This window comes from Pseudarthrobacter kochi (assembly GCF_055412805.1).
Genome location: NZ_JBVAYV010000032.1, coordinates 1 through 43,229, shown reverse-complemented (window position 1 = coordinate 43,229; position 43,229 = coordinate 1). Strand labels below are relative to the sequence as shown.

The 43,229-nt window shown below is 63.1% G+C and carries 31 protein-coding genes and 1 pseudogene; 17 read left to right on the top strand and 15 right to left on the bottom strand.

What is annotated here, in order from left to right; all coding sequences use genetic code 11:
* Positions 1–261 precede the first annotated feature (261 nt).
* Complete coding sequence (locus tag ACZY0Y_RS14840) at positions 262–990, bottom strand: LysM peptidoglycan-binding domain-containing protein (RefSeq protein ID WP_463958824.1); 729 nt, start codon at positions 988–990, stop codon at positions 262–264.
* Positions 991–1,186: 196 nt separating this feature from the next.
* On the opposite strand from ACZY0Y_RS14840, the gene ACZY0Y_RS14835 reads away from it, so the two are divergent.
* Positions 1,187–1,771, top strand: a complete 585-nt coding sequence (locus ACZY0Y_RS14835; protein WP_463958823.1) for a hypothetical protein — start codon at positions 1,187–1,189, stop codon at positions 1,769–1,771.
* Positions 1,772–1,822: 51 nt separating this feature from the next.
* On the opposite strand, the gene ACZY0Y_RS14830 is transcribed toward ACZY0Y_RS14835, so the two are convergent.
* Positions 1,823–2,038 (bottom strand): helix-turn-helix domain-containing protein, encoded by a 216-nt coding sequence (locus ACZY0Y_RS14830; protein WP_024367836.1) that lies wholly within the window; start codon positions 2,036–2,038, stop codon positions 1,823–1,825.
* Positions 2,039–2,186: 148 nt separating this feature from the next.
* On the opposite strand from ACZY0Y_RS14830, the gene ACZY0Y_RS14825 reads away from it, so the two are divergent.
* The 4 genes from ACZY0Y_RS14825 to ACZY0Y_RS14810 are packed head-to-tail and all read left to right on the top strand — an operon-like array spanning position 2,187 to position 10,581.
* Positions 2,187–2,831, top strand: coding sequence for a CpaB family protein (locus tag ACZY0Y_RS14825; RefSeq protein WP_463958822.1), 645 nt, complete (start codon positions 2,187–2,189; stop codon positions 2,829–2,831).
* Positions 2,828–4,141 (top strand): CpaE/TadZ family protein, encoded by a 1,314-nt coding sequence (locus ACZY0Y_RS14820; RefSeq protein WP_463958820.1) that lies wholly within the window; start codon positions 2,828–2,830, stop codon positions 4,139–4,141. The genes ACZY0Y_RS14825 and ACZY0Y_RS14820 overlap by 4 nt, the downstream gene beginning before the upstream one ends.
* Positions 4,142–4,200: 59 nt before the next feature.
* Positions 4,201–9,075, top strand: coding sequence for an NAD-glutamate dehydrogenase (locus ACZY0Y_RS14815; RefSeq protein WP_463958819.1), 4,875 nt, complete (start codon positions 4,201–4,203; stop codon positions 9,073–9,075).
* Between the two features lie 36 nt (positions 9,076–9,111).
* A complete protein-coding gene (locus tag ACZY0Y_RS14810) occupies positions 9,112–10,581 on the top strand; it encodes a sensor histidine kinase (RefSeq protein WP_463884358.1) in 1,470 nt (489 codons plus the stop codon).
* A gap of 163 nt (positions 10,582–10,744) precedes the next feature.
* Here ACZY0Y_RS14810 and ACZY0Y_RS14805 read toward each other — a convergent pair whose 3' ends face one another.
* Positions 10,745–10,993, bottom strand: a complete 249-nt coding sequence (locus ACZY0Y_RS14805; RefSeq protein WP_003804966.1) for a WhiB family transcriptional regulator — start codon at positions 10,991–10,993, stop codon at positions 10,745–10,747.
* Positions 10,994–11,232: 239 nt separating this feature from the next.
* Between ACZY0Y_RS14805 and ACZY0Y_RS14800 the strand changes: the two genes are divergently transcribed.
* On the top strand, positions 11,233–11,718 hold the full coding sequence (locus ACZY0Y_RS14800) for a hypothetical protein (protein ID WP_463958817.1): 486 nt from the start codon (positions 11,233–11,235) through the stop codon (positions 11,716–11,718).
* A gap of 20 nt (positions 11,719–11,738) precedes the next feature.
* On the opposite strand, the gene ACZY0Y_RS14795 is transcribed toward ACZY0Y_RS14800, so the two are convergent.
* Positions 11,739–15,746, bottom strand: coding sequence for an FtsK/SpoIIIE domain-containing protein (locus ACZY0Y_RS14795; RefSeq protein WP_463958815.1), 4,008 nt, complete (start codon positions 15,744–15,746; stop codon positions 11,739–11,741).
* Between the two features lie 243 nt (positions 15,747–15,989).
* Here ACZY0Y_RS14795 and glf point away from each other — a divergent pair, with 243 nt between their 5' ends.
* The 4 genes from glf to ACZY0Y_RS14775 are packed head-to-tail and all read left to right on the top strand — an operon-like array spanning position 15,990 to position 20,788.
* The gene (gene glf / locus ACZY0Y_RS14790; protein WP_463958814.1) at positions 15,990–17,177 is read left to right on the top strand and encodes a UDP-galactopyranose mutase; all 1,188 of its coding nucleotides are present in this window, start codon (positions 15,990–15,992) and stop codon (positions 17,175–17,177) included.
* Complete coding sequence (locus ACZY0Y_RS14785) at positions 17,174–19,165, top strand: glycosyltransferase (protein ID WP_463958812.1); 1,992 nt, start codon at positions 17,174–17,176, stop codon at positions 19,163–19,165. The genes glf and ACZY0Y_RS14785 overlap by 4 nt, the downstream gene beginning before the upstream one ends.
* On the top strand, positions 19,166–20,035 hold the full coding sequence (locus ACZY0Y_RS14780; protein WP_463958811.1) for an ABC transporter permease: 870 nt from the start codon (positions 19,166–19,168) through the stop codon (positions 20,033–20,035).
* On the top strand, positions 20,036–20,788 hold the full coding sequence (locus ACZY0Y_RS14775; protein ID WP_463958809.1) for an ABC transporter ATP-binding protein: 753 nt from the start codon (positions 20,036–20,038) through the stop codon (positions 20,786–20,788).
* Positions 20,789–20,859: 71 nt separating this feature from the next.
* On the opposite strand, the gene ACZY0Y_RS14770 is transcribed toward ACZY0Y_RS14775, so the two are convergent.
* The 5 genes from ACZY0Y_RS14770 to rfbA all read right to left on the bottom strand — a co-directional run bounded on the left by ACZY0Y_RS14770 (position 20,860) and on the right by rfbA (position 28,533).
* On the bottom strand, positions 20,860–21,210 hold the full coding sequence (locus tag ACZY0Y_RS14770) for a hypothetical protein (protein ID WP_463958807.1): 351 nt from the start codon (positions 21,208–21,210) through the stop codon (positions 20,860–20,862).
* A 268-nt stretch (positions 21,211–21,478) separates the two neighbouring features.
* Positions 21,479–23,320, bottom strand: coding sequence for a L,D-transpeptidase family protein (locus ACZY0Y_RS14765; protein WP_463958827.1), 1,842 nt, complete (start codon positions 23,318–23,320; stop codon positions 21,479–21,481).
* Between the two features lie 268 nt (positions 23,321–23,588).
* On the bottom strand, positions 23,589–25,562 hold the full coding sequence (locus ACZY0Y_RS14760; RefSeq protein ID WP_463958805.1) for a DUF6541 family protein: 1,974 nt from the start codon (positions 25,560–25,562) through the stop codon (positions 23,589–23,591).
* Positions 25,563–25,593: 31 nt separating this feature from the next.
* Positions 25,594–27,567 (bottom strand): DUF6541 family protein, encoded by a 1,974-nt coding sequence (locus tag ACZY0Y_RS14755; RefSeq protein ID WP_463958803.1) that lies wholly within the window; start codon positions 27,565–27,567, stop codon positions 25,594–25,596.
* Between the two features lie 90 nt (positions 27,568–27,657).
* Positions 27,658–28,533, bottom strand: coding sequence for a glucose-1-phosphate thymidylyltransferase RfbA (gene rfbA / locus ACZY0Y_RS14750; protein WP_463958801.1), 876 nt, complete (start codon positions 28,531–28,533; stop codon positions 27,658–27,660).
* A 54-nt stretch (positions 28,534–28,587) separates the two neighbouring features.
* Between rfbA and rfbB the strand changes: the two genes are divergently transcribed.
* The 3 genes from rfbB (at position 28,588) to ACZY0Y_RS14735 (ending at position 32,071) form a co-directional block, all read left to right on the top strand.
* Positions 28,588–29,586, top strand: a complete 999-nt coding sequence (gene rfbB, locus ACZY0Y_RS14745; RefSeq protein ID WP_463958799.1) for a dTDP-glucose 4,6-dehydratase — start codon at positions 28,588–28,590, stop codon at positions 29,584–29,586.
* 3 nt (positions 29,587–29,589) lie between these two features.
* Positions 29,590–31,020, top strand: coding sequence for a sugar nucleotide-binding protein (locus ACZY0Y_RS14740; protein WP_463958797.1), 1,431 nt, complete (start codon positions 29,590–29,592; stop codon positions 31,018–31,020).
* Positions 31,021–31,159: 139 nt separating this feature from the next.
* Entirely contained in the window at positions 31,160–32,071 is a 912-nt protein-coding gene (locus ACZY0Y_RS14735) for a glycosyltransferase (protein WP_463958795.1), read from the top strand.
* Between the two features lie 22 nt (positions 32,072–32,093).
* Here ACZY0Y_RS14735 and ACZY0Y_RS14730 read toward each other — a convergent pair whose 3' ends face one another.
* From ACZY0Y_RS14730 to ACZY0Y_RS14710, 5 genes are all read right to left on the bottom strand, one after another.
* Entirely contained in the window at positions 32,094–33,281 is a 1,188-nt protein-coding gene (locus ACZY0Y_RS14730) for a hypothetical protein (protein WP_463958794.1), read from the bottom strand.
* Complete coding sequence (locus ACZY0Y_RS14725; RefSeq protein ID WP_463958792.1) at positions 33,278–34,411, bottom strand: glycosyltransferase family 4 protein; 1,134 nt, start codon at positions 34,409–34,411, stop codon at positions 33,278–33,280. The genes ACZY0Y_RS14730 and ACZY0Y_RS14725 overlap by 4 nt, the downstream gene beginning before the upstream one ends.
* 96 nt (positions 34,412–34,507) lie before the next feature.
* Positions 34,508–34,906, bottom strand: coding sequence for a DUF2304 domain-containing protein (locus ACZY0Y_RS14720; RefSeq protein WP_463958790.1), 399 nt, complete (start codon positions 34,904–34,906; stop codon positions 34,508–34,510).
* Between the two features lie 4 nt (positions 34,907–34,910).
* Positions 34,911–35,651 carry a glycosyltransferase family 2 protein gene (locus ACZY0Y_RS14715; RefSeq protein WP_463958826.1) on the bottom strand — a complete coding sequence of 247 codons (741 nt, stop codon included), beginning with the start codon at positions 35,649–35,651 and terminating at the stop codon, positions 34,911–34,913.
* 61 nt (positions 35,652–35,712) lie between these two features.
* A complete protein-coding gene (locus ACZY0Y_RS14710; RefSeq protein ID WP_463958788.1) occupies positions 35,713–37,854 on the bottom strand; it encodes a GH25 family lysozyme in 2,142 nt (713 codons plus the stop codon).
* Between the two features lie 463 nt (positions 37,855–38,317).
* Here ACZY0Y_RS14710 and galE point away from each other — a divergent pair, with 463 nt between their 5' ends.
* From galE to ACZY0Y_RS14690, 4 genes and pseudogenes are all read left to right on the top strand, one after another.
* Positions 38,318–39,337, top strand: a complete 1,020-nt coding sequence (galE, locus tag ACZY0Y_RS14705; RefSeq protein WP_463958787.1) for a UDP-glucose 4-epimerase GalE — start codon at positions 38,318–38,320, stop codon at positions 39,335–39,337.
* 188 nt (positions 39,338–39,525) lie between these two features.
* Complete coding sequence (locus ACZY0Y_RS14700; RefSeq protein ID WP_463958785.1) at positions 39,526–40,788, top strand: acyltransferase family protein; 1,263 nt, start codon at positions 39,526–39,528, stop codon at positions 40,786–40,788.
* Between the two features lie 183 nt (positions 40,789–40,971).
* Positions 40,972–41,391 (top strand): annotated as a pseudogene (locus ACZY0Y_RS14695) (CpaF family protein); the annotation flags it as partial.
* A gap of 275 nt (positions 41,392–41,666) precedes the next feature.
* Positions 41,667–42,119, top strand: coding sequence for a DUF488 domain-containing protein (locus ACZY0Y_RS14690; RefSeq protein ID WP_463958783.1), 453 nt, complete (start codon positions 41,667–41,669; stop codon positions 42,117–42,119).
* On the opposite strand, the gene ACZY0Y_RS14685 is transcribed toward ACZY0Y_RS14690, so the two are convergent.
* On the bottom strand, positions 42,116–42,952 hold the full coding sequence (locus ACZY0Y_RS14685) for a DUF8757 domain-containing protein (RefSeq protein ID WP_463958781.1): 837 nt from the start codon (positions 42,950–42,952) through the stop codon (positions 42,116–42,118). The genes ACZY0Y_RS14690 and ACZY0Y_RS14685 overlap by 4 nt on opposite strands.
* Positions 42,953–43,229: the final 277 nt, after the last annotated feature.

Below are 43,229 nucleotides of genomic sequence, written 5' to 3'. Positions count from 1 at the left end.
CGGCCCAGAATGTCCGCGAGCATGCTGATGGCTTCATTGATGAACGGGCCCTTGTTGAGCATGACGCACTCGGCGCGCTGGGCCATCGCGGCGTCGGTCACCTCCGCCCGGAACCAGCTGCAGAGGCGGGGGGATCGATGGGACGGCTTCCGCGGTGGCGCGGGGGCTGGTCATGGCGGTCATGGTGCTTCCTTTGCTGTTGGGGTGTGCGGTTGAACGTCTGCCATTTCGTCACGTCGTGCTGGTGTTCTCGTCTCCGATTCAGGGCCCGGGTGGCAGCTTGAGCACCTGGCCCGGCCGCAGGAGGTCCGGGTTGCCGCCGATGATGTCCCTGTTGGCCTGGTAGAGCCGCGGCCAGTCGAGGGCGATGTCGACGTCGGAGGCGAACGGCCCCAGACGGGCTGCCGAGAGGCTCCACAGCGAGTCCCCGGGGCGTACTGTCACCTCGCTTGCCTGGGCCGCGGGTTGCTGGTGCCGCAACGGGCGCCCCGCCAGCGGGCCGGGTTCGACGACCGGGCTCAGCGGCCGCCACTGGGGATTCGCGACGGCCGGGGCTTCCGCAGGGGTTCCGGCCGGGACCGCCGTCGGCGTCCATGCCGCGGATGCTGCGGATGCCGCGGGCGCGCCGGGGACGGGCGGTGCGGTGGAGGCTGCGGCCAGCGGTGCGGTGAGAAGTTCGAGTCCGACTGCCGCGAGGGCGAGCCGGCGCATAAAGGCCGGGGCGAACTTTCCGGCTGCCGAGGCTGCGCGGACGTTCCCGCTGCGCTCCAGGAAGGCTGCCGCGGCAGCAATGGCCAGGGACATGGCCCACCAGGCGATCACAATCAGGCCGGCCGTGTTCGCTGCGATACCGAGCTGGTCTTCGAACCCGGGGGACTGGTGACGTGGCGGGGAGGACCGCCAGCGCTGGACGAGGCTGCCTCCCGTTCCGGCGAGGAAGAGCCCCAGCAGCAAGACGACGGCGGCCATGGCGGCGTCGGCGATAAGCACGCGCCGTTGCCTGGATCGCGGAGATGCTGCTGCCCTCATGGTGGTCTGCCCTTTCATCGGAATATCGCCTGTTTGATGCTGTTTGATACTGTTTGATGTATTTAGATCAAGCTTGAACCCTGGGAGTCACGTTTGTCTACAGTTATTTCTCGAGGGTGCGGTTGACCCTTGAGCAGGCCGCGCCTACGCTTTCGCCATGCGCTGGGATGCCCTCTTTGACGACCTGGAGACACAAATGGCTGCCAGCGAGCGGCTGGATCTCGACGCGGAAGTGACGGAGCGGACGCGGGCGGAGGCGGCAGCGGTGGAGCTCGCGGACCGGCTGCGGGGTTCGCTGGGGCTGCTGATTGTGGTCCAGTTGGCGTCGGGATCCACGGTCGAGGGAACCTTAAGCCACGCGGGAAGCCAGGCGCTGGTGCTGGACGAACCACTGCACCAGGTGCTGGTTCCCTATGCCGCGGCGGTGCGGTACCGCGGGCTTTCGCGGCTGGCCGTACCCGAGCCGTCCAGGGTCCGGCAAAGGCTCGGCCTGGCCAGCGCCCTGCGTGGGCTGGCGCGGGACCGCGCGGCCCTGGCTGTCCTGCTGACCGGTGGCTCAGCGGGGGAAACGGTGCTCCACGGGGTGATTGACAGGGTGGGGCGCGACCACCTTGACCTGGCGGTCACCGGAGACGGCGAGGACCGGCGGACGGCCAACGTCCGGCAGGTGGCGACCATACCCTTTGGCGCGCTGGCCGGGATCAGGTCGGCCCGGATGCCAGGTTACGCGGCGCAGGACTAGGCCGCAGGATTTAGTAGGCCGAGGTGCCGTGCCGCGCACGGCAGGCCCCGCTCAGCGGGTCTTGGACTTGGCTTCTGCGATCATCCGGCTTGCCTCCGCGTACCGCTCCTCGATGTACTGCTCGAGCATCTTCTCCTCAACACGCCACTGGCCCCGTCCGCCCACCTGGATCGCCTTGAGTTCACCACTGCGCACGAGCGCGTAGGCAGCCGGGGCGTTGATCTGGAGCTGCTCTGCAACGTCGGCAAGGGTCAGGAATCGGGGCATGCTTCCATTTTGCCACCGATGACTCCATCTGAGGGCGTTATCCACAGTTTGCACTTCTTTGGTCCTGCATCTTCCCGTCAGGGCACGAAGGCGTAACAATGATGATGCCCGGCCAGTGCCAGGCGGCGACTACGGGGGGAGCGGACGCATGAGTGTGGGCACGGTAACCGGCGGGGCGCGGCTGAAGAAACCATCCTGGAAAGACCCCAGGCTACTCATAGGCGTCCTGCTCGTCCTTGCCTCCGTCGGGGGCGTCATCTCCCTGGTCGGTGCGGCCGACCAAACCGCCGAGGCCTACACCGCGCGGGAATCGATCGCCGTGGGTGAAAAGCTGACCGCGGACAAACTGAACCGCGTCAAGGTCCGTCTGGGCGACGTCGAACAGTACTACCTGACGCCCGCGACCGGTGTGCCTGACGGGCTCGTTGCCGTCCAGAGAATCGGCAAGGACCAGCTGGTGCCGCGCGGCAGTTTCGGCCAGCCCGATGGCCTGGACCGGAAGCCGGTGGCAGTCACCGTTGATGAGGCCTTGCCGGCGCAGGCAGTGGCCGGCTCCCGGGTGGATGTATGGGTGGCACTGCCCGATAGCCGGAACGGGTTCAGTCAGCCCACCCTGCTGCTGCCGGGCGCAGAAATCGCCCAGGTCACTCCGGGCAGCACCGCGCTGGGGTCTGCCCGGTCCACGGTCGTGATGGTGCTGGTGACGGACGCGCAGATGCCGAACCTGCTGGGCGCGCAGGCCAATAAGGCAAAGATTTCCGTGGTCTGGAACCCGGGGGGTGCTGGCTCGTGAGCATCCCGGTAGTCACCGTCGGGGACTCGCGCGAGGACCTGGTCGGCCGGCTGGAGCGCCTTCACGGCCCGGTGTCGGTCGTCCGGCGGTGCCACGAACTGGCGGAACTGCTGGCGGCGTGCCAGGGCGGCCTGGCCCGTGCCGCGGTCGTGGCCCAGGGCAGCGAGGAATTGACGGCGTCGCTGGTCGACCGGCTGTCCGCCGTCGGCGTCGCCGTCGTGGCCCTGACCGACAGCCCGGAGGAGAAGACCCGGCTGCGGGGGATCGGCGTGGCCGCCGAACTCACCGGGGTCGACGCCGCCACCCTTGCCGGCCGCATCACGGGGGCAGTCGCACAACTGGCCGGCGCCGACCCGCGGCTCCGGCCGGAGGGAAACCCCGGCTTTGCCGACGTCGGCCCGGCACCCCGTACCGCTGGCGGCACTCCCGCGGAGGGGCCCGATCGGGCCGGTGCGGGGCAGATCATTGCGGTGTGGGGGCCCGCGGGTTCGCCGGGCCGGACGATGCTCGCGGCCAACATGGCGGCGGAGCTCGCCGCCGAGGGAAGGTCCGTGCTGTTGGTGGACGCCGACAGCTACGGCGCCAGCGTCGCAGCAATGCTTGGACTGCTGGACGAGGCCGCCGGGCTCGCGCAGGCCTGCCGCCTGGCGGACCAGGGCCTCCTCGACCCGGAGGCGCTGCTCAGGATCGCAGCCCCGGTGGTGACGAAGGCCGGTACTTTCCATGTGCTGACCGGAATCACCCGCGCGGACCGCTGGACGGAACTCCGTGCGGCAGCACTGTCCCTGGTGCTGGCCAGGGCCAGGCAGGTGGCCGAGGTCATCGTGATCGATACGGGGTTCTGCCTGGAGTCCGACGAAGAACTGAGTTTTGACACGATGGCTCCACGCCGGAACGCCGCGACGCTGCGGAGCCTTGAACTTGCGGACACGGTGTTCGCGGTGGGGGCGGCTGACTCGATCGGTGTCCCGAGGCTGGTCCGTGGCCTGGCTGAACTTGACGCGGCTGTTCCCCATGTGACACCGCGCGTGGTGCTGAACAAGGTCCGCCAGTCCGCCGTCGGACGGTCCCCGGAGCGGCAGCTGCGCGAGGCATGGGAGCGGTACGGCCCCGCAGCACCGCTCTTGGCGTTCCTCCCGGCTGATCCGGTGTCGAGTGACGCGGCACTGCTCTCGGGATCGCTCCTGCTCGAGGCTGCGCCTGATTCCCCTCTTCGGAAGGGCATTGCCGCACTGGTTTGTGCACCCGTCCAGCGAAACAGCCGATCCTCTGTATTTTCTTCCACAGCGAGGCGTCGGGTAAAGGGTTAGGCTCGCTTTGAGGGCCGCAACGAAGCGGCCATGAACTTTTTTGATGGAGGCGTTTGTCGATGTCGTCTGGGTCCAGCGTGCAGGATCAACCCGTTTCGATCGGTGCCGGAGAAGGCTACCTGAGGGACTACTACGAGCACCTCGCCGAAGAAGACGCCCGGGCGTATCCCGAGGAGTTGCTCGCTGCACGGGCAGAGATGCACCGCCACACGGCGGTGAGCCGGTTCCCGGGGCGCGCCAGCATCACCATCTCCGACGAAGCCGACCGCAGTGTCGTCTACATCGTCACCGACGACATGCCCTTCCTCGTTGACTCGGTCAACGCGGAACTGGTCCGGCAGAAGTCCCCCATCCACCTGGTGATGCACCCGCTGTTCGTCGTGACCCGCAACCGTGAGAGCGGTGAACTTGTCAAGGTTTCGCGGGTCCCCTCGCATCTGGGCATCTCCAGCGGCGACACCGCGGCGATGCCAAACCTGTCGCACCTGATCGCCCAGGGTGACAACGCCTCCCACATGGAATCGTGGATCGCCGTCGAAATCGACCGTGTCGACGACGCGAAGCGCGCGGCGCTGACCGAGGGAATCGGGCGGGTGCTCGCCGACGTCCGGGCCGCCGTCGAGGACTGGCCGAAGATGCGGAACAAGGCCCTCCAGATCGCCGAGGGCCTGGACACGCTGGCCAATGCCGCGCAGATCGCCGAACTCCGCCAGGCCCAGGAGCTGCTGCGCTGGCTGGACGACGGGAACTTCACGTTCCTCGGGTACCGCGAATATGACCTTAAAGACGAATCCGGCGAGGACGTCCTGGAACCCCGCGAAGAAAGCGGCCTCGGGCTGCTGCGCGGCGGCGCCGACACCCCGCACCAGATCCAGCACCTCACCGAGACCGGCCGGAAGAAAGCACGCGAAAAGCGCGCCCTCGTCATCACCAAGGCCAACTCGCGCTCCACCGTCCACCGCTCCGCCTACCTGGACTACATCGGCGTCAAGAGCTTCGACGCGGCCGGCAACGTCAACGGCGAACGCCGCTTCATCGGACTCTTCGCCACCACGGCCTACGCCGGATCCGTGCGCGACATCCCGGTGGTCCGCGAAAAGGTTGCCGCGGTGCTCAACGATGCCGGCTTCCCGCCGGACTCGCACTCGGGCAAGGACCTCCTGGGCATCCTCGAAACCTACCCCCGCGACGAGCTCTTCCAGATCGAAATCCCCGATCTGGCGGCCATCGCCACGGGCATCCAGCGGCTTCAGGAACGGCGCCGGACCCGGCTGTTCCTCCGCCCCGACATTTACGGCCGCTTTATGTCCGCCCTCGTCTACCTTCCGCGTGACCGGTACACCACCAACGTGCGCCTGCGCATCGAGCAGGAACTCCGCGAAACCTTCGACGCCGTGTCCATCGACTACGAGGCGCGAATGACCGAATCCGCACTGGCGCGGCTCTTCTTCCGGATCAGGCTCCCGAAGAACGCCGATGTCAGCAACGTCAACAGCGACGACCTCGAAAGGCGGCTGGTCCGGGCGGCCCGCTCGTGGAGTGAAGGCATCGCCGAAGTCCTGCACGCCCGCGCCGACGGAGCCGGCGGCCTCAAGGATGACGGCGCCAAGGAGCTTGCCTCGGTCTGGGCCGAGGCCTTCCCGGCGAGCTACCGCGTGGACTACGAGGTGGAAGATGCCCTGGAGGACATCGCCCGCTTCGAAAAGTACGGCGCCCTGGCCGAACGCGCCGGGGAAGCCGTCAAGGAACAGCCCGGCGTGCATGTATACCTCCCCGACGGCGCCGGAGCAACGCTGGAAGAGGACGCCCGCGTCAAGCTCTACATGCTCGAGCCCAAGAGCCTGAGCCAGATCCTGCCCTACTTCCACAATCTGGGCCTGGAGGTCCTGGACGAGCGCCCGTTCGAGATCGAAACAGCGGACCACCGCGACTTCTTCCTTTACGACCTGGGCCTGAAGTACCCCGCCGGGGTGGACCCCCTCAAAACGGGGCAGCTGCTCGCCGACTCCTTCGGCGCCGCGGTCTCCGGCGCCGTGGAATCCGACAGCTTCGACCGGCTGGTGCTGCGCGAGGGGATGCACTGGCGCCAGGTCGTCGTGCTGCGCGCCTACGCCAAGTACATGCGGCAAATGGGCAACACGAACTCCTACGGATTCCTGGCAGACACCCTGCTGGCCAACCCCGACGTCAACCGCGGGCTCAGTGCCCTGTTCGAAGCCCGCTTCGATCCCGCACTGGGCGAGGACGCACGCCGCATCAGGCAGGACGAGGTCCTCGCCGGACTGGACGCAGCGATCGAACAGGTCGCAACCCTCGACGCCGACCGGGTGCTGCGGACCTTCAAGAACCTGATCCAGGCGACTCTGCGGACCAACTACTACCAGAACAAGGCGCACCTGAGTTTCAAGCTGAACCCGTCGGCCATTGAGGGCCTGCCGTTCCCGACTCCCATGTTCGAGATCTGGGTCTATTCGCCCCGGGTCGAGGGTGTGCACCTGCGTTTCGGCAAGGTGGCCCGCGGCGGGCTCCGCTGGTCGGACCGCCGCGAGGATTTCCGCACCGAAATCCTTGGCCTGGTCAAGGCCCAGACGGTCAAGAACGCCGTGATCGTGCCCACCGGCGCCAAGGGCGGGTTCTACGCCAAGCAGCTCCCGGACCCGGCCTCGGACCGCACCGCGTGGATGACGGAGGGCATCGAAAGCTACAAGACGTTCATCCGCGGTCTCCTGGACGTGACCGACAACCTCGTGACGATGCCGGAGGGTGAGCAGCTGGTGCCGCCGGCCGCCGTCGTCCGGCACGACGACGATGACTCCTACCTCGTGGTCGCGGCCGACAAGGGAACGGCGTCGTTCTCCGACATCGCCAACGGCCTTGCCGCGGAATACGGATTCTGGCTCGGCGACGCTTTCGCCTCCGGCGGCTCGGTCGGCTACGACCACAAGGCCATGGGCATCACGGCCCGTGGTGCCTGGGAATCCGTCAAGCGGCACTTCAGCGAGCTTGACCTGGACACCCAGTCCGAGCCGTTCACCGTTGTCGGGGTCGGCGACATGTCAGGCGACGTGTTCGGCAACGGGATGCTGCTCTCGAAGCACATCCGGCTGCTCGCGGCGTTTGACCACCGGCACATCTTCCTCGACCCCACCCCGGACGAGGCGGTCTCCTTCGCCGAACGCCAGCGGCTCTTCGAGCTGCCCCGGTCCTCCTGGGACGACTACAACAAGGCCCTGATCAGCGAAGGCGGCGGTGTTTTTGCCCGCCAGTCGAAGTCCATCCCGGTCTCGGACCAGGTCAGGTCCGCGCTGGGACTGCCCGACGGGACCACGAAGCTCAGCCCGCCCGAACTGCTGCGCGCGATCCTGCTGGCGCCGGCCGACCTCCTCTACAACGGCGGAATCGGTACCTACGTCAAGGCCAGCACGGAAACCCATTCCGAGGTCGGCGACAAGGCCAACGACTCCATCCGTGTCGACGGCCGCGACCTGCGCGTGAAGGTGGTCGGCGAGGGCGGCAACCTGGGCATGACACAGCGTGGCCGCATCGAAGCCGCCCTCCAGGGCGTCATCCTGAACACTGATGCAATCGACAACTCCGCCGGGGTGGACTGCTCCGACCACGAGGTCAACATCAAGATCTTCGTGGACCGGATGGTGGCCGCGGGGAAGCTCGATCCTGCGGAGCGATCGGAATTCCTGGCCTCGATGACCGACGAAGTCGGCCGGCTTGTGCTGGAGGACAACATCGACCAGAACATCCTGCTGCTCAATGACCGGATGCGGGTCTCCGAATGGAGCCCCAGCTACGAACGCCTCATGGACTGGCTGGAGAAGTCCGCCGACCTCAAGCGCGACCTGGAAGCGCTGCCGACGACGGCGACGCTGCGGGAGAGACTGGAGCAGGGCCAGGGTTTGACCTCGCCCGAGCTGTCCGTACTGGCGGCCTACGCCAAAATCGAACTCGCCTCGGCGCTCCGGGACAGCGACTTGTCCGAGGACCCGTGGTTCCGGGCGACCCTGCGGAACTACTTCCCGCAGCAGTTGCGGGACAGGTTCGATGCGGACCTCGACACCCATCCGCTGCGCCGCGAAATCATCGCGACGGTGGTGGCGAACGACATGATCAACATGGGCGGCATCACCTTCGCGTTCCGTGCCATGGAGGAAACCTCGGCCTCTGAGGCCGCCGTCGCCAAGGCCTTCGTGGCCCTCCGTGAAGTCTACGAACTGGACATCATGGTCGGGGAACTCAACGAGCTGCCCGCGTCCTTCCCGACGGAGCACTGGAGCACTGTCCACCTGGATATCCGCCGGCTTCTGGACCGGGCCGTGCGGTGGGTCCTGAGCCAAAGCAACGCCTCCCGGCCCATTGCCGAGACCGTTGCTGAGTTCAAGCCGCTGATGGATCCGATGCGGGCACGCCTGCTGGACTACCTGCGCGGCGACGACCGTGCCCGGGTGGCCGAATGGCTTGAGAAGGCGCGCGGCTGGGACCTGCCCGAGGATCTGGCGCACCGTTGGGCAGAACTGTTCGAAAGCTTCGTGCTGCTCGACATCGCCAAGATTGTCCACGTCAGCCCCGAACCCGTCGAGAACATCGCCCATGTGTACTACACCGTGTTCAACCGCTTCCACGCCGACTCCCTGCTCGAACGCATCACCAAGCTGCCCAGGAAGGACCGCTGGCAGGCCCTGGCCAGGGCGGCCCTCCGTGACGATCTCTATTCGACCGTTTCGGATATGACGACGGCGGTGCTGGAGACAACGCCTCCCCAGATGCCGGCGGAGGAACGGCTTGCGGCCTGGGAAAGCCAGAATGTTGAGCAGCTGGACCGGGCGAAGAGCATGTTTGAAGAGGTGAACGCCCTCGAGGCCGATGACATGGCCTCGCTGTCGGTAGCATTGAGGCTCTTGAGGTCAATCGTTCGACGCTAGGCAGCTGCCGCTCCCGGCGTCGCAAATGGAGGTGCTGTGGCAATCTTTACGGACCCTATCAGGGAGCATGCTGATTTCGGGCCGGGGGATGCCGAGTGGCTGCACCTCCTCGTCGGCGACTGGCAGATGGTCGCTGACCTGGCGTTCGCCGACCTGGCGCTGTGGTTTCCGCACCCTGAATTCGGCTACGTGGCGCTTGCCCACGTCCGCCCCTCCACCACGCATACGGTGTTCCACGCCGACTTCGTGGGGGAGGGGATCAGGTCGGACCTGTTGCCGCTCGTCAACAAGGCGTGGGAGAGCCGAACGATCGAGCGCTCCAACGAGACCAACTGGAGCAGCGACATGGCCCTCCGGGTCGAGGCCGTGCCGATGGTCCGGAACGGCCGGACGCTGGCCATCGTCACGACCCATATGGACCTCTCCAGCTCCCGCATGCCGTCGCGGCTGGAGCTGACCTACCGGCAGTGCGCCTACGACCTGCTGCGGATGGGGACGCTGGGGCTGTGGCCGGACTTCGCCTCGCCCACCGGTTCCCGCCGCGGCGCGCCCCGCGTCGGTGACGGCCTGATCAGGCTCGACGCCGAGGGCATCGTCCAGTACGCGAGCCCCAACGGCGTCTCGGCCTTCCGGCGGCTCGGTGACGGCGAGTCGCTCGAGGGCCGGAGCCTGGCCGAAGTAACGGCGGGCCTGCTCAAGGACCGCCGCCTGGTGGATGAGACCCTGCCGCTCGTGGTCACGGGACGCATGCCGTGGCGCAGTGAAATAGAGTCCCGCGGGGTCAGCCTGTCCCTGCGTGCCATTCCCCTGCGGGATGAACAGCAGCGCTTTGGTGCCCTGGTGCTCTGCCGCGACGTCAGCGAGCTGCGGCGCCGGGAGCTGGAACTCGTCACGAAGGACGCCACGATCCGGGAGATCCACCACCGGGTGAAGAACAACCTGCAGACCGTTGCCGCGCTGCTTCGGATGCAGTCACGGCGCATGGTCAGCGACGAGGCCAAACAGGGACTCGAGCAGGCCATGCGGCGGGTGGCCACGATCGCCCTCGTGCATGAGACGCTGTCGCAGGGCCTGACCCAGAGCGTGGACTTCGACGAGCTCATCGGCCGCCAGTTCCGGCTCTCAGCCGAGGTTGCGTCCCCGTCGCAGCAGGTTAAGACCGCACGTTCCGGACTCTTCGGCGAACTGCCGAGCGACTTCGCCACCCCGCTGGCCCTGGTGATCAACGAGCTGGTGACGAACGCCGTCGAACACGGCCTGGAGGGCCGCACCGGAACTGTCTGGCTGATCGCGGACCGCTCCGAAAGCGAGGACGGCGAGGAGCTGCTCACGGTGACGGTGGCGGATGACGGGGTCGGCATTCCCGCTAAACCCTATGTGGAGGGACTCGGCCTGCAGATTGTGCGCACCCTGGTGACCAGCGAGTTGGGCGGCAGTATTCAGTGGAAGGCCAGGGAGGGCGGCGGAACGGATGTCCAGATTGTCTTGAGCCTGGCCAAACCGTAGCTGACCGGCCGGCCGGCGGTCGGCCCGTGCCTGTTGCGGCGGTTAACCGGCGATGGCCGCAGACTGAGTCTGCGGCCATCGCTGTCCTGCCGGTGAAAGTGGGCCGCCGGTGTCGCCGGCGTCAGGATTCTTGTGTCAGGAACCTTGTGTCAGGAACCTTGTGTCAGGAGGCGCGGCGGGCGCGGGCTGCGCGGCGCTTCAGGGCGCGGCGCTCGTCTTCGCTCATGCCGCCCCACACGCCGGCGTCCTGTCCGGACTCAAGGGCCCACTGAAGGCAGGTGTCGACGACAGGGCATCGACGGCAAACACTTTTGGCTTCCTCGATCTGCAGGAGGGCAGGACCGGTGTTTCCTACGGGGAAGAAAAGCTCCGGGTCCTTGTCAAGGCACGCTGCGCGGTTACGCCAATCCATGCTGATCAGTCACTCCATTCCTGGGAACTCGTTAAATGCCTTTGTGAAATTATTCACTAGAGGCTTCATAAGAAAGGGGCCCTCTGGGGCCCCCTCGGTCATCTGGATTAAGCGTGTCATGTTAACGCTGTGTAAACAAGGGGTACTTGGCTGCAAAATACCTTGGGATCGTGAGCGATGCATCACATTGGCTGGCGGCTGCCTCACATCTAGACGACTATGTCCGGTACTGTGCCAGTGTGTCAAGAGCCTCTGAAAACCCCTCCGAACCTCCCCGCGACGGCGATACTGCGGGGTCCCCCGCAGGCGGGGCCGGCGCCGGCGCACCCGCCCGGCCCGCGGGAATCCTGGTGATTGCGGTCATCGTTGCACTGGAAGCGACGGCGCTGCTGGTGGCAGCCATCTGGTATGGAAGCCAGCTGCTGACCGGGGCCCCCGTGCTTTCGTTCTGGGGCGCGGTGTTCACGCTGGGGCTCCTCCTGGCCTTCTCCGCATGGCTCTTTGCAGTGTCGACCTTCCTGTTCCGCGGCTACCGGTGGCCGCGTGCCGGCGCGCTGGTGGCGCAGCTCTTCACGCTCACTATCGGCTTTCCCACGATGTCGGGCGGATACCCCGTGGCGGGCCTGGCCATGCTGGTGCCCGCGGTTCTCGCCATCATTTTGCTCTTCGACAAGCGTGTCATCGCGTTCGCGTCACGTGCCGGCGGGGCGCCGCCCGCACTTTAGGCCGCACTCTCGCCGGAGCCTCACGGACTGCAGCTGCCGTCTGCGGCAGGGTCGAACGCCAGCTGCACCGCCTCCGCCCGCCCGTCCGAAATCAGCACTGCGCGGCCCGGGGGAGGGCTCTGCTCGAGTTCGAACCTGACCCCGAAGAGGTCTCCGTCCATCAGCGTCCTCGGGGCGATCAGGACCCCCCGACCCTGGCCAACCGCAATCTGCGTCAGCGGTAGCCGCTGCCGAACAGCCGGGTTGAAGCCGGCGGTCAGGACCACGGGCCATCCGAGGCTGTTTAGCAGGAGCAGCCGGCTGTTCGTTTCGGGCGACTGCAGATCGAGGTCGTCCATCAGGAGAATCGCCGTGGGGTCCAGTGCCCCGGCGAGGGCGGCGTCATGGGTCCCTGACCAGTAACGCTCCGGATCGGTCGCCGCCGGGGGCCGGAGCCAGCTGGCTGCCGGATTGAGGCCAGGAAGGGCCGACAGCAGCGAGCTCTTCCCTGAAGCATGGCCACCGAGGACGGCAAGAACGGCGCCGGGAGGCAAATGGAGGCCCGCCGGGAGGAGTTCGTCGCCTCCGACCCCGAGCAACAGATGGTCAGGCAGGGGAGGAGGCTTCGAAGCCGGCGGGGTGCCGGCAGGGTCTATGGCGGCGCCGCCGCTGCCTCCAAGGCCTGGCCCCGCCCGGGAGCGGACGTCGGCGACCGTCACCCTTTGAGGCAGGGGTTCGATGCGGAACGGCCGGGTCCGCGCGGCCGGGATGGCCTCGCCCCGGATGGGCTCGTCCCGGATGGCCGGGGGAACAGGCTCGAAGAGCTGTCCCACGTGCCCGGACAGCGACGGCGCGATGGAGATTGGCCCAAAGGCGACAACCCGGCTCGCAGCCGCCTTGATGGCAGGCAGCCGGGGCCAGGCGAGCCGCCCCTCCTCCGTTGAGCCGGCGGGCAGGAAGACCCGGTTCGGAATGGCCGCGAAGAACCGTGACGTCACGAGCTCGCGTTCCCCCGCCACAAGTACCGTGATCCCTGCCCGTGCGCCGTCGCGAACGATGTCCAGGACCAGATCTTCGGCCCAAGCCAGCGGGCCGGATCTGAACGCCGATACCCAGGACCCCCAGCCGCACAGGGCGAGGACGAGGGCAGGCGGGTCTGCCGTACCGGTGGCGCTCAGGCGCCGGGCCATTTCTTCCGAGATGCGCTCCAGCACCCGCGCTGCCCGGCGGAGTTCGTGCAGCCCGGCAACTGCCCCGACCCTGGAGGCGCTGATTACGGCACTGAATGCACCGGCGGCGTCCAGGATGTATACGTGCGATTCGTCATCGCAGGTCACGAGCTGATCCACGATGAGCCGAAGGACGGCATCTGCACCTCCGTTGAGCCCCGGGATCAGACCCAGGTGGCCGTCTGTGCCCGGATGCCAGCCGAACTCGGCGACGCGTTGCTCCCCGGGAAGGTCCAGCAGCCCCAGCCTGATCCGGTTGCGGCGGCCGTCCGCGGGAAACGGCGCGTTCCCGGGGAGGGGCTCTGCGACGGGGCGGCCCGGTTTCCCCCGGCCGGTCGCCACCCACACGGCCGCCACTGCTTCCGTCAGCCGAGTCAACGCCGCCTGCGACGGTGGCGGGGTGGTGCCGTCCGCCTGGTCAGGGAACGGACCCGCCGGCGCGCCGTTGAGGAATTCCATCGCCTCCATCACAGTTGGGCTGCCAGGCATCTCTCGCAGGGGCGGCGTGACCGTGGCCGTCTGGAACTCCTCCGGCGCTTCGTTCCCGCGGACCAGGTAGGCGCGGCCCGGACGCGTAATCGGGATAGCTGCCGCCAGCCGGGAATTGATGATGTCGATGGATTCCAGCTCGGACTGGACCCTCAACGCGATGCAGCTGGTCACGTTCGCACGGATGTCCGCGGAAACGGCGCCCTGGGGTCGCTGGGTTGCCATGATGAGGTGTATCCCCAGGGAGCGGCCGATGGCAGCAATCCGCATGAGCTCGGCAAGCGCTTCCGGTGCCTCATCAACCAGCATCCGGAATTCGTCGATGATGATCACCAGATGGGGAAGTGGCTGCCCCATGGGATCAAGTGACTCGTAGCCCGGGAGATCCGCGGCCCCGTACGCGGCGAGGAGCTCCTCCCGGCGGCGGACTTCGGCCCGCAGGGATGCCAGGGTGCGGGTCACCTCATCAAGGTCGAGATCCGTGAGGAGTCCGACGCAGTGGGGAAGGCCAGCCAGCGGGCGCAGGCCCGAGCCGCCCTTGAAATCGATGAACAGCAGGTTGACGCGCTCGGGTGGATGGGCCGCCGCCAACCCCGCGGCCAGGGTCCGCAGCAATTCCGATTTGCCGGATCCTGTGGTGCCCGCCACCAGGAAATGGGGACCGTCCGTCGTGAGATCCAGCCGCAGCGGGCCGGAACGTCCGATGCCGATCGCGACTGGAAGGCCGCGCGCGATCGCGGATGCGGTCCAGCGCAAGGTGATGTCCGCCGCTGAGACCGGGATCAGTGCGCCCAGGGAGCAGGCACCGGGGAGCCCCGCCGGGGGAGTTGACTCGGGGGCTCGTGCCCCCAGACCGCGGCAGTTGCGGTCGAAGACGCCGGCGGGAACGAGATCGGGAATGAACTCCAGCGAGGAGTCGGCCGATGAAAGCCGCGCGGTGCGCTCATTGAGCACGATGGCAGTACCGGCTGCCGGAGCCGCCGCAGGATCGCCGGAACAATCGAGCACCTGCCAGCCGTGGCTTAGCGCTGCGGCGCATAGTCCGGCGGTTCCCCGGGCCGTGACGATGAGCAGCACGCCGCGCTCATAGCCCGGCCCTGGGCCTGCGGCAAGGGTTTCAAGCGTGGACCCCTCCGGTGCGGAGAGAATTACGGACGGCAGGAAGCGCGCGGCAAGCAGCGGTGGGGTGGGGCCGTGAATGAGGATCCTGGTTCGCCGGGCTGCGGTGTAGCCGGCAAGCTGCAGCACGATGGACCTGACCATTTCCGCCACAGCTGGCTCCGGGCCACGGAGAGTCGTCACCGATATTCCGGGATCAAGGGTTACCGGCATGAGTCCAAGCAGCGGAGGCCGAAAACCGGAATCCGGCGGCTCCACCCTGATATTCGCCCTTTGTTGTGCCTGTCCCAGCCGTAACCAGACGGGGCCCGTTGGCGTGGCAGACACCTTCGGAGAGCCGGGTTCGGCCGAAGAACCTGCAAGGGACAGTACACCGGCGGATGGTGCGGCCCGCCGTCGTCGGTCCTTGTCCGCACGCACGGCCGCGGCGACAGCCGCCCTCAGCTCGCCGCGCTGCCTTCGGCCCGCAACGACGGGCACCAGAACCGAAACCGCGGACACGGCGGTGAAGGCCAGGAAGATCCACATGCCCGTCAGGACGGCCAGGCCCACACCGATGGCCAGAGGCAGAACCGCAGCGAGCAGGAAGGCCGCCTTGTTGCTGTGAGCCGTGGGATTGCTGACCACCAGCGGTGCCGTGACATCGGACCCGGCATCGCCGGTGATGCCGGGAGTACCGCCGAAAACAAGGGACATTGACGAGCCGCCGCAGTGAATCATGGAGTCCGTGGAGATTGTCGCCGTCGGTACTTTCCTTCCGTCGACACGAATCCCGTTGGCACTCCCAAGATCGAGGAGGGTGACGGCGGCATCAGTGACGTCGAGCAGCGCATGTTCCCGGGACAGCTCGGCATCCGGGATGACAATCTCCGTGCCGCTGCGTCCGATTCGGAACCGCCCGCGCCGCAGCGGAAAGATCAAACCGGCGCCCGGCCCGCTGTGCACGGCAAGTACCAGCGGTGCTACATCGTGGACAGTGGACGGCACGGCGCCATCCACCAGCACGGCGCCATTAACGAGGGGGCGCTCGCCGACTTTCAACGCAGCCACCGGGACCCTGGCCACCGTCAGCTCCCCGGTCCCGTAGCGCGAGGAGATGGCCGCCTGAAGTTCCACGCCGGGGCACCCGGCGGGTACTTCGACGGCCAGCTCCAGAGGCCCGGAAATGAGTGCGGACCCCGGAGCCGGAACCAGGGTGCAGTGCAGCATCATTAAGGAAGAATCCTTTCCCGCGGCGTCGTTTGAGTCCCACGCTAGGCGTGGATGCGATGGCGGGGTGCAGGGGATTCGGGCTATGTGGAAAGCGGCACAGTCCTCGGGGGACGAACCAACGATAGGGCCGCCGGCGGGCCCGGGCGCTGGCCGCGATTCGCCGGTTCACACCCCGCCTCGGGTAGGCTAAAGCAGCAGACAATGCGCAAAATTGCGCTGCCCGCATTCGAACCAGGAGAGTTTGTGACCGCTGACCTCGTCATCGTAGGGTCGGGCTTCTTTGGCCTGACAATCGCAGAACAGGCCGCCACTGAGCTGGGCTTGAAGGTCGTAGTCATCGACCGCCGACACCACATCGGCGGCAATGCCTACAGCGAAAAGGAAGAGCAGACCGGCATCGAGGTGCACCGGTATGGTGCACATCTATTCCACACCTCGAATGAGCGGGTCTGGGAGTACGTGAACCGTTTTACGACGTTCACCAACTACGTTCACAAGGTGTACGGCGTCCACAAGGGCGAGGTCTACTCCCTGCCGATCAACCTGGCGACCATCAACCAGTTCTTCCGCGCCAACCTGACCCCGGGCCAGGCCCAGGAATTGATCAAGGAACAAGCCGGGGAACTTGCCGGGACCGATCCGCAGAACCTGAACGACAAGGGTATCCAGCTCATCGGCCGTCCGTTGTATGAAGCCTTCATCAAGCACTACACCGGCAAGCAGTGGCAGACGGACCCCAAGGACCTGCCCGCAGGAATCATTTCCCGCCTCCCGGTGCGCTATAACTACGACAACCGCTACTTCAACGACAAGTACGAGGGCCTCCCGACCAACGGCTACACCGCGTGGATCGAGAAGATGGCGGAGCACCCGAACATTGAGGTCCGGCTGAACACGGACTTCTTCGACGAGTCGCACGAGTACAGCAAAGGCAAGGTCGTCGGAAACATCCCTGTCATCTACACGGGCCCCGTGGACCGGTACTTCGATTTCGCTGAGGGCGACCTCTCCTGGCGCACCATCGACTTTGAAGAAGAAGTGCTCGACGTCGGCGACTTCCAGGGAACGTCGGTGGTCAACTACAACGACGCCGATGTGCCCTACACCCGCATTATCGAGCCGCGCCACTTCCACCCGGAGCGCGACTACCAGACGGAAAAGACCGTCATTATGCGCGAGTTCTCCCGCGCGGCGGAGAAGGGCGACGAGCCTTACTACCCGATCAATACTCCTACGGACCGCGAACGACTGCTCAAGTACCGCGATCTGGCGGCCGCCGAGAAGGACGTCCTGTTTGGCGGCCGGCTGGGCACCTACAAGTATTTGGACATGCACATGGCCATCGGGTCCGCGCTGACCATGTTTGACAACCAGATCCGCCCGCATTTTGAGGGCGGCGCCAAGATTGAAAGTGGAGGGGTCGACGCATGAGTGCCGCGGACGAAACGAAGGATTGGACGCGGATCCAGCGGGTCATCCTGCCCTCCGCCGATCAGACGGACACCATCCCGCTGTACGTGGATGCGGGTCCCGCCAGCGGCATCCGGCTGCGGGAGAACGATGAATTGGCGCGCTCCCCGAAGCTCCCCGAAGACAAACTGCAGATGTTCAGTTCGGGAAGCCGCCAGGCGCACTTCGAGGACTTGCTCTCGCGGGAGTCCATGCGTGTGCGGTCCGGTGAGCAGATCTCCTTCGGTACCTATTTCAACGCGTTCCCTGCAAGCTATTGGCGGCGGTGGACCTCTGTCCGCGATATCCGGCTCGTCGTAAAGACGAGCGGAAGCGGAGCGATCACCGTCTACAAGTCCAATGCCCGCGGCTCCGTGCAACGTGTTGACGGAAAGCAAGTGGACGGCGATTCAACCTCGATATTCGAGCTGTCCCTCAAGCCGTTCGGCGATGGTGGCTGGTACTGGTTTGACTTGGCCGCCAGCTCCACGGACCTGGTGCTGGAGTCCGGACAGTGGGAAACCCCGGACCATGTGAACCACCGAGGCCAGGTGACACTGGAAATCACCACAATGAACAAACCCGATTTCTGCCTCAACAACGCCCGGATTCTCTCTGACAACCTCGACGTCCTCAACGATGTCAAAGAGATCCTGATCGTGGACCAAGGGACGCAGAAGGTCGAGGACCAGGTCGGTTTCACTGAGGTCCAGGAAGCACTCGGCGGCAAACTCCGGGTCATCAACCAGGCCAACCTGGGCGGTTCCGGCGGCTTTGCCCGCGGCATGTACGAAGCGGTAGAGAATGGCAGCGACTATGTGCTTCTGCTCGACGACGATATCGTCGTCGAGCCCGAAAGCATCGTTCGTCTCCTGACATTCGCCGACTACTGCCGGAAGCCCACTATCGTCGGCGGCCACATGTTCGACCTTTACAGCCGCAGCGTCCTGCACACCTTTGGCGAGGTCGTCGACCCCTACCGAATCGTGCCGGCTCAGCCACATGCCGACATGGAACTCCGCCACGATTTCAGCGTCGCCAACCTCCGGCAGACCGCCTGGCTGCACCGCCGAGTGGACGTTGATTACAACGGCTGGTGGATGTGTCTGATCCCAACGCAGGTGATCAAGGAGATCGGGCTTTCCCTACCGTTGTTCATCAAATGGGACGACGCCGAATATGGTCTGCGTGCCCGGGAGGCGGGCTTCGCGACGGTATCGTTGCCGGGTGCTGCCGTGTGGCACGTATCTTGGGCCGACAAAGATGACATGGTCGGCTGGCAGTCATACTTCCATGAGCGCAACAGGCTGATTACAACGCTTATTCATAGCCCTTACCCCAAGGGTGGCCGTGTCTTGAGGGAGTCGGTTCAGGCCGATGTAAAGCATCTTGTCTCCATGCAGTACTTCACTGAGCACGGCCGGATCGAGGCTTTGAAGGACATCTTCAAGGGGCCCGATGATCTTCACCAGGTTCTGGCCACCCGCCTACCGGAAATCAACGCACTGAAGTCCGAGTACCCGGACGCCCAGCTCAAGGACGACGTCGACGACTTCCCGGCGCCGAAATTGGGTCGCGGACCCATGGGGGGCGCCCCAATCGGTATGCCGCGCAAGAAAGACCTGGTTCCCTGGGGAATCAAGACAGTTTCGCGTCAGCTGGTCAAGACTCCTGCGCCGGAAAGCGCCGAGCGTCCGCAGGGATTCCTGGCCCACCGCGACAACCGGTGGTTCCGGCTTGCGCACTACGACAGCGTCATAGTGTCCAATGCAGAGGGAACGGGGGCCTCCTGGTATCGGCGGGACCCCAAGAAGCTGAAGTTGATGCTGACTGAAGCAACACGCCTGCATCTCCGGCTTTACCGCGAGTGGGACAAGCTGGCTGAACAGTACCGCGCCGCCGTTCCCGGGATTACCTCAATGGCAGCCTGGAAAAGGACGTTCGACGCCGACGCCAAGGACCGCAACTAGATGGCCGGACAAGTCGACCAACTCGTAAAACCCGGAAGCGGCCGCGGACTGCTCGACGTCTACGGTGACCGGTTCCTGCTGAAGCTGCTCGTACGCAAGGAAATCAAAATCCGTTATCGCGGATCAGTGCTCGGGCTGATGTGGTCCTATGTGAAACCACTGATGCAGTTCCTGATCTACTTCATCGCGCTGGGCATTTTCCTGAATCTTGAGCACGGGACGCCCAACTACGCGATCTACCTCTTTTCGGGCATCGTCCTGGTCAACTTCTTCACGGAGTCATTGTCCAATGCCACCCGATCCATCGTTGACAACCGCGATCTGATCCGAAAAATCTACTTGCCGCGGGAGCTATTTCCGGTGGCAACGGTCTGGGTATCGGCCGCCCACTTCCTGCCCCAATTGCTGGTGCTGGTCGCAGCGTGCTTGTTTGTAGGTTGGACTCCGTCGATCCTGCAGATAGCCGCCGCGGTCCTGATCTTCGTCATGGTGGCAGTGCTGGCCACCGGCCTCGGCCTGATGTTCGGCGCCGTCAACGTCTACTTCCGAGACTCCGAGAACATCGTGGACATGATCGTCATGGTTGTCACCTGGGCTTCTCCGGTGCTCTACGTATGGACCATGGTCGAGCGTGTCATGGGACAGTGGTTCTGGGTCTACATGCTGAACCCGATGACGACCGCCGTCGGTGTCTTCCACTGGACGTTCTGGGAGCCGACGCTGAAGGCTGACCAGATGGTCAGCGACACCATGCCTCCGGACCTGCTGACCTTCTGGCTCCCTGTTTCCCTGCTCACCTCCGTCGCTATTCTGTTCCTTGGTCAGCTGATGTTCCGCCGGCTTTCCGTCCACTTTGCACAGGAGCTCTGAATGACGAAGCACGGCCACGTCGCCATCAGCTGTATTGGCGTCCGCAAGCAGTTCGTTCTGCGCCACACCCGGTCCCTCAAGGAGGCTCTGGTCTGGTTGGTAAAAGGGCGCAAGGGGGACCTGTCGAAAAAATTCCTCGCGCTCGACAACGTATCGCTTGAGGTCAAACAGGGCGAAACTGTGGCCCTCATGGGGCTCAACGGTTCCGGAAAGTCGACTCTCCTGAAGCTGATCTCCGGAGTCCTGCAACCTGACGGCGGCACGGTGCGGACCCGGGGGCGCGTGGCCGGGCTGATTGAAGTCGGCGCAGGCTTCCACCACGACCTCAGCGGCCGGGACAACGTCTACCTCAACGGCGCCATCCTTGGTATGTCAGAGAAGCAGATCGATGAGATGTTCGATTCCATCGTCGAATTCTCCGAGATCGGAGAATTCATTGACACGGAAGTGAAGTTCTACTCCTCGGGAATGTACCTGCGCCTGGCGTTTTCCATTGCGGTACACACAGACCCTGAGGTCTTCCTGATTGATGAAATCCTCGCCGTGGGCGACGAGCCGTTCCAGCGCAAGTGCATCGCCAAGATCAAGGAACTTTCGGAAATGGGGAAGACCCTGTTTGTGGTGAGCCATGACCTGGATCTGGTCGCCACCGTGTGTGAACGGGGCGTCCTGCTCGAACACGGCAAGGTGGTCATGGACGCTGAAGTGCACGAGGTCGTAGACGAGCTCCGGCGAAGGTCTTCGGTGGGTTAGCCCTTCCGCGTGGGAAAACGGCGGTCGATGCAAATTCGGGGAGATTGGCGCCCGAGACCGCAATCGTGCCGTCAGAAACTGATCTGAGCCGCCAGAGCCTCAAGAACCTCTCGTCCCTTCGCCTTATCCCACTGGGAAGACGACGAGGGCAGCGCAACGAGCACGCGCGTGGACCGAACTCCCGCCACCACCGTAAGAACGTACTCAGAGGTTCCGGACAACCGGTTCACTGCAAACCTGGCCCGTTCCCCCAGGCCAGGGACATCCTCCGGTTCTGTCATTAGTTTGAAGGGGTCGTCGGCTGCCAGGGACTCGCGGGACGGGTAGGTTGTCACTTCGGTGATAAGGGCGTTTGTTGTCAGGCCGCTTGCATCCAACGCGTTGATGCAGGAATCCTTCTTGACTCCGGCCGTGTCCTGCACCGCGGAAGGCTGTGCACCCTGGAGGTCGGACGCCAGGGTGCCAAGCGCCTTCCTGATGACCTCCGGGCTGAGGACCTGGCAGGCGGTCGCTGACGGTGCCGGAAGCACGGTTCGCCCGTCGTGCGCGATGCTTGGCGTCGGAGTCCCGGTTGTCCGGCCTCCCTGAGTAGATTCCGTTGCGGATCCGTGGCCGGTACAGCCTGCCAGGGCGAGCGCGATAGCGAGCGACGTGCAGGCAACTCCCGCCCGGACCGCACTGTGCGTTTTGCTAGCGGAAAACATCGGCAACGACACCCATCACGATGCGGTCGCCGGGGACGGCGCTGTTCATGAAACGCACCACATCAGGTTCGTTCATAGCGATGCACCCCCAACTCGGATACCGGTTTGCATGCAGGAAGATTGCGAATCCGGCATTCATGACAATGCTCGAATCCGGCTCGCGGTTGTAGTTAATGACGACACCCTGCCGGTAGTCGTGGGCAGGTCGAGTGGCACAATACCACATGTTCTCGTCCGGGAAAATGTCCGCGCTGGACTCGAAGTACCTGTTGTAATTGGCGTTGAGCCGGCCGCCCCACCGAGAGTAGGGGTTCAGGGTCAGGTAGTTGAGTGCAGTGCCCGGGTTGCCGAGCCCGAAAGCATCCGTCACCGTGAAAGAACCCGTTGGGGAGAACTTGTTGATGGTGGGTCCCGAGGCGACCCCGGGCCTCGCAAAGCCGGATTCTCCGGCCTGGGCCCAAGTTGACCATTCATAGGCGTAATGGCCTCCAGATTTCGCACATGTGACAGATGTGACAGGCGACGTGGAGTACTGCTCTGCGATGGCGAACGTGACACGCTGCGCGCCGCCGGTTCCGTAGTTAACTGACCCTCGGTTTATGGCCTCGCAATAGCCACTGGGCGAGATGTAAAGTTTCGGTCCTGAAATTGGTGTCCAGCTTAGGGAGCCATTCTCGAACCACTGTTGGCAACCGCCGCTCCAGCACTTCTCGGTCTCAGTGGGGTACCCCAATGAACCGCTGGGTCCTCCGCGACTCGTCCAAGTGGCGCCTACGGCACCCCAGACGGTGTTTGACCCCGTGGTTGGGGACCAAAAGAGTTGGCCGCCTTGGAAGTTCTGCATACAACCGCCTGCCCGCAATCCGCAGATTTCGGATCCAACGGGGTACCTTAGTCCTCCATTCTGTGCGCCCTGGTTGATGTATGCGGCGCGGTTGGCACCCCAGAGTGGACTGGAACCGGTGGCAGGCGACCATAGCAGTTGACCACCCTGGAAAATCTGGGAGCAACCGCCGTCGCGAAGGCCGCAAATCTCGGCTCCTATCGGATAGTGCAGGCCCCCCGATGCGGCGTTGTGGTTCTTGTAAGCCACAAGGTTGGCACCCCAAACGGGATTGGACCCGGTGGCCGGGGACCAGTAGAGCTGGGCCCCTTGGAAGGCCTGGGAGCAGCCACCATCCGCGAGCCCGCAGATCTCTGGACCTGTGGGGTAGCGCAGTCCACCGTTCTGTGCCCCATAGTTCATATACGCGACGCGGTTTGCGCCCCATACCGGGTTCGACCCTGTAGCCGGCGACCAAAACAGTTCTCCGCCCTGGAACAGTTGAGAGCAACCGCCATCGCGATACCCGCAAATCTCGGCTCTCAGAGGATAGCGGAGACCGCCCCCCTGTGCACCAAAATTCTTGTAGGCGACCAGGTTGGCGCCCCATACTGGCTGGGCGCCGGATATTGCCGACCAGTACACGTTGCCATTCTGGAATGTTCTGTGGCAACCGTCGTCAGCCAGTCCACAGATAATGTCGGCGGTGGCCGCGCCGAGCACGCCGGAGGCTCCGCCAAGGCCCGACCACACGGCGGTAATTGCCGCCTCGGCCCCCGGCGGCGGCGTCACTGCGGTGGCGGCCGCGCCCTCAACCGCTGGCTGTGTTGGCAGAGTCCCTGTGGTTGGAGAATTGCCCGGGGTTACCGTCGGCCGCGGTGACACTGCGAGAGAGCTGTCAGGCGCTGACGGTTTTGGTGTGGCAGTCGCCGGCCCTGTGGCCGGGGGAGTTGTCGCCGGCGGCGTGGGTTCGGGGGTTGCAGTTGGCGACACCGGAATTTCCATGGTTATTGCCCGATGCATCGGCAATTGGCTCGCCTGTGAAGCACCCGCGGACCCGAATATAAGGCCGACAATCGTCAAACCGACGAAGACGCTCCCGGTGACTGGTCGCAATAAGCTCAAAGAATCCCCCAAAATCTAATGGCCCGACTGCTCGAATAGTCCGTGCAGTTTTCTGGAACGCCACGTGTCTACAGCAAACTTCTCAAAGTGTACCTGCCGATCAGGTACATGCAGGGCGGTGGGAGGGATACCGTAAAGAAAGTCGCGCCTAGCGGCATCCGACTATTTCATAGAGCCGCGCGTTGCCGCGTTTCTCCACGAGCCGGAAGGAAGGCCGGCTTTCGAGGTTAGAAATTCCGGTATATGGATGGGATCCGCCGTGTACTTCCAATTTGCCGAAGTCGAGAACCCAGTAGCTTTTCAGTGTACGAACCGCATCGCAGACCGTTGGGTCCGAATCCAGCTGATTCAATCTTCGTTCGATCAGCCTGACAGTCTCAGATGGTTCGCCCAGCATGTGCGGTTCCAATGTTTTTCTGTCGCTCAGCGCGTAAACCAGGGATGCGCCGGTCCATGGATTGCCGATGACGACTTCGTCGGAGGGCACGTGCTCGTCGACTGCAGCCAGCAGTGCTCTCTCGTCCTTTGAGAGCAATTTGGAGTCATCGGTCAACCGATAAGAGTTGGCGCCGTTGCTGACTTCCGGTTCGACCGTCTGGAATTGTGTTATGCCTGCGAAAGAAACCCAGACTAAGGCCACACTTCCCGCGTAGGCGAAGCGCCGCCATGAGCTAGGAAGCGCGCCCAAGATTGCGGTGCCATAGGCTTTGTACCGGCTTACCGCAAGCCCGGCGATCCATACGGCGGCTAGGGCCACCACGGGCACTGTAACAACCGGCAAGAGCGCCGCGATCCGGTTGCTGTCGTTGTACCACCCTCCGGTAAGGAAGGAGCGGAAGCGTCCGAACCACATGCCGCTGACCACAACGTACAGGGCGACGGCGGCCGTGAACGACATCAGGAGGGGCCAAAGCCGCCTCGCTGAAGCAGCAACACACACCCCTGTCACCGTGAGGACGGCGAGAACGACGGGCATGGGGCGGCCCATTCCGGAAGCCGTCACAGCCTCCCCGAAGGCTTGCGATAAGGATTGGATAGGCGGCCAGAAAGCGGCCTCCGCTTCGGGCCTCAGTGCCTTCCAGAAAATATAGGCACCAAGAACGAAGCAAAGCAGCACTGCAAACGGAAGAACACGGGACAATGGTTTCGCGGTCTTTGGTACAAGTGCGGCGTTCCACGTGATGAGGCGCTTCAAGACCCAAGGCGTCCCGAATGCCAGCAATGCCAGGAGGGCGGAGGGGTGTGCAAGTGCTATCCCCGGGACGGTCATTGCCAATACAAGAGCAGAAGAGCCAATTCCATGCCTTTCGGCGTTGCCCGTATCCAGTGCTGAGACGACCAGACTTAAGGCAAACGGCAGGACAGCAGTGGCAAGCATCAGAGGATACAACACGCCAAAGTCCAGCAGCAAATAGGGAAACTGGCTGAAGCCGGCCGCCGCAATTGCCGCAACCCATGTGGCCACGGGGTTTGCCCCCAGAATGCGTCGGGTGAGGTACACGCATCCGGCAGGCCAAATGAGCGCTCCAATGAGCACATTGCAGACATTGACAACGCCGGGAATCGGGAGCGCTGTCAGCTGAACTGTGAGCGAAACGAACGCATGCCATGCGGCCGGATATATGCCCGGGTGCCCGGTACTATCTACGAGGTTACCGATCGTCAGGGACGAGGCAGAGCCCGTGTCAAGAATGAATCTGATGGCATTGAGGTGGAAAACATTGTCGAATGTTTGCGAAATGTTGTCGGGCGATTCGAAGATCGAAATAATTCGAAAACCCACTATTGAGCCGCTGACGATCAGCGACGCCGGGACCAGCCACACGCGTCCCGTAAAAGAAGTCAGGGCCGGAGTCCCGCGGGGTGGCCAAATCCATCGCCGCAGGGCAAGCCCAACAAGGCAGGCAAGTACTGATAAGCCGATGACTGCCAGGATTGACCAGGGAATCCCGGCTGCCGCCGCAAGCACTGCCGATGCACCAATCAGCGAAACGCTCAACGGCCCGGCTCCCGCCCAGAGCATCAAGCCGCGGGCACCAAAGGCATATCCCGCGCCGAGCCCTGGCAGGAGCAGAATGCAGGCCCCTGTCAGGATCGCGGGCACGTAGTCGAACCAACTCATGCTGCTGCCGTCCTATGCCCAGATTCCACTTTCAGCTCCAGCACGCGGTTATCCTATACAAAGAGGCAGTTCCAACGGCGGTGACCAGGCTGAAACCCTTGGCATGGTCGATATTGAAAAGACCATCGTATTGGGCATCCTTTGGATAGCCGTGTTGGAACGGCTGTTGAGTTGACTGCAGGACATAGTGAATGTTTAGCGACCGAACGGCGTCACAGACCTCGGGACGCTTGGAAACCCACCGCAGCGAGCGGGCCACGAGGTCCTTCTCCGGAGTCATGGCCGTGAAAATCTGGTTGAACGTCATGTTTGTGCCTGAATAGAGGTAGGCCAGTCCGCTCCCGTTCCACGGGTCGCCGACTACGAATTCGCTCGGGCCTACGAAGTCGCCCAGCTTCTTGTACAGCTCCAGTTCGTCGGAGGACATCATGGCGGAGGTCGGCGTAATGGCGAAGTTTCTCTTCGCCGAATCAATGGCCGGCTGCGTTGAGACGGCGAAGGACACTCCCAGGACCACCACCGTTAGCAACGCGATGATCAAATTGGCGGCGCGTTTTCGCGGAGTTCGTTTGAGCTCGGGGATGCGGCGGTTGATCGTCTCGGCGAGTGCAGTCGCTCCGGCGACAGACATCGGAAGTGCTACCAGTACAAAGCCCGCAGCCAGGCGGTTGTAGTCGTCATACCAGACACCGGTGAGGAAGGACCGCAGCTCCGACGGCGGGAAGCCCGCGACTGCGACAAATAGCAGGCCGAAGAGCAGGTACGAGGCAACGAACCACCGCTGGGTGTTCTTTTGCCACACAGCAACGGCGCCGATGATGACCAGCGGTGCCACGGCAAAGGATGGAAGGTTCCAGGAATGCGTCACCCACAATGCTTCGCCGATCGCCTGCTGTGGGTTCTGGTAGGGCGGATTGAACTGTATCGCGGACAAAGGCTGGGGGCGTAGGGTCAGCCAGGCCAAGAGTATGACCGTCACCGACAGAGGGGCGACGACCTGCCTCCAACCCAGGCCGCGGAGGCCGCCTTGCAAGGGGAACAGTCGCGACTGCTTCAGCCAAGAGCCGATGATCATGGGAAGAACGAGGCCAAGGACCAGCAGAACGCCGCTGGGGTGGCTGAAGAACATGCCGGGGACAGCGATGAGGAGTAGAGCCGCGACCATTCCCGGGTGGAAGCAGTCCCCGCTTCTCGTCCTCCGGAGGAGAATCACTACCAGGCCGGCTACCGGCAGTACCAGCGCGGTGGACAGCAAGTTCGGATACAGGACGCCCCAGTCCAGCAGGCGGAACGGAAAGGTTCCGAAGCAGGTGATCAGGAGACCCGTTCCGAGGATATAACGCCGGCCGTTTCCGAAGAGCTGGCGGACAAAGAAGACTGCGCCCAAGGGCCAAACCAAGGCACCGATGATCAGGTTCAAAGCAATGACGGATTCCGGAATTGAAGCACCGGAGGCCGTCGCGATCAGTGCAGCGAAGGAATGCCATGCTGCGGGGTAGGCAGACGGAGGGCCGCCGTTGAGCCCCAGCGATGCGGAGAAGATTGACCCATCGCCGCTGTCCACCATGTATCTGACAGAGTTCAGGTGAAACACACCATCGGTGGTCTGTGAAATCCAATCCGGTGAGCCGAAGACGTAGATAAGCTCGGCCCCCAGGATAATTGCGGCGACGCCAACTGCGATTGCGATCGTTCCCAAGGGGTTGGGCGCCGTCGCCGGGGGCGCCGCAACGGGCCACCGGCGCTCCACCAGTCGTCGGAGGACGAACGCCGCCGAGCACGCCACACCGACGAACGCGGCGAATCCCAGGAGATTCCAAGGGAGTTTTACTACCCAAAGAAAGGTGGAGGCAACGACAACGAGCGAGGTGGAAACGACCGGCGCGAGACCGATGGCTGCGGCTGCGCGGCCACCGGCCGCACGGACCATCAGGAAGCCCGGGCCGAGGACCAAGGTAGCTGCCAGCAAAGCCGGAAGTATGATCAGCGGCCAGGTCGTTTGCATCGGTTTTTCATCGCTTACTGTTTGCTCTAGGGCATAGATGAAGGGGCTTTTGTTGGCCCTCTACGCCGGGTTACCGAAGTCTGGGTTCCGCTACAATTTCTTTCCGCGTTCCAGCAGTGACATGAGGTAGCCGCCGTATCCGCTCTTCATCAGGGGCTGGGCGCGCAGGCTAAGGTCGTCGTCCGAGAGGAAGCCTTGACGCCAGGCGATCTCTTCGGGGGCGCCGATCTTCAGTCCCTGGCGGTTTTCGACGGTTCTTACGAAGTTCGACGCGTCGTTCAGATCGCTAAACGTTCCGGTGTCCAACCATGCCGTACCCCGCGGGAGGACTTCCACATGAAGTTTTCCTTCGTCAAGGTACTGGCGGTTGACATCCGTTATCTCCAGCTCGCCCCTCGGCGAAGGCTTCAGGGATTTGGCTATTTCTACGACATCGTTGTCGTAGAAGTAAAGTCCAGGGACCGCGTAGTTACTCTTGGGCTTGGCGGGTTTCTCCTCGAGTGAGACAGCCCGTCCTTCTTCATTGAACTCCACCACGCCGTAGGCCTTCGGGTCCGCCACCCAGTAGCCGAATATTGCGCCACCGTCTAGGCCGCTGAAACGCTGGAGCTTGCTGCCCAGGCCTGCCCCGTAGAAGATGTTGTCTCCCAGTACGAGACATACATCGTCGGAGCCGATGTGATCTGCGCCAAGAATGAAGGCCTGGGCCAGCCCATCCGGTGACGGCTGTTCGACGTAGCTAAGGCTCACCCCGAAGCGGCTGCCGTCGCCAAGAAGCCTCTTAAAAGGGACTGCATCCTGAGGCGTCGTCACGATGAGAATATCGCGGATTCCCGCCAGGATCAGGGTCGACAGGGGGTAGTAGATCATCGGCTTGTCGAATACCGGTACCAACTGCTTGCTGATGCCCAAGGTAATAGGGTGCAGGCGCGAGCCTGTTCCGCCCGCCAGTATGATTCCACGCATGCCTGCCATCTTCCCCTGAGCCGGTCGCTTTGACCAAACCGGTAGTCTGGTCATATGCAGAAATTCCTTGTGACCGGCGGCGCCGGGTTCATTGGTTCCAACTTCGTTCACTATGTCGTGTCACACACTGACCACCATGTGACCGTCCTGGACAAGCTCACATACGCCGGAAATTTGGACTCCCTCAACGGCCTTCCGGCGGACCGCTTCCGGTTCGTGCAGGGGGATATCTGCGACGCCGCCGTGGTCGACGGGCTCGTGGCGGCGGCCGACGTTGTGGTCCATTACGCGGCGGAGTCGCACAATGACAATTCCCTGCATGACCCGCGCCCGTTCCTGGACACGAACATCATCGGCACGTACACGCTGATCGAGGCGGCGCGGAAGCACGGCAGGCGCTTCCACCACATCTCCACCGACGAGGTCTACGGTGACCTGGAGCTCGATGATCCGGAACGCTTCACCGAGAACACCCCGTACAACCCCTCCAGCCCGTATTCCTCCACCAAGGCCGGCTCGGACCTGCTGGTGAGGGCCTGGGTGCGGTCCTTCGGGCTGCAGGCGACCATCAGCAACTGCTCGAACAACTACGGCCCGTACCAGCACGTGGAGAAGTTCATCCCGCGCCAGATCACCAACGTGATCGACGGGATCCGGCCCAAGCTCTACGGCAAGGGCGAGAACGTCCGGGACTGGATCCACGCAAACGACCACTCCTCCGCGGTCCTGGCGATCATCGCCCGGGGCCGGATCGGTGAGACGTACCTGATCGGCGCCGACGGGGAAAAGAACAACAAGGACGTCGTCGAACTGATCCTCAAGCACATGGGCCAGGCACCGGACGCCTACGACCACGTCGTGGACCGGCCCGGCCATGACCTGCGCTACGCGATCGACTCCACCAAGCTCCGCACCGAGCTCGCCTGGGAGCCGCGGTTCTCCAACTTCGACGCCGGCATCGAGGACACCATTGCCTGGTACCGGGACAACGAGGACTGGTGGCGCCCGCAGAAAGCCGCGACGGAAGCCAAATACACGGAACAGGGCCAGTAGATTATGCCGATCGAGTTCTCGAAAAAGCTCACCGCGCACGACACCCCGATTCCCGGCGTCGTCCTCTACGACCTTCCGGTCCACGGCGACAACCGGGGCTGGTTCAAGGAGAACTGGCAGCGGGACAAGATGGTCGCCGCCGGCCTGCCGGACTTCCGGCCGGTGCAGAACAACATCTCCTTCAACGAAAAGGCCGGCACCACCCGCGGGATCCACGCCGAACCGTGGGACAAGTTCATTTCCGTCGCCACCGGCCGGATTTTCGGCGCGTGGGTGGACCTGCGCGAAGGCCCCACGTTCGGTGCCGTTTTCACCGCCGAACTCGACGCCAGCCAGGCCATCTTCATCCCCCGCGGGGTCGGCAACGGCTTCCAGACCCTCGAGGACTGCACCGCCTACACCTACCTGGTCAACGACCACTGGTCCGCCGACGCCCAGGGCCAGTACACCTTCCTGAACCTCGCCGACGAGACCGCCGCGATTCAATGGCCCATTCCCTTGGACCAGGCCGAACTCTCGGACAAGGACAAAAACCACCCCAGGCTCGCGGACGTGAACCCGATGCCACCGAAGAAAACCCTCGTCGTCGGCGCCGACGGCCAGCTCGGCAAAGCGCTGCGGAAACTCTACGACGGCGACCCTTCCGTCGAGTTCGCCGGCCGGGCAGAGTTCGACCTGGGCAGTGACGAGGCGTTTAGCGCCCGGAACTGGAAGAACTACTCCACCATCATCAACGCGGCTGCGTACACCGCCGTCGACGCCGCCGAGACCCCCGAAGGCCGCAGGACCGCCTGGGCGATCAACGTCACCGCCGTCGCCCGCCTGGCCCGGGCCGCCGTCGACCACGACCTGGTCCTCGTTCATGTTTCGTCGGACTACGTCTTTGACGGCACCCGCGAGGTCCACACCGAGGACGAACCATTCTCCCCGCTGGGCGTCTACGGCCAAACCAAGGCAGCCGGCGACGCCGTCGTTTCCGTCGTGCCCCGCCACTACATCGTGCGGACCAGCTGGGTGATCGGCGACGGCACCAACTTCGTCCGCACCATGGCCTCCCTGGCCCAACGCGGCATCGAACCAGCCGTCGTCAACGACCAGATCGGACGGCTCAGCTTCACCGGGGACATCGCCGCCGGCATCCGGCATCTGCTCGAAACGGGCGCTGGATACGGCACCTACAACCTGAGCAACGACGGCGAACCACAGTCCTGGACCGACATAGCCGGGGACGTCTACGAACTGTCCGGCAAGTCACGGGACGCAGTCACCGGTGTCAGCACTGAAGAGTACTTCAAAGGCAAGTCTCCGGCGCCCCGACCGTTGAACAGCGCACTCGAGCTCTCCAAGATTTCAGCCTCGGGCTTCCGGCCGAGTGACGGTCAGGTGGCGCTGGCAGCCTACGTCGAAGCAGCGAAGGCCTCCCGCCGTGGGTAGTTCCAATCTGTTGACGATTGCCACGTACGGCCGATCGGGGAGCAGCGCACGCGTACGAATCCACGACTGGCTTGGATATCTGGGTGTTTCCGCCGGGCACTTAAGCTACACGGGACAGGGCAACAACAGCATCTCCACGTTGCTGAAGAACCTGGACAAGGTTTTCGAAGCGGAGGTCTCACTGGCGCGACTGGCGTCGAAAGGTTTCGGCGGGACAGTTCTCATGAGCCGCGAAGCGTCGCCGCTGAGTAACGGCAGGCTGGAAGCCAAGATCCTCCGAGGCGCCGACCGGTCGATCTATGATTTCGACGACGCGATTTTCCATAGCGCGGCACCGTTCCCTTATAGTCTCTGGCCCAAGGACAAGCTGTGGCTGCGGTCGGTTCAGTCTGCCTCGCACATCATCGCCGGAAACGAGTACCTGGCCGAGGAAGCTTCGAAGCACGCGGAAAACGTGACTCTCATTCCCAGCTGCGTGGATCTGGCCGCGTACGCCCGCAAGACTTCGTTCGATCTGCGCCCTGTCCCCACCCTGGTCTGGCTTGGATCCCCAGCCACCGAACCATACCTGGCGGGCATTGCCGACGCGCTCCTGCGCGTCAACGCCGAGACTCCGATCCGGCTGACCGTTATTAGCGCCGGCCAGCGCAGCCTGGGCGCTCTCGATGAAATCGTGGACCGCGTGGACTGGCGCGAGGACAACTTTGGTCAGCTCCTCAAGGAAGCCGATCTCGGAATCATGCCATTGCCGAATGACGAATTCGCTCGCGGAAAGTGCGCTTACAAGCTCCTCCAGTACGGCGCTGCCGGTCTCCCCGTCATGGGCAGCCCGGTGGGGGCCAACGAGCAAGTACTGAAGAAAATGGAAGGGTTTGCCGCATCCGGAACTGCAGCCTGGGTTGCGGGCCTGAGTGATTTCCTGGCATCAACGGCGTCCGAGCGCCGGGCGAGGGGCGAGACTGGCTACAAGGCGATTGCGGAAGGATTCAGCTTCGGGGCATGGACGGATACGTGGCAAAGAGTTGTTGGGGTAAGTGCGACCGCGCAGTAAGCTTCGCCCGTCCCGACCTGCCTCAGTGGACTGGAGCCTCGGACCGCTGGACTTGGTTCTGATATTGGACAAGGAGCAACCAGCCAGCGGACGAGACCGCGCTTGCCGCGACGAAGCCCCAGATGGCACCGGAAAGTCCGCCCAGGAGCAGGCCAAGCATCGGACCGGCAATCGCGCCGACAGTTTGGACGACACGTCCGGCGAATAGTTCACGGCGGGGCAGGTGGTTCCGGGAAGCGATGTAGTAGAAGTGGCCCAGGAAATTCATGGCCACGAAGATTGCGCAGGCAACCGCGAACTCGCTAAGGGAACCAAGCGTCGTAGAAGCCAGCCCGGTTTGAGGGACGATGGCGGCCAACACCACGTAACATCCGGCCGCCATCATTCCCGCGACTCCCATGACGGCGAAGAGGTACCGGCGTCCCGCCAGCACGGGAAGTGTGAGTTGGGCCAGTGTCGGCCGCAGTGGATCAAGGACCAGCTGGACCGGCGTGGCAACACTGGAGATTCCCCGGTAAATGCCGAAGTTCTTAGCACCAAGCAAGGGTGCCAGGACTGCAGGTACCGCATTCGCACCAAGATCCATCAGGAGTGAATCACCCAGCAGCGTGTTGACGACCGTCTTGCGGGCTCGATACCAGGTCACCAGACCGGAACCGGGTGCTGCCTTGGCCGGAAGGAAGAAGAGTGCGCCGGCCAGGCTGGAGGTGGCCCATGCCAATGTGACCGTGAAGAGGTCATCACCAATGGGAAAAATGCGGAAGACGATGAACGTCGCGGCAAAGACAGCGATCGTTGATGAGTCCGAGCCTACCGGCAATCTGCGATGGCCCATCGCCGAGTAGTAGAACCGCCCGCCAAGCCGATAGAGATTGAGCGCCACTGACACAACCAGGAGCAGGGCGATACTCACATCATGGAACACTGCAACTGTCGCTGCACCGGCCGCGACACCTGCAAGCAATGACAGCTGCATCACGGGCGGCCAATAGCTCCTCCAGGCGGACGGCAAACCTGCAACCCCTCTGGTCCTGGCCCAGGAATCACAAATGATCGACAGCTGAAGGGACCAGCCGAAGGCAAACACCAGATATCCGAAGGAAAATGTGCCGTATCCTTCCGGTGGCAGGATGACGAGAGCGGATATTGGAACCAAAGCAGCGGCTAGGGCGCCGACCATCGAGACCAGGAGAAGCTGAATGCGGGTCATCGGACCAGCGACGACAGTAACGCTGCGTATTCGCGGCTCCGTGCTGACCAGTCGAAGCTTTCCACAAGTTCTGCTGAGGCCGGGGTCCAGCCGACATCCAGGAACGAGCGCGTGGCCGCCACCCAGGCTTCTGGCTTGTCCTCAGCGACGATCTTGACGTTCGCCCCGATCTCCGCAAGGTACTCGGCTGCGTTGACGGGGGTGCTCACAACCGCACCCTCGGCCGCGATTGCCTCGAGCAACGTTGTCTGGAAGCCCTCGGACAGGGTGGTGGGGTTAAGGAGGATCCCCCCGTGCAAATAGCCCGCGATCGTGGCAGAGTCCAGAAATCCATGGACGGTGATTCGTCCTGACGCAGGGGAGCCCTTCACCCGGCGGCGCAGCCTACCCATATCGGGCCCGTCGCCGATGAGGTGCAGGTGAACATCCCGGCCTTCGCCGTGAAGGCATTCGGCGGTTTCGATCGCCCGCTCCCAACCCTTGCCCGGGACGATCCTGCCGAGGAAGACGAGATGTCCACTGTGGCCGGACAATGACGATCCGGCGAACCGCTCCGTGTTGATGGCGTTCAGGAACAACGTACTGTCCTTGCCGCCCAGCTTCCTGACGAAAGCCTGCACGGAAGCGGAAATTGCCAGCACCGCGCTGGAACTCCGGAGCACATAGCGTCCGAGGGTGTAGTCGACGGCGCGGCTTGCCAAACCGACGAAAGGGGAGACGCCCGACACAAAGTCAGAGCCGTGCTCCGTGTGGACCACCGGGACCTTCAATGCACGGGCCACGCGTATCCCGACGAAGGACATCGGAAAGAACCTTGTGTGGGTCGAGACGTGGGTGACGCCTTCGGCGCGCAACAACTTCACAAGCTTCCGTTTGGTGCCGGGATAGGGCCACGACATCACACCAGCGAGGGTGGGGCTTGCCGGCAGCCTGAGGACCGTGACCTGGTTGACTTCGGTCCCCACATGATCAGGGTCCAAGGTGACGACCGTTGTCCTGATGCCGAGGTCACTTACTGACTTCGCAAGCGCAGCGACGTGCTGTTCAAGGCCGCCGACTTTTGGTGGGTAGTTATTGACGATGAAGGCGACGTGCGACTTGTCCTCGCCGGGCGAGCGGTCGTAGGGCATGGATCCTCCTCATCCGGCCGGCAAGCCAGATTGGTTGAACTGTGATCGAACACCGGGCGTCGTTGAACGCAGGGAGCGCTGAAGGCAGCGGCCGGGCTAGTTCTGCGAGGTGTTGGCGGCGGACCGCTCTACGGCCAGGTCTTCGTCTGGCTGTGCGGACTTCAGTTCGTCGACCATGACCCGGATGATGGCTACTTCCTCTGCCAGCGCCCGAGCCTCGTCTTCTACCGTCGAGAGTTCCCAGGCCAGGTGCAGGGTGATGCCGACCAGCAGCAGGAGGGCAACCGCAAATATGAGATTCGACGGGACCTGCACCCCTAGGAGCTGGCTGGCCCAGAGCAGGATCTGGGGGAAACCCGAGAGGACCATGGTCACCAGGGACAGGAACAGCCAGAGGATTGCGTACTTTTCACGCAGATGCCCGCGGCGCAAGAGCATGATGACCAGGGACAGAGTCAGCAACGCGATGACGAAAGTGACGATATTACCAAACACGTTCTTAGCCTTCCAGCTTCGTCAGCACGGAGCGTTTCCGCGTCAGAGCCAGAAGGAGTGCGAGCCCGGAGCGGGCCAGGTATATCCCCGATTTGAAGGGATTATTGCTGGGCACTCCGCCCTGGCGGACACGCATTTCAACCGGAACCTGTGTGACCCGGCACCCGGACCGAATGGCCACGACCAAGGAGTCAACAGTGTCCCCGAGGTATTCGGCAGGGTAGTGGTCAAGGTACTGACGTATGGCCCGCTGATTGGCAGCCCGGAATCCGGACGTGACGTCGGTAAGACGTACCTTGGCAAGTCTTGAGATGACGAAAGCGAGAAACTGCATAGCCCATTTTCTGGGGCCGGTCACCTTGTAGGACCCACGCTCGGCGAACCGTGCGCCAATACAAATGTCCGCTGCATCGAGTCCGTCCAACACCTTGGCAATATCGCGGGGATCGTGTTGGCCATCCGAATCGACTTGGATCGCCGCGCGGTAACCCAGGCGGTCGGCATACCTGAAACCGGCGCGCATCGCGCCGCCCACGCCAAGATTGAAAGGCAGCGACAGCACGCGCGCGCCGGCCTGCATTGCAACCGCTCGGGTCGAATCCGTGGATCCGTCGTCGACGACCAGGAGGTCGCAATCCGGTGCGTACTTCATGACTTCTCGGATGGTGTCTGGGACAGCTATCTCTTCATTCCAAGCAGGCATGATGATAAGGGCCCGTGCGTTAGTAATTGACATCGTCCTCATCATATCAATGTTGGAGCCGATGAATTTTCGGGTGTGCTTGATCAACTTGACGCCGGCAGATTCAGCCGAGGAGTGTGCCCCCCGTAAAGCGCTGGGTGCAGAAGGTTGAGCAGACGGCATCGGCTATTGCGTATCCGTAGATTCCGCCTTGGCCGCCGGCTGTCCAGTAGGCGGTGCGGATGGTGCCGGTTACGGTGCGTGTTCCGTTTTGGGGTGTGATGTAGATGGTGCCGCCCTGGAAGTCTTGTTGGCAGCCGCCTCCAACGAGGCCACAGCGTTGGTCTGTTGTGGCGTAGCCCAGGGCGCTTCCTTGGCCGCCGGTGGTCCAGTAGGCGGTGCGGATGGTGCCGGTTACGGTGCGTGTTCCGTTTTGGGGTGTGATGTAGATGGTGCCGCCCTGGAAGTCTTGTTGGCAGCCGCCCCCAACGAGGCCACAGGTGAAGTTCGACACCGGGAGTCCGAGTGTGCCGGCCGTCGCACCATCCGCTGTCCACCGCTCGGCAATGCCGCCTGACACCGCGATATTGGCGCCGGAACTAGTAGTGACAATGAACCCGGTTTCGAACCTCTGCAGGCAGGAACCTTGGCTGAGTCCGCATGTCCTGTCCCCAACGGGATAGCCCAAGGCGCCGTCGTGTCCCCCGAAAGACCAGTAGGCTCCGCGCGTCACGGCAGGTACGGAGTGCGTTCCGGTTCTCGCCGCGGAGTAGAAGCTTCCGCCCTCAAAGTCCTGGAGGCAGCCGGAGTCCCGCAACCCGCATACTTGGTCCGACGCTGGATATCCGAAAACCCCGGTTTCATTGCTGGCGGCCGCCCAGGCTTCCCGGATAGTGCCGACAACTGCATGCTCTCCTGTAGCTGGGGATGTGTATATGTTCGCATTCTTGAACTGCTGGACACAGCCCGATCGGACTAATCCACAAATCTGTGTGACCGCCGGATATCCAAGTACGCCGCCCTGACCGAGCAAGGACCAATACTTTGCCCTGATCGGATTGACTACGGCGACCGTTGGCCCCGACGGAACTATGTAATAAGACCCTTTCTGAAAGTCTTGGACACAGCCGCCCCCTACCATTCCACAGACCTGCGGAGATACCGGGTAGCCGAGAGGTCCGAGTTCGGCGCCCGTAGCGTTCCATTGCGTTCGGATAGGGTCGGCCACGACTCGGATCTGCCCGTCGAAAGTCCGGTATATGGAACCGATCCCGTGGTGCCGCACACACGCATCTTGGCTCAGCCCACAATGGATGGCTGTGGTCGGGGCATCCAGGCCATAGTAGGTCGCAACATCATTGAATTGCTGCAATAGTCCCTGCGGATAGCGGCCAAGTGCAAAAGCCCTCAAGTCTGCGTCGCTGCCGTTCCAGACGTTGGAGTCTCCATCGAATGGCCCTGTGCTGCTGTATTGCCAGATGCTGTATGTATCCCAGCTGGCGGGAATCGGTCCCGCGTCGTTGGTAGGAGAGCCTGGATAGGCCGCGACCCAAAGGGGATAGTCTCCAAAGCCGGGGGCGTCCGCAGTGCATTGCTTCCACCAGGAAGTGTTCGTGTAGATCACCGGGAGCCGGCCAGTTTGCTGCAGCATCGTGGTACCGAAGTCTCGTACCCAGTCGGTCAGCTGGCTCGGGGACATCCCGTAGCAGGTGTTCCCGAAATAGAAACCTTCGATGGTGCGGCCGGCGTAGGGGTTGAATTCGAAGTCGAGCACCGGGGGGAGTGTCGATCCGTCGGGGCTCCAACCGCCGCCATTTTGCACGAAGTATCGCGCCTGATCTGCGCCAGATGACCAGTTCGGAATGGCGAAGTGGTAGGCCCCCCGGATCATTCCGACCCCGCGCGAGCCTGCATATTGGGACCCGAAAGAAGCGTTCGTGAAGTAGTTGCCTTCAGTGGCTTTGACGTAGGCGAACCTGGAGCCCTTGTTCCACTGTTGCTGCCAATCAACGAGGGGCTGGTGTCCGCTGACGTCAAGGCCCTGGACCCCGAACGTCGGGGTCCACGTTCCCTCTGTTGACAGGGACTCCTGGACTGCCGAGCCGCTCTTCGCGCCACCGGAGGATATCGTGACGCGAGTGGAACGCTGGCCCATTTCGGCGCCTCCGCTGCCGACTGCCAATGCCATCGCTGCCGAGCGGGCACGTTCCGCGTCTGTCGTGGAACCCTCGGTCTTCACCAGAGGTGTCGGGGTCTGCTGAGTCACGCTTGGAGCGGGCGCCGACGACGGGACTGTGGTCGTGGAAGTTATCGCCGGGGCCGGCGTTGTAGGATTCGTCGTCGGTGCCGGCGTCGCTGAGGACGTTGGCGAGGGCTCTACGGCGGCGGATGGCGATGCTAATCCAGGGCCGGCCAGCAGCGAGAGAAGCAGCACAAGCGTCCCAGTGCGGCCGAGGTAGGGGCTGGGGGAAAGTTGGGTCCGCTGCATTCTCTGCTCCGAAACGATGATGCGCTTCGCGAGCGCTGACTTGACGCGCTCACCATAGCATCGCAGTAATGTTGTAACCAGTGTTACTGGTGATGCGGATGTGACCAAGGGGGCCCACGATCCCTATTCCGGATTCGTTGTGGGTGTTTCAGCGGTGTGCCGGCGCCATCAGAGGCGTGAGTCGCATCAGTCGCGGTCGCGGCGTTTTCACAGCACCGCGGTAGCTCCTAAGCTGGAGGGTATGAAGGTATTGGTCACCGGCGGGGCCGGGTACATCGGATCGCACACAACACTCTGTCTACTTGAGGAGGGACATGATGTCGTCGTGCTGGACAACTTGATGAACTCAGACCGGGAGTCGCTGCGCCGCGTGGAGAAGCTCACGGGCCGGCCGGTGAGATTTCTTGAGGTCGATCTTCTGGACGCCGCCGCCGTCGACAGTGTCTTCGACGGGGGAGGCTTCGACGCTGTCATCCACTTTGCGGGGCTGAAGGCGGTGGGTGAATCCGTGGCGAAGCCGCTGATGTACTACCAGAATAATGTTGTGGGGACGTTGAATTTGCTTCACAGCATGGACGCGGCAGGCGTCCGGACGCTTGTTTTCAGTTCCTCCGCCACGGTATACGGGACCTCGGAGAGTGTCCCGCTTGTCGAGAAGTCCCCGCTCGATGCCAGTAATCCATACGGACGGACAAAGGAACAGATCGAGGACATCCTCTCCGATTTGGGTGCCGCCGATCCCCGGTGGAGCATCGCGTTGCTCCGCTATTTCAACCCGGTCGGGGCACATGAATCAGGTTTGATCGGTGAAGCCCCTCAGGGTGTTCCCAATAATCTCCTGCCGTTTGTGGCCCAGGTCGCCGTTGGGCGCCGCGAGAAGGTCATGGTTTTCGGCAACGACTATCCGACGGCGGACGGTACCGGGGTGCGCGACTACATCCATGTAATGGACCTTGCCTCCGGCCACCTTGCCGCGCTGGAATATCTGAAAGGCAAGGCCGGAGTGTTCCGCTGGAATCTCGGAACCGGTCGAGGCTCCTCGGTGCTTGAAGTGATCGAGGAATTCGGCCGCGCAGCAGGCCATGCTGTGCCATATGAGTTTGCGCCAAGGCGGCCTGGCGATGCGGCCGTAAGTTACGCTGACCCCTCGGCGGCCCTGGCCGACTTGGGTTGGTCTGCCCGCCGGGATTTAGCCCAAATGTGCGAAGACCACTGGCGCTGGCAGAGCAGCAACCCTGATGGCTACTCCGTGGCGGGCTGATTCGCCGCTTCAATTACCGCGCGGATTTCGTTTTGCAGAGCCACCCCCGGCCGTAGGAATCGGCCGCGGACGCCAGCACCGCGCCGTCCATGTCCCATTGGTAGACTTGTCACGGTCCAAGGGAGTCCGTGAAGTGGCGCGCTCGGTGAACGCTCCCTGACCGGTCTAACCCCGATCCTAGGTATCTGATGACTTCTCCCGCTGCGACCCCCCGCAGGCATAGACTGCGATCCCTCGACGGGTGTAGGGGAATAGCTGCTCTGATTGTGCTGATTCATCATTCTGCACTGACAGTCCCGGAGTTCGCCAATCTCTATCTGGGGAACCTAGTCCTGCCGAAAGAGGGGAGTCTGCTCTGGTGGCTGAATGGCACACCCTTGAAGGTTTTCACAGCTGGCGGCGAGGCAGTTCTTCTCTTCTTCGTTCTGAGCGGACTGGTGGTTTCCCTCCCTGTTCTCCGGGCCAGGCAGTTCGACTGGGTTGCCTACTTCTTCACGCGAACCATCCGGCTTTGGGTGCCAGTCGCGGCCTCATTGGTGCTGGCCGCAATCTGCCTCTCGATAGCCGTACCAGACGCAAATGTCGCAGTAAGCAAGTGGGTCACGCTCTCCAACGTGCCAGTCCCCGAGTGGCAGGAAGTCGTCCGGGGGTTCGACGCGGTGCGCGGGCCGACCCGGATTAACAACCCGCTATGGTCGCTCCAGTGGGAGTTTCTATTCTCTCTCTTGCTGCCAGTCTTCGTGGGCATCGCAGTTGTGTTGAGACGCTGGGCGGCAGCGACCATCACCCTCTGCACAGGTCTCGCTGCCGTTGGATACCTCCACCAGATTGAGTACCTGGTTTACTTTTCCGCGTTTCTGGCAGGTGCGCTGATCGCGTTTACTGTGATTGATCGACCACGGAAAGCCGCCAAGGCCGGCACGTCTTTCCGTGGCCAACTAATTTGGTTTGCCGTCTTCGTCGCCGGGATCCTGCTCATGTGCGCGTATTGGATGTTGTTCGTGGGATCCGTGTCGGACCACCCGACATTGGCGTTCGCCAAGTCACTGAGCATTCCCGGAGCGGTGCTTATCGTGCTTTCAGCCGTGTTCTCGCGGCCCGTTTGCCGGCTTCTCGAACTCCCCCCGGTACAGTGGCTCGGCAGGATCTCCTTCAGCCTCTACCTCGTCCATGTGCCGATTCTGGTCCTTTTCAGTCGAATGCTGGGCTCGGATCACTGGATGCGGGCTCTGCTCTTTGCCGTACCGACAACCTTTGTCGTTGCCTGGCTGTTTTCCCGGATCATCGAAGTGCCCTCTCACCGCCTTGCCAAATGGACGGGAAGTCTTATGAGCGGGAAGGTGTCCGAGGTCATCACCCGTCCTCCGGCACGCAAGAGTGAACCGCTGGAATCCGGCCTTGAGCCCGTAATCAATGACGCACGGCATCCCTTGGGACAGTCGGGCGATTGACTCGAACGGAGCACTAAGATCGTTCGTGGCGAGTGAACCCTAATTCATCAAAAAATCGTCCCGATTATCGCAATGTTTTGCACAAGCAGTGACTGCACCCTTGCCCTGCCAGGCGGCCTCCCCTAGCTTTAACCCAATTGCAGCGCCCAGGGGACAGGGCAAGCAGTCATATTGGGGGCCATTGTGGAGGCTGTACGCATCGTCGAGGACGAAGTCCGCGAGTTGATTCGCCGGCGCGGCCTCGATCCCCTAAGACAGGCCGGTGAAGTCCGGCGCCTTGTCGAGGCCGCGGTCACGGACTACGACGAGCGCGCCTTGCTGGCTCCCCTCCCGCCGATCGGTCCGCTGGAGTCCGCCCGGAGGTTCGTCTTCGACGCCGTGGCCGGGTTCGGCGCCCTCCAGCCCCTGCTCGACGACCCCGCCGTCGAGGAAATTTGGCTCAACGCGCCGAACGAAATCTATGTGGCACGCAACGGCGAATCCGAACTGACCTCGGTCTCGCTCACGGACCAGCAAGTCCGCGACCTCGTGGAGCGGATGCTGAAAAGTTCCGGCCGCCGCCTGGATATGTCTTCCCCCTTCGTGGATGCCGCACTGCCCGACGTTATCTAGCCCCATGATCGGAGTGCCAACCACTGACAACCCTTATCCTTCGATTGATGTGCCTGACGGCAACGACTTGCCCTTGTCAGTCACGCTGCGGCTGCCCGTCAAGGGGCCTTGCACATGCGGCCGGACCGGCTGGTGGCCGGGGAAGTCAGGGAGGTCAAGAGCTTGGACATGTTCATTGCTTCCGGTTGGACGACACGTGAGCATCGCCACCGCCCGGCCGGGGTGGGCCCGCTTAGGCCAGACCCAATGCGTGAAAGAATGAATGCATGTGGACAGATGGAAACGGGATCATGGGTGTTGGCTACGAGGGCATGGACTCCGAGGCTTTCGTCCAAGGACTCGTCGCCTGGAAGGTGGAGACGCTAGTTGATGTGAGGCTTCACCCGCTGTCTCGTAAGAAAGGCTTTTCGAAGCGATCCTTGTCGGAGCTGCTCACGGCATCGGACATCAAGTACTTACACCTGCCGGCCTTGGGCAATCCCAAAGACAACAGAGAGGGATTCGCCCGGCCGGGAACGGCCGAGGGCGATGCTGCTCACTCAAAGTACAAGGATCTGCTACAGGGCGCAGACGCACAGAGCGCCCTTGAGCGAGTCACGGAAATCGCGCGTCTACAGAGGGTTGCCGTGCTGTGCTTCGAGGCCTCAGAACGCGGTTGCCACAGACAATTCGTGTTGGAAGAAGTTAAGTCGCGGATGTCTGACCTGGCAACGGTTTAGAACAGCACACTCTCAGGTCGAGAGTTTCTAGGCGGCCAAAAGACGCCGATCACCATAAAGCTGCCGGGATTCTGATGCTGATTTCCGATGAAAAAGTGAACATCCCTTTCGCTCGAGCACATCTCGTCATAGAACTTTATTTTTAGCTGTTCCCTGACGGTCCCAGCCTTTCCGTCGCGCCATCTCAGCCCCGCCACTCCAACTTCCCAATCGATTAGTGATTGGGAATGTCCGTTGCAAGCTCGGAACTCGCATCGGTAGTCGTACTGGACCCGGAATGGTGCGGCCCGGAGCACTTGCTTCTCGTTTTGGAAAAGGTCGGGCATGGCGGCAGCCTCGGCGGCGGCCGCTGTAGCTGGATCAAAGTCCGGGTTGGGGGTGACAGTCACGCCCGATACATCTGCCGGCTTAATGAGCGCTAAGGATGTGGAGTTCTGCCCAATTTTGGCGGCTCGTTCACGAATCTCGCAAGTCGTATATTGGCCCGCTAGATCGCTGACAAGGTTCCATCGTTCGCGCCAACCTTTGGCAGTGTCAATTATCGGGCCCAGTTCTAAGGAACCCAGATCGGGATGCCAGGTCTCAGGGCGTCTGTCGGTAATCCCCTTCTTTACACGAAGCTTGACGCGTTGGTATTTCTTGAATTGAGCTCCCGGCGCCAAGTCTCGAAATCCGACAGGAAAGAGCCGGACGAGCTCCATTGCTGCACCGTCGGTCCTGACTCCGGCAACACAAACCGACTCACCGTATTTGTTGCTTATAGCGGGATAAGCTTTGACCGTTACGACCATTTCAATCGTTTGCCAGGCGCTCAGGTTTCCCTCAGATCTCATTCGCTGTCCCCTCAGCTTGGTGTTATCTGCTAGCTCGTGCTGAACGTTTGCCGGGTCACAGGTCGGCGGGTGGTGGCAGGAGTTTATGCGTGCTAACAACTGCGCGTGCCGACCCCGGCGGCAAGCCCAGCATGGGCTGGTCTGCGAGTTCGAGATTCAGAGCGAGTGAATACTGGCTTCCAAGGGAGCCACCTGTCGTGCGCTTCAGAGCCACCTGCCCAGATCACGGATCGTGTCGTTCAGAGCCACGATTGGCGTGGTTGAGAGCCACCTGAAA

What these genes read in the sequence shown, in the direction of transcription:
- ACZY0Y_RS14805 (WP_003804966.1), bottom strand. Translation starts at nt 10,993, where the DNA reads ATGGATTGGCGTAACCGCGCAGCGTGCCTTGACAAGGACCCGGAGCTT.
- rfbA (WP_463958801.1), bottom strand. Translation starts at nt 28,533, where the DNA reads ATGCGTGGAATCATACTGGCGGGCGGAACAGGCTCGCGCCTGCACCCT.
- ACZY0Y_RS14785 (WP_463958812.1), top strand. Translation starts at nt 17,174, where the DNA reads ATGAGTGCCGCGGACGAAACGAAGGATTGGACGCGGATCCAGCGGGTC.
- galE (WP_463958787.1), top strand. Translation starts at nt 38,318, where the DNA reads ATGAAGGTATTGGTCACCGGCGGGGCCGGGTACATCGGATCGCACACA.
- ACZY0Y_RS14795 (WP_463958815.1), bottom strand. Translation starts at nt 15,746, where the DNA reads ATGATGCTGCACTGCACCCTGGTTCCGGCTCCGGGGTCCGCACTCATT.
- ACZY0Y_RS14775 (WP_463958809.1), top strand. Translation starts at nt 20,036, where the DNA reads ATGACGAAGCACGGCCACGTCGCCATCAGCTGTATTGGCGTCCGCAAG.
- ACZY0Y_RS14780 (WP_463958811.1), top strand. Translation starts at nt 19,166, where the DNA reads ATGGCCGGACAAGTCGACCAACTCGTAAAACCCGGAAGCGGCCGCGGA.
- ACZY0Y_RS14685 (WP_463958781.1), bottom strand. Translation starts at nt 42,952, where the DNA reads ATGAGATCTGAGGGAAACCTGAGCGCCTGGCAAACGATTGAAATGGTC.
- ACZY0Y_RS14740 (WP_463958797.1), top strand. Translation starts at nt 29,590, where the DNA reads ATGCCGATCGAGTTCTCGAAAAAGCTCACCGCGCACGACACCCCGATT.
- ACZY0Y_RS14690 (WP_463958783.1), top strand. Translation starts at nt 41,667, where the DNA reads ATGTGGACAGATGGAAACGGGATCATGGGTGTTGGCTACGAGGGCATG.
- ACZY0Y_RS14830 (WP_024367836.1), bottom strand. Translation starts at nt 2,038, where the DNA reads ATGCCCCGATTCCTGACCCTTGCCGACGTTGCAGAGCAGCTCCAGATC.
- ACZY0Y_RS14755 (WP_463958803.1), bottom strand. Translation starts at nt 27,567, where the DNA reads ATGCAAACGACCTGGCCGCTGATCATACTTCCGGCTTTGCTGGCAGCT.
- rfbB (WP_463958799.1), top strand. Translation starts at nt 28,588, where the DNA reads ATGCAGAAATTCCTTGTGACCGGCGGCGCCGGGTTCATTGGTTCCAAC.
- ACZY0Y_RS14815 (WP_463958819.1), top strand. Translation starts at nt 4,201, where the DNA reads ATGTCGTCTGGGTCCAGCGTGCAGGATCAACCCGTTTCGATCGGTGCC.
- ACZY0Y_RS14765 (WP_463958827.1), bottom strand. Translation starts at nt 23,320, where the DNA reads ATGGAAATTCCGGTGTCGCCAACTGCAACCCCCGAACCCACGCCGCCG.
- ACZY0Y_RS14825 (WP_463958822.1), top strand. Translation starts at nt 2,187, where the DNA reads ATGAGTGTGGGCACGGTAACCGGCGGGGCGCGGCTGAAGAAACCATCC.
- ACZY0Y_RS14725 (WP_463958792.1), bottom strand. Translation starts at nt 34,411, where the DNA reads ATGCCCTACGACCGCTCGCCCGGCGAGGACAAGTCGCACGTCGCCTTC.
- ACZY0Y_RS14760 (WP_463958805.1), bottom strand. Translation starts at nt 25,562, where the DNA reads ATGAGTTGGTTCGACTACGTGCCCGCGATCCTGACAGGGGCCTGCATT.
- ACZY0Y_RS14715 (WP_463958826.1), bottom strand. Translation starts at nt 35,651, where the DNA reads ATGAGGACGATGTCAATTACTAACGCACGGGCCCTTATCATCATGCCT.
- ACZY0Y_RS14730 (WP_463958794.1), bottom strand. Translation starts at nt 33,281, where the DNA reads ATGACCCGCATTCAGCTTCTCCTGGTCTCGATGGTCGGCGCCCTAGCC.
- ACZY0Y_RS14835 (WP_463958823.1), top strand. Translation starts at nt 1,187, where the DNA reads ATGCGCTGGGATGCCCTCTTTGACGACCTGGAGACACAAATGGCTGCC.
- ACZY0Y_RS14700 (WP_463958785.1), top strand. Translation starts at nt 39,526, where the DNA reads ATGACTTCTCCCGCTGCGACCCCCCGCAGGCATAGACTGCGATCCCTC.